This is a genomic window from Phorcysia thermohydrogeniphila (assembly GCF_004339575.1).
Classification (GTDB): Bacteria; Aquificota; Aquificia; order Desulfurobacteriales; family Desulfurobacteriaceae; genus Phorcysia; species Phorcysia thermohydrogeniphila.
On the sequence record NZ_SMFV01000002.1, the window covers coordinates 53,125 to 108,479 of the forward strand.

At 45.6% G+C, this 55,355-nt stretch carries 56 protein-coding genes, 4 tRNA genes and 1 riboswitch (2 of these 61 only partly in view); of the genes, 35 read left to right on the forward strand and 25 right to left on the reverse strand.

The window, feature by feature from the left end; genetic code table 11:
- Positions 1–139: the final stretch of a bile acid:sodium symporter family protein gene (locus tag CLV27_RS02975; protein WP_132525679.1), read on the forward strand. It extends 815 nt beyond the left edge of the window; only the last 139 of its 954 coding nucleotides appear in the window; its start codon lies beyond the left edge, outside the window; it ends in the stop codon at positions 137–139.
- On the opposite strand, the gene mutS is transcribed toward CLV27_RS02975, so the two are convergent.
- Together mutS and CLV27_RS02985 are read right to left on the reverse strand one after the other, a co-directional pair.
- Positions 128–2,701 (reverse strand): DNA mismatch repair protein MutS, encoded by a 2,574-nt coding sequence (gene mutS / locus CLV27_RS02980; protein ID WP_132525681.1) that lies wholly within the window; start codon positions 2,699–2,701, stop codon positions 128–130. The two genes, CLV27_RS02975 and mutS, sit on opposite strands and share 12 nt — an antisense overlap.
- Positions 2,670–2,849 carry a DNA gyrase inhibitor YacG gene (locus CLV27_RS02985; RefSeq protein WP_132525683.1) on the reverse strand — a complete coding sequence of 60 codons (180 nt, stop codon included), beginning with the start codon at positions 2,847–2,849 and terminating at the stop codon, positions 2,670–2,672. Before CLV27_RS02985 ends, mutS begins: the two co-directional genes overlap by 32 nt.
- Before the next feature lie 65 nt (positions 2,850–2,914).
- Here CLV27_RS02985 and CLV27_RS02990 point away from each other — a divergent pair, with 65 nt between their 5' ends.
- Entirely contained in the window at positions 2,915–3,865 is a 951-nt protein-coding gene (locus tag CLV27_RS02990; protein WP_132525685.1) for an RluA family pseudouridine synthase, read from the forward strand.
- A gap of 11 nt (positions 3,866–3,876) precedes the next feature.
- Here the strand turns inward: CLV27_RS02990 and tgt are convergent, their stop codons facing one another.
- Together tgt and hpf are read right to left on the reverse strand one after the other, a co-directional pair.
- The gene (tgt, locus tag CLV27_RS02995; RefSeq protein WP_132525687.1) at positions 3,877–4,989 is read right to left on the reverse strand and encodes a tRNA guanosine(34) transglycosylase Tgt; all 1,113 of its coding nucleotides are present in this window, start codon (positions 4,987–4,989) and stop codon (positions 3,877–3,879) included.
- Between the two features lie 78 nt (positions 4,990–5,067).
- The gene (hpf, locus tag CLV27_RS03000; RefSeq protein WP_132525689.1) at positions 5,068–5,631 is read right to left on the reverse strand and encodes a ribosome hibernation-promoting factor, HPF/YfiA family; all 564 of its coding nucleotides are present in this window, start codon (positions 5,629–5,631) and stop codon (positions 5,068–5,070) included.
- 68 nt (positions 5,632–5,699) lie between these two features.
- On the opposite strand from hpf, the gene CLV27_RS03005 reads away from it, so the two are divergent.
- Genes CLV27_RS03005 through CLV27_RS03015 form a run of 3 tightly spaced genes read left to right on the forward strand, consistent with a single transcriptional unit; the run spans position 5,700 to position 7,652 of the window.
- Positions 5,700–6,695 (forward strand): DUF814 domain-containing protein, encoded by a 996-nt coding sequence (locus CLV27_RS03005; protein ID WP_132525691.1) that lies wholly within the window; start codon positions 5,700–5,702, stop codon positions 6,693–6,695.
- A 13-nt stretch (positions 6,696–6,708) separates the two neighbouring features.
- Positions 6,709–7,179 (forward strand): universal stress protein, encoded by a 471-nt coding sequence (locus tag CLV27_RS03010; protein ID WP_132525693.1) that lies wholly within the window; start codon positions 6,709–6,711, stop codon positions 7,177–7,179.
- On the forward strand, positions 7,179–7,652 hold the full coding sequence (locus CLV27_RS03015; protein WP_132525695.1) for a universal stress protein: 474 nt from the start codon (positions 7,179–7,181) through the stop codon (positions 7,650–7,652). Before CLV27_RS03010 ends, CLV27_RS03015 begins: the two co-directional genes overlap by 1 nt.
- A 176-nt stretch (positions 7,653–7,828) precedes the next feature.
- Here CLV27_RS03015 and CLV27_RS03020 read toward each other — a convergent pair whose 3' ends face one another.
- Complete coding sequence (locus CLV27_RS03020; protein WP_132525697.1) at positions 7,829–9,181, reverse strand: alginate export family protein; 1,353 nt, start codon at positions 9,179–9,181, stop codon at positions 7,829–7,831.
- Positions 9,182–9,389: 208 nt separating this feature from the next.
- On the opposite strand from CLV27_RS03020, the gene CLV27_RS03025 reads away from it, so the two are divergent.
- From CLV27_RS03025 to ispD, 11 genes are all read left to right on the forward strand, one after another.
- Positions 9,390–9,484: transfer RNA gene (locus CLV27_RS03025), tRNA-Ser, on the forward strand.
- Between the two features lie 6 nt (positions 9,485–9,490).
- Positions 9,491–9,566: transfer RNA gene (locus CLV27_RS03030), tRNA-Lys, on the forward strand.
- 15 nt (positions 9,567–9,581) lie between these two features.
- A tRNA-Ser gene (locus CLV27_RS03035) sits at positions 9,582–9,676 on the forward strand.
- Positions 9,677–9,756: 80 nt separating this feature from the next.
- The gene (gene hisD, locus CLV27_RS03040) at positions 9,757–11,061 is read left to right on the forward strand and encodes a histidinol dehydrogenase (protein ID WP_132525699.1); all 1,305 of its coding nucleotides are present in this window, start codon (positions 9,757–9,759) and stop codon (positions 11,059–11,061) included.
- Between the two features lie 58 nt (positions 11,062–11,119).
- Positions 11,120–12,055: an aspartate carbamoyltransferase catalytic subunit gene (locus CLV27_RS03045; protein WP_132525701.1), complete on the forward strand. Its 936-nt coding sequence runs from the start codon at positions 11,120–11,122 to the stop codon at positions 12,053–12,055.
- Positions 12,052–12,384 carry a cytochrome c3 family protein gene (locus tag CLV27_RS03050; protein WP_132525703.1) on the forward strand — a complete coding sequence of 111 codons (333 nt, stop codon included), beginning with the start codon at positions 12,052–12,054 and terminating at the stop codon, positions 12,382–12,384. Before CLV27_RS03045 ends, CLV27_RS03050 begins: the two co-directional genes overlap by 4 nt.
- Positions 12,384–13,667: a dihydroorotase gene (locus CLV27_RS03055; RefSeq protein ID WP_132526168.1), complete on the forward strand. Its 1,284-nt coding sequence runs from the start codon at positions 12,384–12,386 to the stop codon at positions 13,665–13,667. The genes CLV27_RS03050 and CLV27_RS03055 overlap by 1 nt, the downstream gene beginning before the upstream one ends.
- 9 nt (positions 13,668–13,676) lie before the next feature.
- On the forward strand, positions 13,677–14,531 hold the full coding sequence (locus CLV27_RS03060) for an SDH family Clp fold serine proteinase (protein ID WP_132525705.1): 855 nt from the start codon (positions 13,677–13,679) through the stop codon (positions 14,529–14,531).
- Between the two features lie 10 nt (positions 14,532–14,541).
- Positions 14,542–15,033 (forward strand): CarD family transcriptional regulator, encoded by a 492-nt coding sequence (locus tag CLV27_RS03065; protein ID WP_132525707.1) that lies wholly within the window; start codon positions 14,542–14,544, stop codon positions 15,031–15,033.
- Positions 15,030–16,010 carry a PIN/TRAM domain-containing protein gene (locus tag CLV27_RS03070; RefSeq protein WP_243644859.1) on the forward strand — a complete coding sequence of 327 codons (981 nt, stop codon included), beginning with the start codon at positions 15,030–15,032 and terminating at the stop codon, positions 16,008–16,010. The genes CLV27_RS03065 and CLV27_RS03070 overlap by 4 nt, the downstream gene beginning before the upstream one ends.
- Positions 16,007–16,699: a 2-C-methyl-D-erythritol 4-phosphate cytidylyltransferase gene (gene ispD / locus CLV27_RS03075; RefSeq protein ID WP_132525709.1), complete on the forward strand. Its 693-nt coding sequence runs from the start codon at positions 16,007–16,009 to the stop codon at positions 16,697–16,699. Before CLV27_RS03070 ends, ispD begins: the two co-directional genes overlap by 4 nt.
- On the opposite strand, the gene CLV27_RS03080 is transcribed toward ispD, so the two are convergent.
- Genes CLV27_RS03080 through CLV27_RS03090 form a run of 3 tightly spaced genes read right to left on the reverse strand, consistent with a single transcriptional unit; the run spans position 16,696 to position 18,013 of the window.
- Positions 16,696–17,160: a hypothetical protein gene (locus tag CLV27_RS03080; protein ID WP_132525711.1), complete on the reverse strand. Its 465-nt coding sequence runs from the start codon at positions 17,158–17,160 to the stop codon at positions 16,696–16,698. The genes ispD and CLV27_RS03080 overlap by 4 nt on opposite strands.
- The gene (locus CLV27_RS03085) at positions 17,157–17,459 is read right to left on the reverse strand and encodes a nucleotidyltransferase domain-containing protein (protein WP_132525713.1); all 303 of its coding nucleotides are present in this window, start codon (positions 17,457–17,459) and stop codon (positions 17,157–17,159) included. The genes CLV27_RS03080 and CLV27_RS03085 overlap by 4 nt, the downstream gene beginning before the upstream one ends.
- Entirely contained in the window at positions 17,456–18,013 is a 558-nt protein-coding gene (locus CLV27_RS03090; RefSeq protein WP_132525715.1) for an RNA methyltransferase, read from the reverse strand. Before CLV27_RS03090 ends, CLV27_RS03085 begins: the two co-directional genes overlap by 4 nt.
- Positions 18,014–18,115: 102 nt before the next feature.
- Here CLV27_RS03090 and CLV27_RS03095 point away from each other — a divergent pair.
- The 6 genes from CLV27_RS03095 to rsmG all read left to right on the forward strand — a co-directional run bounded on the left by CLV27_RS03095 (position 18,116) and on the right by rsmG (position 22,876).
- Positions 18,116–18,191, forward strand: a tRNA-Gly gene (locus CLV27_RS03095).
- A 31-nt stretch (positions 18,192–18,222) separates the two neighbouring features.
- Complete coding sequence (locus tag CLV27_RS03100; protein WP_132525717.1) at positions 18,223–18,960, forward strand: energy transducer TonB; 738 nt, start codon at positions 18,223–18,225, stop codon at positions 18,958–18,960.
- Positions 18,947–19,570, forward strand: a complete 624-nt coding sequence (locus CLV27_RS03105; protein WP_132525719.1) for a lysophospholipid acyltransferase family protein — start codon at positions 18,947–18,949, stop codon at positions 19,568–19,570. The genes CLV27_RS03100 and CLV27_RS03105 overlap by 14 nt, the downstream gene beginning before the upstream one ends.
- Positions 19,558–20,331 carry an SAM hydrolase/SAM-dependent halogenase family protein gene (locus CLV27_RS03110; protein WP_132525721.1) on the forward strand — a complete coding sequence of 258 codons (774 nt, stop codon included), beginning with the start codon at positions 19,558–19,560 and terminating at the stop codon, positions 20,329–20,331. The genes CLV27_RS03105 and CLV27_RS03110 overlap by 13 nt, the downstream gene beginning before the upstream one ends.
- 3 nt (positions 20,332–20,334) lie before the next feature.
- A complete protein-coding gene (gene mnmG, locus CLV27_RS03115) occupies positions 20,335–22,230 on the forward strand; it encodes a tRNA uridine-5-carboxymethylaminomethyl(34) synthesis enzyme MnmG (RefSeq protein ID WP_132525723.1) in 1,896 nt (631 codons plus the stop codon).
- Complete coding sequence (rsmG, locus tag CLV27_RS03120; protein ID WP_132525725.1) at positions 22,220–22,876, forward strand: 16S rRNA (guanine(527)-N(7))-methyltransferase RsmG; 657 nt, start codon at positions 22,220–22,222, stop codon at positions 22,874–22,876. The genes mnmG and rsmG overlap by 11 nt, the downstream gene beginning before the upstream one ends.
- Here rsmG and CLV27_RS03125 read toward each other — a convergent pair.
- The 9 genes from CLV27_RS03125 to metE form a co-directional block, all read right to left on the reverse strand.
- Positions 22,827–23,237: a hypothetical protein gene (locus tag CLV27_RS03125; RefSeq protein ID WP_132525727.1), complete on the reverse strand. Its 411-nt coding sequence runs from the start codon at positions 23,235–23,237 to the stop codon at positions 22,827–22,829. The two genes, rsmG and CLV27_RS03125, sit on opposite strands and share 50 nt — an antisense overlap.
- The gene (locus CLV27_RS03130; RefSeq protein WP_132525729.1) at positions 23,206–23,550 is read right to left on the reverse strand and encodes a helix-turn-helix domain-containing protein; all 345 of its coding nucleotides are present in this window, start codon (positions 23,548–23,550) and stop codon (positions 23,206–23,208) included. Before CLV27_RS03130 ends, CLV27_RS03125 begins: the two co-directional genes overlap by 32 nt.
- Entirely contained in the window at positions 23,495–23,902 is a 408-nt protein-coding gene (locus CLV27_RS03135) for a hypothetical protein (protein WP_132525731.1), read from the reverse strand. The genes CLV27_RS03130 and CLV27_RS03135 overlap by 56 nt, the downstream gene beginning before the upstream one ends.
- 63 nt (positions 23,903–23,965) lie before the next feature.
- The gene (locus CLV27_RS03140) at positions 23,966–25,048 is read right to left on the reverse strand and encodes a M14/M99 family metallopeptidase (protein WP_132525733.1); all 1,083 of its coding nucleotides are present in this window, start codon (positions 25,046–25,048) and stop codon (positions 23,966–23,968) included.
- Complete coding sequence (locus CLV27_RS03145; RefSeq protein WP_132525735.1) at positions 25,018–26,079, reverse strand: L,D-transpeptidase family protein; 1,062 nt, start codon at positions 26,077–26,079, stop codon at positions 25,018–25,020. Before CLV27_RS03145 ends, CLV27_RS03140 begins: the two co-directional genes overlap by 31 nt.
- A gap of 47 nt (positions 26,080–26,126) precedes the next feature.
- Complete coding sequence (nrdD, locus tag CLV27_RS03150) at positions 26,127–26,669, reverse strand: anaerobic ribonucleoside-triphosphate reductase (protein ID WP_132525737.1); 543 nt, start codon at positions 26,667–26,669, stop codon at positions 26,127–26,129.
- Complete coding sequence (gene nrdD, locus CLV27_RS03155; protein WP_132525739.1) at positions 26,656–29,436, reverse strand: anaerobic ribonucleoside-triphosphate reductase; 2,781 nt, start codon at positions 29,434–29,436, stop codon at positions 26,656–26,658. Before nrdD (CLV27_RS03155) ends, nrdD (CLV27_RS03150) begins: the two co-directional genes overlap by 14 nt.
- Complete coding sequence (locus tag CLV27_RS03160) at positions 29,429–30,094, reverse strand: radical SAM protein (protein WP_132525741.1); 666 nt, start codon at positions 30,092–30,094, stop codon at positions 29,429–29,431. The genes nrdD (CLV27_RS03155) and CLV27_RS03160 overlap by 8 nt, the downstream gene beginning before the upstream one ends.
- 102 nt (positions 30,095–30,196) lie before the next feature.
- Positions 30,197–32,371, reverse strand: coding sequence for a 5-methyltetrahydropteroyltriglutamate--homocysteine S-methyltransferase (gene metE / locus CLV27_RS03165; RefSeq protein ID WP_132525743.1), 2,175 nt, complete (start codon positions 32,369–32,371; stop codon positions 30,197–30,199).
- A 122-nt stretch (positions 32,372–32,493) separates the two neighbouring features.
- A riboswitch (cobalamin riboswitch) is annotated at positions 32,494–32,680 on the reverse strand.
- Between the two features lie 61 nt (positions 32,681–32,741).
- Between metE and CLV27_RS03170 the strand changes: the two genes are divergently transcribed.
- The 5 genes from CLV27_RS03170 (at position 32,742) to CLV27_RS03190 (ending at position 39,883) form a co-directional block, all read left to right on the forward strand.
- A complete protein-coding gene (locus tag CLV27_RS03170) occupies positions 32,742–33,011 on the forward strand; it encodes a GNAT family N-acetyltransferase (protein WP_132525745.1) in 270 nt (89 codons plus the stop codon).
- 2 nt (positions 33,012–33,013) lie between these two features.
- Positions 33,014–33,796 (forward strand): class I SAM-dependent methyltransferase, encoded by a 783-nt coding sequence (locus CLV27_RS03175; protein ID WP_132525747.1) that lies wholly within the window; start codon positions 33,014–33,016, stop codon positions 33,794–33,796.
- A gap of 204 nt (positions 33,797–34,000) precedes the next feature.
- Positions 34,001–36,298 (forward strand): ribonucleoside-diphosphate reductase subunit alpha, encoded by a 2,298-nt coding sequence (locus CLV27_RS03180; protein WP_132525749.1) that lies wholly within the window; start codon positions 34,001–34,003, stop codon positions 36,296–36,298.
- Positions 36,299–36,336: 38 nt separating this feature from the next.
- The gene (locus CLV27_RS03185) at positions 36,337–37,371 is read left to right on the forward strand and encodes a ribonucleotide-diphosphate reductase subunit beta (RefSeq protein WP_345775892.1); all 1,035 of its coding nucleotides are present in this window, start codon (positions 36,337–36,339) and stop codon (positions 37,369–37,371) included.
- Between the two features lie 211 nt (positions 37,372–37,582).
- Positions 37,583–39,883: a hypothetical protein gene (locus CLV27_RS03190; RefSeq protein ID WP_132525753.1), complete on the forward strand. Its 2,301-nt coding sequence runs from the start codon at positions 37,583–37,585 to the stop codon at positions 39,881–39,883.
- 347 nt (positions 39,884–40,230) lie between these two features.
- Here the strand turns inward: CLV27_RS03190 and CLV27_RS03195 are convergent, their stop codons facing one another.
- The 6 genes from CLV27_RS03195 to hemC form a co-directional block, all read right to left on the reverse strand.
- On the reverse strand, positions 40,231–42,498 hold the full coding sequence (locus CLV27_RS03195; protein WP_132525755.1) for an endonuclease MutS2: 2,268 nt from the start codon (positions 42,496–42,498) through the stop codon (positions 40,231–40,233).
- Between the two features lie 79 nt (positions 42,499–42,577).
- The gene (locus tag CLV27_RS03200; RefSeq protein ID WP_132525757.1) at positions 42,578–43,024 is read right to left on the reverse strand and encodes a GatB/YqeY domain-containing protein; all 447 of its coding nucleotides are present in this window, start codon (positions 43,022–43,024) and stop codon (positions 42,578–42,580) included.
- A 12-nt stretch (positions 43,025–43,036) separates the two neighbouring features.
- A complete protein-coding gene (gene rpsU / locus CLV27_RS03205; RefSeq protein WP_132525759.1) occupies positions 43,037–43,264 on the reverse strand; it encodes a 30S ribosomal protein S21 in 228 nt (75 codons plus the stop codon).
- Between the two features lie 73 nt (positions 43,265–43,337).
- Positions 43,338–44,336, reverse strand: coding sequence for a porphobilinogen synthase (gene hemB / locus CLV27_RS03210; RefSeq protein WP_132525761.1), 999 nt, complete (start codon positions 44,334–44,336; stop codon positions 43,338–43,340).
- A 10-nt stretch (positions 44,337–44,346) separates the two neighbouring features.
- Complete coding sequence (locus tag CLV27_RS03215; protein ID WP_132525763.1) at positions 44,347–45,066, reverse strand: uroporphyrinogen-III synthase; 720 nt, start codon at positions 45,064–45,066, stop codon at positions 44,347–44,349.
- Entirely contained in the window at positions 45,063–45,998 is a 936-nt protein-coding gene (gene hemC, locus CLV27_RS03220) for a hydroxymethylbilane synthase (RefSeq protein WP_132525765.1), read from the reverse strand. The genes CLV27_RS03215 and hemC overlap by 4 nt, the downstream gene beginning before the upstream one ends.
- Positions 45,999–46,075: 77 nt before the next feature.
- Here hemC and CLV27_RS03225 point away from each other — a divergent pair, with 77 nt between their 5' ends.
- From CLV27_RS03225 to CLV27_RS03235, 3 genes are all read left to right on the forward strand, one after another.
- Entirely contained in the window at positions 46,076–47,077 is a 1,002-nt protein-coding gene (locus CLV27_RS03225; protein WP_132525767.1) for a glycosyltransferase family 9 protein, read from the forward strand.
- Positions 47,078–47,134: 57 nt separating this feature from the next.
- Positions 47,135–48,331: a methionine adenosyltransferase gene (locus CLV27_RS03230; protein ID WP_132525769.1), complete on the forward strand. Its 1,197-nt coding sequence runs from the start codon at positions 47,135–47,137 to the stop codon at positions 48,329–48,331.
- 83 nt (positions 48,332–48,414) lie between these two features.
- Entirely contained in the window at positions 48,415–48,792 is a 378-nt protein-coding gene (locus CLV27_RS03235; RefSeq protein WP_132525771.1) for a hypothetical protein, read from the forward strand.
- A gap of 4 nt (positions 48,793–48,796) precedes the next feature.
- Here CLV27_RS03235 and CLV27_RS03240 read toward each other — a convergent pair whose 3' ends face one another.
- Positions 48,797–49,834, reverse strand: coding sequence for a KamA family radical SAM protein (locus CLV27_RS03240; RefSeq protein WP_132525773.1), 1,038 nt, complete (start codon positions 49,832–49,834; stop codon positions 48,797–48,799).
- Positions 49,831–50,577, reverse strand: coding sequence for a hypothetical protein (locus CLV27_RS03245; protein WP_243644860.1), 747 nt, complete (start codon positions 50,575–50,577; stop codon positions 49,831–49,833). Before CLV27_RS03245 ends, CLV27_RS03240 begins: the two co-directional genes overlap by 4 nt.
- Before the next feature lie 37 nt (positions 50,578–50,614).
- On the opposite strand from CLV27_RS03245, the gene CLV27_RS03250 reads away from it, so the two are divergent.
- From CLV27_RS03250 to CLV27_RS03270, 5 genes are all read left to right on the forward strand, one after another.
- Positions 50,615–51,364, forward strand: a complete 750-nt coding sequence (locus tag CLV27_RS03250) for an MBL fold metallo-hydrolase (protein ID WP_132525775.1) — start codon at positions 50,615–50,617, stop codon at positions 51,362–51,364.
- Between the two features lie 25 nt (positions 51,365–51,389).
- Positions 51,390–51,659, forward strand: coding sequence for a hypothetical protein (locus tag CLV27_RS03255; protein ID WP_132525777.1), 270 nt, complete (start codon positions 51,390–51,392; stop codon positions 51,657–51,659).
- Positions 51,660–51,727: 68 nt separating this feature from the next.
- Positions 51,728–54,325, forward strand: coding sequence for a preprotein translocase subunit SecA (gene secA, locus CLV27_RS03260; RefSeq protein WP_132525779.1), 2,598 nt, complete (start codon positions 51,728–51,730; stop codon positions 54,323–54,325).
- Positions 54,326–54,358: 33 nt separating this feature from the next.
- Positions 54,359–55,198 carry a C40 family peptidase gene (locus CLV27_RS03265; protein ID WP_132525781.1) on the forward strand — a complete coding sequence of 280 codons (840 nt, stop codon included), beginning with the start codon at positions 54,359–54,361 and terminating at the stop codon, positions 55,196–55,198.
- A gap of 17 nt (positions 55,199–55,215) precedes the next feature.
- Positions 55,216–55,355, forward strand: the 5' end (the start) of a protein-coding gene (locus CLV27_RS03270) for a DegQ family serine endoprotease (RefSeq protein ID WP_132525783.1). Its footprint extends 1,303 nt past the window's final position; the window shows 140 of its 1,443 coding nt (coding positions 1–140); its start codon is at positions 55,216–55,218; the stop codon falls past the right edge of the window.

A 55,355-nucleotide genomic window follows, 5' to 3' on the forward strand; every position in this document is an offset into this window, starting at 1 on the left:
GATTTCTCAGTGGGGAGCTCTCTCAGCCCTCCCTGCCGTTACTTACAGCGTCGTCCAGAACCTCGTTGGTCCTTTTGTCTGTCAACTGTTTAGAAAGATGATAGAGGGTTGGTCTCCCTTAAAGTGGCTACGAGGGTAGTTTCAGGTTTTTTACCTTTTCTTTTAGTCTTGAGAGAAGCAGAAGTGCTTCTAATGGGGTTGTAGTTGAGATTTCTACTTTTTGGAGCTCCTCAATCAGCTCCCTCACGCCACTTGGAAGCTCCTCCTTTTTCTCCTCGTAACGAACCTCTCTTTTTTCTGCGACTTTAAGGAGTGGGAGCTCCTCCTCTTCCTTTTGTCTTTCTCTCTCTCTTGACTCTAAGGTAGAGAGAATCTCCTTTGCCCTTTCTATTACTTCTGTCGGTAGGCCTGCAAGCTCTGCAACGTGTATTCCGTAAGATTTTTCAGAAGCTCCCGGCAGAACCTTGTGGGTGAAAACAACTTTACCGTCAACCTCTTCTACTGAAACATGGTAGTTCTTAACGCCCTTAACCTTTCCTTCAAGCTCTGTGAGCTCGTGGTAGTGGGTGGCAAAAAGGGTTTTAGCCCCGACTTTACCGGATATGTACTCTATAACAGCCCTTGCTATGCTCATTCCGTCGTAGGTGCTCGTTCCCCTTCCGATTTCGTCAAGGATTACCAAACTCTTTTTTGTAGCGTTGTTCAGGATGTTTGCCGTTTCAACCATCTCCATCATAAAGGTAGAAAGTCCTCGGCTTAAGTTATCTGCGGCTCCTACCCTTGAGAATATCCTGTCTACTACTCCTATCTCGGCGCTTTTAGCCGGAACAAAAGAGCCCATCTGTGCCATCAGTGTAATTAGAGCCGTCTGTCTTAGAAAAACTGACTTACCTCCCATGTTTGGGCCGGTTACAACGAGGATGAACTCCTTTTCTGTTAAGAGGGTATCGTTTGGTATGAAGTCCTCCTCAAGGAACTTTTCTAAGATTGGGTGTTTCCCGTCTTTAATCTTAATGACGTAACCTTCTGTTATCTTTGGCTTTGTGTAGCCCCTTTCCTCTGCTACCTTTGCCAAAGAAAGAAGGACGTCAATGGTTGCGATATCCTCTGCCGTTTTCGCTATTCTTTCTGAGTGTCTTGAAACGAAGGAGCGGAGCTCCGTAAATAACTGGTATTCAAGCTTTTCTATCCTCTCCTGAGCAGAGAGAACCTTCTCCTCAAACTCTTTCAGCTCTGGGGTTATGAACCTTTCGGCGTTGACTAAGGTCTGCTTCCTTATGTAGTCCTCCGGAACAAGGTGGAGGTTGGGTTTTGAGACCTCTATGTAGTAGCCGAAGACGTTGTTAAACCCTACCTTAAGGCTTGCTATGCCCGTCCTCTTCCTTTCCCTCTCCTCTATTTCCCTTATGATGTTTTCTGCTTCACTTCTGATTCTCCTTAGCTCGTCAAGCTCGTCGTGAACGCCGTCCCTGATGATTCCACCCTCTTTAGAAGTTGCAGGGGGATTGTCTACGAGGACTCTCTCAAGTTCGCAGAAGATATCGTAGAGGTCGTCAAAGTTTTCGTAAATTTTTGAAAGGAGCTCCGAGCTGAAGTTTGAAAGGAGCTCTTTAATCTGAGGAAGAACCCGAAGAGAACTTCTTAAAGCTGCCAAGTCCCTCGGGTTGGCAATACCTGAAGTTACCTTAGAGAGTAACCTCTCTATGTCGTAAACTTTTGAAAGGGCTTCTCTTAGCTCGTCTGCAACTAAAAAGCTCTCTTTTAGCTCCTCAACTGCGTTTAACCTTTTTTCTATTTCCTCTTTCTCTTTTAGGGGGTGGAGAATCCAGAACTTTAAAAGCCTTTTTCCCATTCCGGTTTTTGTCCTGTCAAGGACGCCAAGGAGGGAGGCTTGGGGAAGTCTGCTGTCTAAGGGTTCAACGAGCTCTAAGTTTTTCTGGGTTTGGGGGTCTATGTAGATAAACCTTTCACCGGTGTACCTTTTGGGAGCTTTTAGCTTGGGAACGAACTGTATCTGGGTTTCTTTAATAAAGGTAAGGAGGGCAGAGAGAGCTCTCCTTTCTCCTTCAGATTCAACTTCCGGAGAGACTACCTTTTCGGCTTCGTAGTAGCTTCTGTCCTTTTCTTGGATAATTGCCTCAGGAAGGATTTCTTTTATGCCCGTGTAGTCTGAAAAGCCTTCCGGGACGATTATCTCCTTAGGTCTAAACTTTGAAAGGAGGGACTGAAAACCTTTTTTATCTACCGTTGTAAAGTAGAGGTCGCCGGTTGAGAGCTCCGTCCACGCAACGCAGTAGCTCTTTCTGGAAGGGTAAACTGCCATTAGGAATCTATCTTCGCTCTCGTCCTCAAAGTAAGTTCCCGGAGTAATAACCCTTACTACTCCCCTGTCCACAACCTTTTTACCGGGTTTTGGCTCTTCAAGCTGTTCGCAGATTGCTACCTTGTAACCTTTCTTTACGAGCTTGGCTATGTAGGTTTCAACGGCGTGGTAGGGAACGCCGCACATTGGGGCTTTCTCTGAGGACTTGCCGAAAGCCCTTGAAGTGAGTGCTATTTCAAGCTCCTTGGCGGCAATTTCTGCGTCCTCAAAGAACATTTCGTAAAAATCTCCCATCCTGAACATCAGGATGGCGTCTTTGTACTTTTCCTTTAGCTCTAAGTACTGTTTAAGAGCCGGAGTTAGCTTCGTCTTCTTCAAGGGAGCTCTCCTCCACAGCTACTGCGTATTCTTCGTTTAGCCACCTTGAGAGGTCTGCAAGCTTACATTTCTCCGAGCAGAAAGGCCTAAATGGGTTGTTCTCCCAGCTTGTTCTCTTACCGCAGTTTGGACATTTTACTCCGTCCATAGATTCTTCTCCTTTGCCGTTTGGGTTAAATTACGAAAGACTCTCTAAACTTTCAAGGAGGAGAAATGCCGGAAGTTGTGGTTGAGAGCTCTTTCCACAAGACAAGGCTTGACCAGTTTATTTCCGCTGTTGCCGACATTTCCCGCTCTCAGGCTAAAGAACTTATAGAGGAGGGGCTTGTCCTTGTTGACGGAACTATCGTAAAAAAGCCCTCTTTCAAGGTTAAAGAGGGGCAGAAAGTATCCTTTGAAATACCAGAGCCAGAACCTTTAGAGCTTGAACCTGAGAACATTCCCCTTGACGTTGTCTACGAAGATAGGGACGTTATTGTCATAAATAAGCCTGCAGGTCTTGTTGTTCACCCTGCTCCGGGGCACACTTCCGGAACGCTTGTGAACGCTATCCTTTACCACTGTAAGGATCTTCAGGGAATAGGGGGAACGCTTCGGCCGGGAATTGTTCACAGGCTTGACAAGGACACAGCGGGACTGATAGTCGTTGCAAAGAACGACCTTGCCCAGCAGTCCCTCGTTGAGCAGTTTAAGAACAGGACGGTGGGGAGATTTTACAGAGCCCTCATTTTCGGCATCCCTAAGAAGGAGCACGACCGTATAGTAGTCCCTATCGGAAGGGACAAGTTTGACAGGAAGAAGTTTTCTCCAAGGACAACTTCGCCAAAGGAGGCGATAACAAACTACTGGGTGATTGGAAAGTTCCCAGAGCACAACGTTTCTGAAATAAAGTGTAAGCTTGAAACGGGAAGAACTCATCAGATAAGGGTTCACATGTCCTACTTGGGGCATCCCCTCTTAGGGGATAGGACTTACGGCTATAAGCCTTCTCGGATTGAGGATGAGACTTTAAGGAAGCTTATAGACGAGATGGGAATGCACGCCCTCTGTGCCTACTACCTTGCCTTTGACCACCCAAGGACGGGGGAGAGGATGGAGTTTGAGGTGGAGCTCCCAGAAGGTTATAGGAAAGTTCTGGAGTACTTGGTTTCAGGTGGTTGTTAGTTTTTCCTCTTTTAACCACTTCCTTCCTGTGATGAGTATTTCTCCAAGAAGTTTCTCTTAAACTCCTGAAACTTTCCCTTCTTTATGGCCTCTCTTATGTCTTTCATTAGCCTACCGTAAAAGTGAAGGTTGTGTATTGTATTGAGGATTGCAGCGTTTATTTCTCCAGAAACGTAGAGGTGTCTTAGGTAAGCCCTTGAAAAGTTTTTACAGGTGTAGCAGTCACACTCAGGGTCTACTGGTGAAAAGTCTCTTTTAAACTTTGCAGCTTTTATGTTTATCTTTCCTCTTGAAGTAAAAAGCGTTCCGTTCCTTGCGTTCCTTGTAGGAATAACGCAGTCAAACATATCAACGCCGGCCTCTACGGCCTCTAAAATATCTTCAGGTTTCCCCACTCCCATTAAGTAGCGAGGTTTATCCTCTGGTAGCTGTGAAGCTACAAGCCTCGTTATTCTATACATCTCATCTTTCGGTTCTCCAACGCTTAAACCACCTATTGCAAAACCCTCAAAGGGAAGCTCAGAGAGCATCTCTACACACTTTAGGCGCAGGTCGTTGTAGACTCCTCCCTGAACGATTGCAAAAATCGCCGTTTTGTCCGTCGTCCTTGCCCTTATACTCCTTAATGCCCACCTTACTGTTCTCTCCATTGAGTGCTTGGCATACTCGTAGGTTGCTGGGTAAGGAGTGCACTCGTCTAAGACCATCCCTATATCTACGCCTATTTTCTCCTCAAACTCAACTACAAACTCTGGAGAAAAGAAGTGCTCAGAGCCGTCTATGTGGGACTTAAAGTAGATACCGTCTTCTGTGATTTTCATCAGTTTGGAAAGGCTAAAGACCTGAAAACCTCCGCTGTCTGTGAGGATTAGGCCTTTCCAGCCTGTAAAGGGGTGTATACCTCCAGCTTCTTGAAGTATTTCAAGTCCCGGCCGTAAATAGAGGTGGTAGACATTTGATAGGACTAAGGAGTAACCCATCTGACCGATTCTGTCCCAAGTAACCCCTTTAACTGCTCCAAGCGTTCCAACTGGCATGAAGCAGGGAGTTTCTGTTTCTCCGTGTGTTCCTCTTAAGATTCCATATCTGGCGTTGCCGTCTTTTCTGATAACCTGAAATTCCATAAAAGACTACCTTCCTCTTTTGAAGTTTGTGGTGGATATTTTAACCGGCCTCCCGAAGGAGGCCGAAGGGGAAGGGGATTACTTGCAGGCGGGCATTTCTATGAGGCCTATATTGCCGTCCTTCCTCTTGTAAACAACAGCGGCATTGCCCGTTTCAGCGTTACAGAAGACGAAGAACTCCCTGTTTGAACCTAAGAGTTTTATTACGGCGTCTTCAACGGTGATTGGCTTGTAAAGTTCTGGTTCAACTTCTATTATTTCAATAGGCTTTTCAGAAACTTCCTCCTCAACGAAAGTGATCTGTCTTTTTGACCTCTGGCCTTCCCTTTTGGCTTCGTTTTGAACTTTGTCTTTGAGCCTTCTCAGTTGCTTCTCGGCTGCGTCAACAACATAATCAATGGCTGTGTAGAGGTCATCCGTTTCCTTCTTTATCCTGAGAGTATGGTCAAAGACGTTATAAATGATGATTTCTACAGAGGCGCGATATTTCTCTTTTCTGACGATGATGTCTGCAAATACCTCTCTTTCTTCATCATCCCCTAGATACTTTTCAAGTTTGCTAAACTTTCCCTCCAGAATGTTTTTGATGGCACCTGTTAACTCAATGCCATCTCCAATGAGATTTAGTCTGAGGGTTGCCATCCCTTCCTCCTTGTGGTTTTCTCTTTTCTCTCCTACTTTTAAATTAAATCCTAAAGGAGAAAGTGTCTATGGAGAGAAAGGCTTACCTGCTCTTCTCTGGAGGTCTTGACAGCATAATAGCTGCAAAGCTTTTACAGAAGTTAGGTTTTAAAGTTGTTGGCGTTCACGTTACTTCTCCATTCTTTGAAAAAGAGCCAGAGAAGCTAAAAGAGCTCGCAGAGAAACTGGGCATTGAGCTGAAAATTATTGAGGCCGGCGACGATTACCTTGAGATGCTCAAAAATCCGGTCTACGGTTACGGAAAGAACGTTAATCCCTGCATAGACTGTAAGGCCTACATGCTGAGGAAGTTAAAAGAGATTGCAGGGGATGAAGGAGTAATCGCTACAGGGGAGGTTTTAGGACAGAGACCAATGTCCCAACACATGCAAGCCTTTAGGAGTATAGAGAAGCTCTCTGGTCTAAAGGGCAGGATTTTAAGACCCCTTTCTGGGAAGCTTCTACCTCCGACAATTTATGAGGAGCAGGGGATTGTCAGTAAGGAGGAGCTCCTTGACCTTAAAGGGAGGTCCCGAAAACGCTACCCTGAGATACTGAGAAATCTCGGCATAGACATTGACAACTTGCCCACTCCGGCAGGTGGATGTCTCCTTACAGAGCCTTCCTTTGCCGTTAAAGTTAGAGATTTAATGGAGCACGGTGAGCTTACTTGGGAAAACGTAAGACTCCTCAAGATAGGAAGGCACTTTCGCCTTGGCGACTGTAAGCTTGTAGTTGGTAGGAACGCTGTGGAAAACGCTACGATAAGGAAGATTCTCTCTGATAAAGACTACCTCATTACCGTTCCCGGAATCCCTTCCCCCGATGCTCTCTTAAGGTGTAAGGGTGAACCAGAGAGAGATGTATTAAGGATTGCTGCCGGTATAGTGGCTAGGTACTCTGACGCTAAGAATGAGCCAAAAGTTGAAGTAGCCGTTTACAGAAATGGTAAACTAATAGAAAGGTTGGAGGTAGAACCTATTCGGGATACTACCCCCTACTCCGTTACTCATAAAGGTTCTTGAAGGGGAGGAGAATATGCCTCTTTTTGAGAAGGTTCTCTACTCAACGGACTTTTCTCCTTTGGCAGAGGTTGCCCTTGACTACGTTAAGAAGTTAAAAGAGGCCGGTGAAAAGGAAGTAGTTGTCGTTCACGTTGTTGATGACTTGTCTATAGAGCTTCCAGAGGGAGCTGACCTTATCAGTGAGAAGGAGCTCTACAAAGTCCTTCCTGAAGCTGACCAGAAATACTTGACGTCTAAGCTCGGGAAACTTGAAGCTGTAAAAAATCAGCTTGAATCTTATGGCCTTTCTGTAAAGCTCTACCTAAGGTACGGCAACATTTCTAAGCAAATAGTCAACGTTGCTGATAAAGAAGGTGTAAACCTGATAGTGATGGGAGCTCACGGTAAAGGTTTACTTACAGAGATTTTACTTGGAAGCGTTTCAACGGATGTTATTAGAAACGCAAGCTGTCCTGTTCTAATCGTTAAAAGGAGGGAGGAGTAATGCTGTTTCAGAAAGTTCTCTACCCGGTAGACCTTAAGCCTGCAAGCCTTAACGTAAAACCTTACATCCTCAAGCTAAAAGAGGCAGGATGTCTTGAAGTTCACCTCCTCTACGTCCTTATTCCTTCAGAGTGGGGACTCCTTAAAAGGGAAGAGTACGATTCAGAGGAGAAGATAAGTGCCCTTAGGGGAGTGATGAACGAGGGTTATGTTGAAGGGTTAAAGAAAACCTTTAGAAAAATGCAAGAACTTGCAGAGGAGTTTGAAAAAAGTGGAATAAAAACAAGAGTTCTTATGATACCCGGAGAGCTTGATGAGGTAATAGCCAACTACGCCGAAAAGAACGAGATTAAGCTCGTTGCCCTTGGGATAACTTCAGAGTCTCTTTCCTTTTTCAGGGTTGGAAAGGTTTTAGACATCATAAAGGCAGTTGATAAACCTATTCTGATAGTTAAATCTCCAGAAGAAGAGTAGCTGTTTCAGCGAAAAACTAAAAAATTTAACAAAGAAGGTAGCACCACTTTGCTGGGATGGCTACTCTTCAATTCCATTTTAAAGTTTTGGTTCCGCAGGGTTGATTTTTTAATCGTGTCCTTAAATGAAAAAGGGGGCGCATTTGCGCCCCCTCGTTGGTTTCTTTTTGATTGACCTTAGAACTTGAGGTCAGCTTGGAGCCAGATGTGGTCTTCTGGGTCGTCGTTAGCAAGACCTGCTGCAGCAACGTAAGCATCATCTGGATCAAAGTGGTCCCAACCGAGAGTGAGGCAGAGGTTCTTGCTGTACTTGTACTTAACTGCAAGGTCTGTTTCCCAACCTACGTTGTCCTCTCCTCCGAGAGGAGCATCTTCAGCAGCTTGGAAGTAGTGGAAGTCAAGGTGTGCAGCAATCTTAGCAGCTGGCTTTACGCCAACCTTGAAGTAAAGGTCTGTAACTCCGGGGTAGTTCTCTAGGTTAAGGAGACCACTTCCGTTGAAGGAGTAGAAGTTACCAAGCCATACTACGTCAGCATGACCGAGCCACTTGTGGGCTGTTGGAAGAACGGACCAGAATGCGTCAATATCTCCGTCTGTGCTGTCATCATCTCCAGAGTAGTAGTCATATCCTACAAACACACTTGGAGACCATGTCATGTCTGCAAAGTCAGCTCCAGCTCCTACGCTGAAGAAGTATCCGCCGTAGTCCTTGTTGTCGGGAGAATCTCCACTCTGGGTAGCGGCCTCAATGTTTACCTTAATCTTAGCCATGTCTGTATCAAATACAGGAGTTAAGCGTGCGTAAAGTGTGTTGATGTTAGCGTCGCCAGCGAGGTTTACGAAAATGTCAGTAACTTCGTAAGTTCCGCCAATTCCAAACGGCTTGAAGTTACCCTGCCATGTTGCAACGTAGAGGTCAATATCACCAAGGTCTAAGAGTCCACCGTTGTTATCGGCGTCTGCTGGTACGCCCCATGCGAGGTTCTTAACAGCGTCGTTGAGTTTTCCGTAGAAGAATCCAGCAAGTCCGTAGTCTCCGGCTACGTAACCTACGAGGATTCCATCAAGGGACCTTCCAGCTTGGGACCAACCAACAGCACCTACAAGCCTCTGGTTACCGAGGTTAACTTCTTGACGACCCATTTTAACGATTACGTTTTCAATACCGAATGGGTTAGAAAGGAGCATGTAGGCTTCATGCATGTAGATGTCACCAGTTTGGTCACTATCTAGCCCAAGACCTTGACCGTTGTTACCCCAGTATCCGACAGCTTGAGGTGTGAATACGGCTGTTACACCGTCGGCAAGTTGAGCCTTGATTTGGATTCTTGCTCTGTAAGTACCGAGAATTTCCTTACCCATGTCCTCGCCGAGCCTATTGGCCCACCACTCAATCCTTTGCCTTAACTGACCGCTAATTGTGATTTTGGTGTCTCCCATATCCATGTCACCAGCTTTTGCGGGAGAAACGGGTACTATAAGTGCTGCTGCGAGCCCCATTAGGGTCGCTGCTTTGAGTGCCTTTCTCATCTTAAAACCTCCCCATCAAAGTTTTTTAAGTATTTTCAACTTTCTCACACTGCAATTTAACATTCTTTTTGATGGGATGTCAAGCTATTTTCCTTCAATCTTCATTTTACAAGTTGCAAATATGCAAAGCTGCTAATGAACCTTTTAATCTAATTATATCCTGTTGACAGCTGGTGGCAACGGGTATATCTTTTCTTACGCAGTTCGCGGAGGGGTGGCCGAGTCTGGCTGAAGGCGGGTGACTTGAAATCACCTGAGGGCCTAACCGGCCCTCCGAGGGTTCAAATCCCTCCCCCTCCGCCAGAAAGTGGGCCGGTAGCTCAGCTGGTAGAGCAACGGACTTTTAATCCGTAGGTCGGAGGTTCGAATCCTCCCCGGCTCACCACTTTTTGTTATTAACGGAGAGGTGGCCGAGTGGCTGAAGGCGCCCGCCTGCTAAGCGGGTGTACGGGTTTAAAGCCCGTACCGCGGGTTCGAATCCCGCCCTCTCCGCCACATCTTCTAAAAATCCCGCCTGAAAGGTCCCGCCTTTGTTTATAATTTTCCTTTGAGAAAGTTCTTCAAAAGGAGTGGTTATGAGAAAAGTAGACTTAAGGAAAAAAAATTGGAAAAATGACCCTGAACTTTTGAGAATTAAAAATCGTGGGCAGGGATTAGAAAGTAAGTACGCCCAGAGTGTTCTTGAGATAATTGAAAACGTAAAGAAATTTGGTGATAGCGCTGTTTTTTCTTATGCGCGGAAGTTTGACAAAGTAGAGCTTACATCGGAGAACGTTAGAGTTTCCGAAGAGGAAATAGAAGAAGCATTTAAAAAGGTAGAGCCTGAAGTTGTTGAGGCTATAAGAACTGCAGTTGAGAGGGTCAAGAAATTCCACGAGCATCAAAAGGAAAATTCTTACTTTGTAACAGAACCCGGAATAGTTCTTGGTCAAAAGGTTGTTCCCTTAGAGAGCGTGGGAATTTACGTTCCGGGAGGGAAAGCTTCTTATCCTTCTTCCGTTGTTATGAATGCCGTTCCTGCAAAGGTAGCAGGTGTAGAGAAGGTAATAATGATTACGCCTGCAAGAGGGACATTTGAAGTTAATCCTTATTCTTTAGTCGCAGCAAAGCTTTCTGGCGTTGATGAAATTTACAGAGTTGGGGGTGCCCACGGAGTTGCGGCAATTGCTTTTGGCACAGAGTCAATTCCAAAGGTTGACAAGATAGTAGGTCCCGGTAACATCTACGTTGCCCTTGCTAAGAAGTTTTTATTTGGAACTGTTGATATTGATATGGTGGCAGGACCAAGCGAGATACTTGTAATTGCCGATGAAACGGCGAATCCAGAGTGGGTTGCGGTTGACCTCCTCTCTCAGGCTGAGCACGACGAGCTGGCAGGAGCTTTCTTAGTAACTCATAGGGAAGATGTAGCTGATGCTGTTATAGGTGCTTTAAACGAGACCCTTAAGAAACTTAAACGAAAGGAGATTGCTCAGAAGTCCATAGAGAACTTTGGAACAGCCTTCATAACGAGGGATATCTATCACTCCTGTGAGGTTGCGAACCTCATAGCTCCAGAACACCTTGAGGTGGCAACAAAAGAACCCTTTGCTCTCCTTGACTACATAAAGAATGCGGGGGCTATTTTCTTGGGACATTACACTTGCGAGTCTTTAGGAGACTACGTTCTTGGGCCAAACCACGTTCTTCCAACAGGCGGAAGCGCAAGGTTCTTCTCTCCTCTTGGGGTTTATGATTTTGTAAAGAGGTCTTCTGTTCTTTATGTTAGCAACGAGGGCTTTAGGAGAGTTTCCCAGCCTGCAAAGGATTTAGCCGAGTGTGAGGGGCTTGAAGCTCACGGTTTGGCGGTTAAAGTGCGGGAAGAATGCTCACAGAAGTAGGGAATGGAGTTGAAAGGGTTTTAAAAGTTGAAGAGCCATTTCCGAAAAAGAGGGAGAAATGAGACACTTAATTTCTGCAGAAGACGTTAGTAGAGAGCTCTTTTACGAGATATACAACCTCTCCTGTCGGGTGAAAAAAGCCCTAAGGGAAGGGAGAAAAAAGTTTTCTGTTCTCAGAGGAAAGTGTGTTGTTAACCTCTTCTTTGAGCCTTCAACGAGGACCCGCTCTTCCTTTGAGAAAGCTGGGAAGTTTCTATCTGCCGACGTTATCAACATAACGGCTTCTGCAAGTAGTGTGAAAAAGGGAGAAACTTTAATTGACACGCTGAAAAACCTTGATATGATGCACCCAGACGTTGTAGTTCTTAGGCATCCATGTGAGGGAGCTCCCTACACCGTCTCTAAGTTTATAAGGGCTTCAATCGTCAACGCCGGAGATGGCCGTCATCAGCATCCCACTCAGGCGCTCCTTGATGCTGTTACTCTGGTTGAACACTTTGGAACTCTTGAAGGTAAAAGAATAACTATCATAGGCGACATCGCTAACAGTAGGGTGGCAAGGTCTGACGCAATTCTTTTCAGGAAACTTGGGGCTGAGGTTTTTGTTTTTGGTCCATCCACTATGATGCCCCGTTTTCCAGAGGCAATTGGTGTAAAAAGGTTAAGCTCTTTTGAGGAAGTGGCGGAAGTTTCTGATGCTGTGATTCTCTTAAGAATTCAGCTTGAAAGACAGGACGCAAAGAAAGTTTTCCCGTCACTTAAAGAGTATGCAGAGCTCTTTGGAATGAACAAAAAACGACTTTCCATGCTAAAGCCAGAAACTGTTATCCTTCACCCCGGACCTTTCAATAGGGGCGTGGAGCTAAACAACGATGTCGTGAATTCAGACCGTTCCCTTATATTTTCGCAGGTTGAAACGGGACTTGCAGTGAGAATGGTAATTCTTTCGCTCCTTTGCGGCAGGAAGGAAAAGCTAAAGGAGGAGATAGCATGAGGAGAGTTCTCTTATTGGGAGGAATAATCCTCCTCTTTGGGTGTATAGAAGGAGGCGTTTTAAACAAGGATCTTGTGTATAAAAACGAAAAAGGAGACGTTGTCTTTAGTCACGTTTACCATGTGAAAGTGAAAAAGCAGAGGTGTTCCTATTGCCACCCAAAGCTCTTTAAGAAAAGGTTTGGGACTACCAAGTTTACGATGCAGGATATCTGGGAAGGCAAGTTCTGTGGGGCTTGCCATAACGGAGTGAAAGCCTTTGATGCTAAGAAGCAGGAGAACTGCTCAAGGTGTCACCGTGGGAAAACAACGGAAGAGGTGAGAAAGTAATGACGTCTTTGCTTATAAGAGGAGGAAAAGTAGTAGACCCTTCTCAGGGGATTGAGGGGAAGTTTGACGTTCTTATAGAGAATGGAAGAGTTGTTAGGATAGAGAAAAACATTTCGCCTTCTGAGGCTTCTTCCGTTCTTGACGTTAACGGACTTGTAGTGTCTCCCGGATTTATTGACCTTCACGCCCATTTGAGGGACCCCGGACAGGAGTGGAAGGAAGATATAGAGAGTGGCTCTCAGGCTGCAGTTGCCGGTGGAATTACGTCCGTTTGCTGTATGGCCAATACCGACCCTGTCAACGATAACCCGACTGTTACAAAGTACATAGTTGATAAGGCGAAACGGGTAGGCTTGTGCGATGTTTTCCCGATAGGGGCTATTACGAAGGGGTTAAAGGGAGAAGAACTTGCAGAAATAGGCCTTATGGTGAAGGCAGGAATTGTTGCGATTTCTGACGATGGAGAGGCTACGAAGGACTCTAAGCTTCTCCGAAATGCTATGGACTACGCTAAGAGCTTGGGAATTCCCGTTTTCACCCACAGCGAGGACAAAAGTTTGTCTGCCGGTGGCCATATGAACGAGGGAGTTCTTTCCAACTACCTCGGAGTTCCCGGAATGCCGGCAGAGGCGGAAGAAATAGGAGTAATTAGGGATATCCTACTCGCAAAGTTAACAGGAGTACACCTTCACATCTGTCACGTTTCAACCAAGGGAGCTCTTGAGATAATAAAGCGGGCAAAAGAGGAAGGAGTAAGGGTAACCTGCGAGGTTACCCCTCATCACTTTACGCTGACAGAAGAGGCCGTAAAGGGTTTTGATACGAACGCAAAGATGTGTCCTCCTTTGAGAACAAAGAGGGATGTAGAGGCCTGTAAAGAATCTTTAAGAACAGGTGTAGCCGACGTTATAGCCACCGACCACGCTCCCCACTCAGAGGACGAAAAGCTTGTTGAGTTCTGCCAAGCTCCCTTTGGAATAATAGGTTTTCAGACCTTACTTCCTCTCTCTCTAAATTTGGTGAGGGAAGGCTACCTTACACTCCCTCAGTTAATAGAGAAGCTTTCTGTTAACCCGGCTAAGATAATAAACAAGAAAGATATAGGAACATTAAGGCCCGGGGCGAGGGCAAACGTTACTATTTTTGACCCTGAAGAGGAGTACACCTTTACTAAGGAGATGATAAAGTCAAAGAGCTCCAACACTCCGTTCTTAGGTTGGAAACTAAAAGGAAAAGTGAAATTTACAATTTATAATGGTAAAATTGTTTTTAAAGATTTGTAAGGAGAGTCAATGCACGGTCCCAGTTTCTTTGATATCTTCTGGCTCTTAATTATTTTCTTTTCCCTCCTGCCCCTCTTCCAGCAGAAAAACCTTGAGTGGGCTCGCCTTCGCCTTATAAAGGAAATTGAGAGAAAACGTAAGTCCCGCGTGATTACTATGATTCACCGTCAGGAAAGGATTGCCTTTATGGGTTTTCCCCTCGTCCGTTACATAACGATTGAGGATTCAGAAAGGATACTGAGAGCAATAAGGATGACTCCTGATGATATGCCGATAGACCTGATAATTCACACACCCGGCGGGCTTGCGTTGGCTGCGACCCAGATAGCTTCTGCCTTGGCAAAGAGAAAAGCTCCCGTTAGGGTAATAGTCCCCCACTACGCCATGTCTGGAGGAACCCTCATTGCCCTTGCAGCCGACGAGATAGTTATGGACCCCAACGCAGTTCTTGGTCCCCTTGACCCCCAACTTGGGCAGTTCCCAGCTCCTTCTATTGTGAAAGTTGCCCAGATGAAAAAGACAGGGCTAAAGGATGAAACCCTGATACTTGCTGACGTTGCAGAGAAGGCTCTTACCCAGATGAAGAATACGATAGTTAGAATTTTAACGATGAAAGGCCACGAGAAAGAGAAGGCAGAGAGGATAGCTGACCTGTTAACTTCTGGCTACTGGACCCACGACTACCCCTTGACCGTTGAGGTGATGAAAGAGCTGGGGCTTTCAGTTTCAACTGAAGTTCCGGCTGAGGTTTACGACCTTATGGAGCTCTACTACCAGCCTGTAGGGCAGCCTTCTGTCCAGTACGTCCCCGTTCCTTACGGGGAACCTAAGAAGGGAGAGGTTCCGGTAAGGAAACCACATTAGGAGCTTAAAGGTGTTTAAGGTAGGAGATAAGGTTGCCTGCCCCCCTCACGGCGTTGGAATAATTGAAGGAACAGAAGAAAGAGAAATCGGGGGCAAGAAGATACTTTACTTCAGAATATCTCTTGTTGGGAAAAACATGTCTATCCTGATACCAGAAGGGGCTTTAGAAACTTCGGGAATACGCCCGATACTTTCAGAAGAGGAGATAGAGGAAATATTCCGCTACCTTGCAGAGGTTCCAACAAACATCAGCGAAAAGTGGACTGTCAGACACAGGCTTAACATTGATAGGTTAAAGACGGGAAACCTTAAAGAGCTTGCAACGGTGGTTAGGAATCTTTCTTACAGGGCTAAGGATAAAGAGCTCTCCTACTCAGAGAAGAGAATGTTTGAAGAGGCCTTCGGTAAACTCTCGGAGGAGATAGCTCTTTCTCTCGGGGAGCCTGTTAAGAAAGTTAAGCAGAAAATAAGGAAGATACTCAAAGAGGTTAAAAAGCCGTGATATCAAAGTTCATAGGCGGTTTTTTCCTCTTTCTCCTCTTCATTTCAACTGCCATATTCAAACACTACGGCTTTACGCTAACCCAGTCCCTCATTGTTGGTATTTTCATCTCGGCGGCGTCCTTTCTCTTCTACGAGTTTGTCATTAGGAAGAGGCTAAAGATAAGGGTCATCATACTCTTTTCAGCGGGCTTCTTCTTAGGTCTTCTCCTTGCGCAAGGTATAACCCTTTCTCTCTACTCTATCTTTACGAGCCTCCCCTACCTTCAGGAAATTCTCTTCATTACTCTACCTTACCTCTTTGGATTTACTGCCGTTGAGGTGGCAAAGGGAAAGCCGTTAGCAGAGCTCCTAAAGGAAGAGAGAGGGCTTTACTGTACTCCGAAGGTTGTTGATACGAGTGCACTGATAGACGGGCGGATTGTTGAGATAGCCAAGAATGGCTTCCTTGAAGGGAAGATAATCATTCCAAGGTTCGTTTTAGAGGAGCTCCAGAACCTTGCCGACTCTACCGACCCGATGATAAGGACTAAGGGAAAGAAGGGTCTTGAGATGGTTTCACAGCTGAGAGGACTTGAAAAGCCTCCAGTTGAGATATACGAGAGGGACATCCCTTGGATAAAGGATGTTGACTCAAAGCTTGTGGAGCTCTCAAGGAGGCTCAGGGCAAAGCTTGTAACGACGGACTACAACCTGAACAGAATAGCGACAATAAAAGGAGTAGAAATCCTGAACATAAACGACCTTGCCAATGCCCTAAAGCCTGTAGTTGCCGTAGGAGAGGAGCTCGTTATTTTCCTTGTCAAGGAAGGTAAGGAGAAGAATCAAGGTGTTGGCTACCTTGACGATGGAACAATGGTTGTTGTTGATAACGCCAAACACCTCATAGGGCATAAAGTAAAGGTTCTCGTTAACAACCTTCTTCAGACGTCGGCAGGAAAAATCATATTTGCAAGGGTGAAAGAGGTAGTAAAGTGAGGTACGCTGTAATTCCAGCTGCAGGGGTTGGCAGGAGGTTCGGGGGGAAAAAGCAGTTTTTCACGGTCCACGGCCGTTTCTTAATTGAGTATCCTTTAAGCATTTTCCAAAAAAGTGAGCTCATAGGAGGAATAGTTCTCGTTTTACCGGCGGAAGACGTTGACTTTGGGGAGAGGTTAAAGGAGAAGTACCCCAAGATTAAGAAAGTTGTAGAAGGAGGTTCAGAGAGGCAAGAGTCGGTCTATAGAGGCCTTACAGCCATTGATGAGCCGGTTAGGGAGGTGGTTGTTCACGACGGCGTTAGGCCTGTGATAGATACTGCTCTTATAAGGGAGCTCGTAATTGCCCTTTCTGACTACGATGTGGACGGCGTAATCTGTGGCGTGAGGCCAAAGGAAACAGTTAAAGAGGTTGGCTCTCCCTTAGAGCCGGGTGACTTTTTCGTTAAGAGGACTCTTAACAGGGATAAGCTGATACTCGTTCAGACTCCCCAAGTTTTTAACTACAGCGTCCTCTTAGAGTGCCACGAAAGGGCTCGGGAGGAGGACTTTTGGGCAACAGACGATTCTGCCCTCCTTGAAAGGTACGGCTACACGGTTATCTCAATTCCGGGAGATTACAGGAACATAAAGGTAACTACTAGGGAAGACTTAGAAATCGTATCCATCTTCTTGAGAGAAAAACTTTAATTTCTTTTAAACTTGGGTAGAAGTTCATTTTCGGCGTATGAGATGACTCTTTCGGATATCTTAAGGAGCTTTTTGGAAGCGTATATAACTTCCTTAAGCTTTTCGTGAAGGCGTTCCCCGACGTACTCGTGGGCAAGCTCGTTCCTTAGGTCCTTTAAGGCCATCAGCTCTTCAAAGTTTTCTACAAAGCCCCTTTTTTCAGCTCTTATGGCTATGTCAAGCTTTGTTCCAACGTCTTCAAACTCAAGGATATCTATACCTCTTAGAATTCGGTTTATCAGCATATCAACGCTTCTTGAAAAGCGTGAGAATAAAGCTTCAATGGCTTCAAGCTGGGAGTCTGTAAGGCTCTTAGGGTCTTTATCTACAAGCCCTTGGCATTTTTTGAGGGATTTTTTTAACCACTCAAGGTTGTTTTTGAAATCTTTAAGGTTTTTGAGGAAGACTTCAAGCTTTCTCATATCTCAATCCCTTCTTCTATGGCAAGTTTTACGAATGGGTCTTCTAAATTTTCCCTGCTTGCCACTATAAGGTCTATCTTCCTGTCGCCGAGCTTTTTTATGAGCTCCACTCTTATCTTTCTTCTTGTTTTCCAGTCTATAGCGTCGGAAATAACTAAGATATCTATGTCACCTCCTCGTAAGTTGGGGTTTGCCCTTGAGCCGAAGATGAGCACTTTTGCCTTTTCATCAAAACTCTTTACGGTAGTTTTTATGGCTTCAAGTTCTTCCTCAGAGAGCCTTACCCGGCGGGAAGTCATGGGAGCTCTCCCAGTAGCCTGTCAAGGATTATCGCCGCTGCCGACCTGACGGATAGGTGGTTGTAGTCGGTAGCGCCTCTTATTGGCTCTAAGATGTAGTCGGCCGACTTTATGAACTCTTCGGTTAGTCCCCAGCCGGTTCCAAAGCAGATGATTAGGTCCTCTCCTTCCTCTATTTTTGACCTGAGGAACTTAAAAGATACAGCTCCTTCGTACTCCCTTGCAGAGGTAACCACAACTTTCGGCTTTACTCCATCTTCCTTTTCTATGTCCTTCAGGACGTCCTCAAAGTAGGGGAGAGATCTAACGAGCTTTAGGGCTTCCCAGCGTTTTGGGTTGTACTCCTTTCCGTGTCCGCCCTGCCAAAAAGCGAGGAGTTTATTGGCGAGCCACAGGTGATTTTCTATTGGCTGGACTATGTAGTAACGTTTTACCCCATAGGTTCTTGAGGCTCTTGCTATATCGTGGATGTCAAGAGTGGTTAGGGAAGTTGCAACCACTCTCCTTTCCTTGTTGTAAACGGGGTAGTGGAGTAATGCTGTGTATACGGCCATTCCTTTCCGTCCTTAAGGTTTTGTGTAGGTTTAAGAATAGCAAAATTTTTTGTGGAGTTGACCCAGTTTTCCTTTAGGATATTATTATTTATTACAGTAAGGGCGGGCGTAGCTCAGGTGGTAGAGCATCAGCTTCCCAAGCTGAGGGTCGCGGGTTCGAGTCCCGTCGCCCGCTCCAGATTATCAATTCCTCGTAAACGGAATTCTGAATGGAAAAAGAAATAAAGACTGACCTTTTAGCCTTTTCTGTATCTGTACTTTTGCACGCGTTGGTTTTTTCTATGCCCTTTTTTTCTAAGGCTTTTTCCGTTAGGACCTACCAGATAGCAGATGTCCTTCCCATTTCCTTTGATACGGTAGTTGACTCTTCACTTGTGGGGGTAAGGTCTATAAAAGGGGATAGGGAGAGCTCCTCAAACAGAGCAGCTACGTTCCTCCCTTCAGGAAGGAACTCCAGAAAGCTAAGGAAAGTAGGAGAGGCTGGTAGAGAGGCTTCAAGAGCTGGAAGGTTTCGTTCCTCTGAAAGGGAGGGTAAAAGAGCTTTCCCTTCTGGCGAAAGAGCTTTAAGCGTTAGGAGAGGAAATGGTCAGCTTACGCTTTCATGGTCAATTAACGTGCCTGACGGTAAGTACAGTAAAAAGCTACCGGCCGTTAGTGCCCGGAAGATAGTTCCTTACCTCTTGAAAGTAAGGGATAAGATAATGTCCAACTGGAAGAATCCTTACTTTGGTAAAAGCTTGTCGCAGGAAAATAGGAGAGTAGTTATCTACGTGACAATTAACAGAAATGGGAAGCTTGACGAGATTAACGTTGAACGTTTTTCTCCGGATATGGCCTTTAACCGCTCGGCGATTTCTGCTATTTATTCCTCTGAGCCTTTTGACCCTATTCCTCCCTCTATAAACCTTGATAGAGTAAGAGTAAAGGTGAACTTTGAGGTTAAGTAAGCCATACGTTGCATCCCTCCTTTTGAGGGCATGGGTTAAGACCTTAAAGGTAGAGGTTGAGTTTCTCGCAGAGCCCACTTTTCCCTCTATTATTGCCTTTTGGCACGGAAGGATGTTTCTACTACCTTTTGTTTTCAGGAGTTACGCCTCGCAAGTTTCTATTCTCATAAGCCGTCACAGGGATGGGGAGTTTGCTACTCGTTTAGTAGAGGCTTTAGGTTTTTCAACAGTTAGGGGCTCTACTGGTAAAGGAAAAGGAGGGGATAGGGCTTTCCTTGAAATGGTTAGACTTTTAAAGTCTGGTATGTCTGTGGCAATAACTCCTGATGGTCCAAGAGGTCCAAGGGAAGTGGTAAAGCCGGGAGTAGCTCGTCTTTCAATAAAGACCGGAGTGCCCATCTACCCTTTGACCTTTTCCTGTAGCCGTGGAAAAAAGCTTAACTCTTGGGATAGATTTTTGATTCCCTATCCTTTTTCCCGGTGCAAAGTGATCCTTGGAAAGCCGATATATCCTCAAGGGTATGAGGAAGAAGAGCTTGTTAAAAAGGTAGAATTAGAACTACAGAGGTTAACCGAAACCTGTGATGGGGAGATGGGATGGAAGGCTTAGTAGCAATAATCTCGGACTACGGTCTAAAAGACCACTACGTTGGGACTCTTCACGGCGCTATAAAGCTAATATCCCCAGACGTTCAAATCGTTGACATTACCCACAACGTTAGACCTTTTGACTTGGTTGACGCGGCCGTCAAGCTCAAGTGGTCCTACAAATACTTTCCAAGAGGAACTGTATTTTTGGTCCTTGTTGACCCAGACCCGACGGCAGAGCCGATAATCGTAACAACGGAGAGGTTCTTTGTCGTCTGTCCGAATAACGGAGTTGGAAGTTTAATGTTTGAGGAAGAGCCCCCAGAGAAAGTTTACCGAATAAACGCAGACCACTACTTCATCAGTGGAGAGGGGAACTTCAGGGGTAGAAATCAGCTTGCTCCTATTGCGGCGGAGCTCTCACGCCTTGGCTCAGCCCGTCACTTCGGCGAAGAGCTGGAAATGTCAAAGCTTAAACGCTTCAGGCTACCACAGCCTACAGAGGTTTCTCCGGGAGTGGTTGAAACGATTATCTTAGACATAGACCACTTCGGTAACATCGTCCTTAACTTGGAGTATAACGGTAAAGAGCCACTCTACGCCGAAGTGGCCGGAAAGAGGATACAGAAGGTGAAGAGTTCCTTTGCTGGAGTTCAAAAGGGAGAGCTCTTCCTCTCTGTGAACCCGGAAGGCTACTTCCAGATAGTCGCCTACATGGCAAGTGCTGCTCAGCTCCTGCAGGCAAAGAGAGGTATGAAAGTCAGGGTTGTCTTTCAGGGGTAGTGAATGTGGGATGCAGTTTATGACGTTATAGTCGTTGGGGCAGGTCACGCAGGTTGTGAAGCTGCCTTAGCTGCTGCAAGAATGGGCTGTAGGACGGCGCTTTTCACAATCAACGTGGACAGGATTGCCGAAATGTCCTGTAATCCCGCCATAGGGGGTGTTGCCAAGGGAACGGTAGTTAGAGAAATAGACGCCCTTGGCGGGGAAATGGCAAAGAACATAGATGAGACGGGAATTCAGTTCAGAATTCTAAACAGGCGTAAAGGTCCTGCAGTAAGGTCTCCGAGGGCACAGGCTGACAAGCACGCCTACAGAGAAAGGATGAGAAAAGTCATAGAAAACACGCCTAACCTTGACGTTATACAGCAGATAGTTGACGACATCATCGTTGAGGATGGCAGAGTAAAGGGAGTTGTTACCCACATAGGGGCAAGGTACGGTGCTAAGGCTGTTGTAGTTACAACGGGAACGTTCTTAAGGGGAAAGATATTCATCGGCTTTAACGAGTTTGAGGGCGGGCGAATGTGGGAGCCCGCAGCAAATAAACTTACAGAGTTTTACGTCCGCCACGGTTTTAGGGTAGGGAGGTTAAAGACGGGAACTCCCGTAAGGATTGACGGAACGACCATAGACTTTTCAAAGATGGAGAGACAGGACGGAGATGAGCCCCCTCCCTTCTTTTCCCACTGGACAGAACCGAGGGAAATAGAGCAGATACCCTGCTGGCTTACATACACTACCCCTGAAACCCACAGAATAATCAGGGAGAACCTCCACCGCTCCCCAATGTACGGGGAGTGTAAGCTCATAAGCGGCGTTGGTGTTAGGTACTGTCCATCAATTGAGGACAAAATCGTTAAGTTTCCAGAAAAGGAGAGACACCACGTCTTTGTAGAGCCCGAGGGAAGGAATACCGTTGAGTTCTACCCCAACGGAACGTCTACAAGCCTTCCCTACGACGTTCAGGAGAAGATAATCCACTCCATTCCCGGCTTAGAAAACGCCAAGATTATTCGCCCTGCATACGCCATTGAGTACGACTTTGTTGATCCTACGCACCTTTATCCGACATTAGAGACAAAGATAATTAAAGGACTTTTCAACGCCGGTCAGATAAACGGAACAACCGGTTATGAGGAGGCAGCCGGTCAGGGAATTGTTGCAGGAATAAACGCTGCCCTCTACGCCCTTGGAAAGGATGAGAGGTTCGTCCTTGGAAGGGACGAGGCCTATATAGGTGTTATGATAGACGACCTCGTTAATAGGGGAGTTAGAGAGCCCTACCGCCTCTTCACATCAAGAGCCGAGTATAGACTGCTCCTCCGTTACGATAACGCCGACTATAGACTTGCAAAGTACGGCTACAAGTTCGGCCTTTTAACGAGGGAGCAGTACGAGAGGGTAAAGAAGAAGTATGAGACTGTTAAAGTCTTTATTGAGAAGCTCAAGGAGGTAAAGCTAAAGCCCCAGCATGTAAATTCCATTCTGGAAGCTTGTGGTTCAACGCCTTTAAAGGAAACAAAGAGCGCCTATGAGATTCTGAGAAGACCTGAAGTGCCCCTTGATAAGTTGCTGGAGCTCCTACCCGAACTTCAGCTGGATGATGAGAGGTTACTTAAGGAAGTATTAGAGGAAGTGGAGATAGAGGTAAAGTACGAGGGGTACATAAAGCGTCAGCTTGAAGAGGTAAAGAAGTTCAGGAAACTTGAGAACGTAAAAATTCCTGAAGATTTTGACTACGATACAGTCCCAATCTCAACAGAGGAAAGGCAAAAACTGAAGGAGATGAGACCTTTAACACTTGGGCAGGCTGCAAGACTTGAGGGTATAAGGCCTGCTTCAATTCCCATCTTGGCCATCTACATAGAGAAGTGGAAAAGGAGAAAGAATGGCTCTTGAGAGGTTAAAAGAGCTCTGCTTCCTAAACGGGATAGAGCTAAAAGATGAGCACCTTGAAAAGTTTGAGAGGTATAAGGAGCTCTTAAAAAAGTGGGGAAGGAAGATAAATCTCACCTCCATCCTCAACGATAGAGAAATAGAGGAAAAGCACTTCTTTGATTCCCTCTTGGGACTTAAGGCCTTTGAGGTTTATGGCTTTAACCCGGAAGGTAAATCTTTTTGCGACGTTGGTTCTGGGGCAGGTTTCCCCGGCGTTCCCTTGGCTATAGTCCTTAAAAACTCCACCTTCACCCTCGTTGAGTCCCGTCACAAAAAGTGTGTCTTCTTGGAACAGTTAAGGAGGGAGCTCCGGCTTTCAAACGTAAAGGTTTCCTGCTGTCGCATAGAGGAGCACGAGGGAGACTACGATATGCTCCTCATGAGGGCTGTGAAAGATCCAAAGAACGCCGTGAAGATGACGGAGCACCTCTTGAAGCGTGGAGCTCTCCTCTGCATCTACAGGGGAAAGGAGGAGTTTAAGGGGGAGCTCCCAGAGTACAAGCTCAGAAAAGTTTCCCTTGAGCTCGCAGGAGTAAACTTTAAGAGGCAGTTTTTAATTATTCATCCTCCTTTTTCAACTTCTCCTTTATCAAAGGAAGAAAGTTAACAGAAGGAAGAATCCGTTGTGAAGGGGGAATAACCGAACACATCTGATAGATGACCCCCCTAATGAGGCCGTACGTAATTACCAGACCATTGATTAAGAGCAACTTTTCCTTTTTGTCTTCAGGAACTCCCTTGTCTATTTCAAAGAACACTACGACTTCTAAATCCGCTTTTATAAGAGGATTTTTGGCCCTGAGGTTGTACTTGAGCTTAAAAAGAATGGCGTACCAGCCATTTTCTGCAACTCCAATCTCAAAGTCAATATCAAGTATGTCCTTCTTGATGCCTTGAGGGTTCTCCTCAAGCTTGAGCTTTTTAAATCTTACATCCTTAACTTGCAATGGCGATAGCATCGCTTTCATCGTTTACTCCGTTGAGCTTGGTCTTAAACTTCAAGAGCTTAAGCTCCCTTTCCTTTCTCTCCTCCAGAAAGAGTTTGGCATCAACCTTAAGTGCCGCAAGAACTTTTGCCACTGTCCTTAACGAAATGTTACTCCCGCTGAAAATCTTGGTTACGTAGGCAGGAGATACACCCATCCGCTCGGCGAGTTCCTTCTTTGTAACTCCTCTCTCTTCCATCAACCTCTTCAGCCAGTAAGAAAGGTCTAAGCGTAAACCTTCATAGATGAACTCTTCGGAGTACCTGTACTCTTCTAACAAATCTCTCAAACTCATCTCTCACCTCCTCGGCTTTTAAGCAGGCTTTTTCCACCTCTTTGGACTTCCTTCTGCTCCTGTCCTTTTGGACCCTCCACATGTGAACCACCAGTATAAACCTATCTACTACTAAGCATCCCAACCGATAGGGTTTGGGCTTTAACTCAAAAACGTTTTGACAACTTTCCCCTTTGAGCTTCTTCCACTGCTCGGGGTTGTTCGGTATCCTCTCTGAAAGGATGTCCAGCCATCTCAAAATCTTGACACGGCTGTTTGCGTCCCTCAGATCTCTTATCTGCTTTTCTACCTCCGGCAGAATAAAGATGCAGTAGTTACCCTTCTTGAACTCAAGCTCTTCAAAGTTCAACATGGCTTTAACTCATAGGTTAAATATAGCGTATTTTTCAGAGTTTGTAAACAACCGACGAGAGGCTCAGGTTACGAGCAACCTCACTTTAAAGACCTTCTTGAAGTCGTCCTTTACCTCAAAGGATATGCGCCTTCTGACTGTGAAGCTCCTCCAGTTCATATTCACGTCTCTTGATATCACGTTCGTTCCTTCGCTTCCGTGAAAGGCGACGAACTCAAAGGTGCTTCCCTTTGGAACTTTGAAGGTTTTACTGGAGGATATCTCTAACTCCCTCCCGTTGATTCTTATCCTTGCGGTGTACAGCCTCTTTGAGTCAAGGAGCTCCTTCGTTTTAGAGAGTAACGTGTCAAAGTCCGGCTTAATCTTCACGCCGTAGAGCCTGAAGAACTCCTTCATCATGAGGAGGTGGAACTTCACCTTTGTCTCAAGGTCGGGTAGCTGTTTAGACGCTTCAAGGCAGAAGGCCGGAACGTTGCACTTTGACAGGCAGTAGTACGTTAGGGACCTCCTCTGCTCCGGGTGTTCTGTATCGGGGGAGAAGGTTCTCGTGTTAAATACTGGAACTTTCCACCTTCTCTTTTGAACCCTTTTGTTTACTGCGTTAGAAACCTCTCTGGCAATCTTTCCCAAGGGATAGCCGTTGTAAACATCTTCATCAATGACTATACACTGTCCCCAAAAGCGCTTGTTTAAAACGTGAAAGCCGTAACCGTCGTGGAGGGAGAGAACAACGTCCGGTTTAAACTCCTTGATTAGCTCTTTTAGCCTCTTAACGTAAGGGTAGTCTGGGTCTTTGGGGGAAATTTGGGCGAACTTCCTGTTCATATCACCGTTGTAGCCCCTGACGTTAGCAAGGACGGAGAGGAAGTTGCTCCTTGGGGCGATTATCAGCTCTCCCTTTTCTACTTCAACGTTCCTTAAAATGTCTGCCGCCTTGTAAGCTCCCGGTTCGTTCCCGTGGATACCACCTACAATGAGTATCCTCTTTCCCTTTTTCTTTCCGGTGATTACTGTGCTCTGAAAGGGAAACTCCGGAAGCTTTACCCTGACTCCCCTACCTTTAGCGGCCTCTGCCCTATCCGGTATTGCTGGGAGTAAAAGGGCGAGAGCTCCAGCTATAAATTCTCTTCTCCCAATATTTTCCACTGCTGGCCCTCTTTTACAATGTATAGAAGCTTCCTTCCCTTGGAGGAGAAGTTGTTTGACCTGTAGTCAAGCCTAAAGCTAACTACATAAATATTACCAAATTGTAAAAGTCTTCCATCTTTTGTAGCCGTTATGTCTGAAAGCTTTATCCTTATCCATTTTTTGTATCTGGTTATGCGAGTCTTGTACCTTACCCACTCCTTGTAACCGCCCTTTTTCCAGACGAAGTTCTTTGAGTAAAGACTTAGGTATTCAGAAATGTCCTGTGGGGTGTTTTCCCACGCCTTTTTCCACCTTAGGAGGAAGTCAAGGATGGACTGTTTCTCTTTTAGATACTCGTCCCTGTCAGCAAAAGAAAGGTTGGAAACTATAACTACTGGAGTAACTTTTGGATTGATGATTTTGCGAAGCTCCTCCAAGTACTCGTTCTTGAGGACTATACAGCCGTTAGTGCTGTGGGGAGGACGGTTGGGGTTGTTCGTTCCGTGAATCCAGATACCGTGGCCGTTGCGTCTTAAAACTTTTCTGTCAAGTAAGTTGGGGTAGTTTAGGGGATAAGCCCCTATGCCGTACATTGGTGGAAGTCCGGTTTTCCAGTAGAGGGGGAAGTATATTCCTTCTGGAGTCCTGAGGTCTCCCTCCTCAAGCTTATCCCCGGGGCGTTTTCCCGTTATGCAGGGAAACCTCCTTATAATTTTGGGAACGCCCTTCTCCATTTTCACAACGTACAGGATTTCCCTCGTCTTATCCACGACTATTGCAGCGGAAGTTTCTGGTAATTCAAGAACGTTTGTGATTAGCTTCTTGGGGTAGAGCTCCTTTAGTAGTTTCTCTGCCTCCCTGTTCTTGCCGGTGTAGCTCAGGAAGAGAAGCTGGAGCTTTATCTTCTCTTCCTGAGGGAGTTTCTCTATTTCCCTTGCAATTTCTTCCGGTTTCAGCTCGTGAAGTCTAAAAATCAACTCCTCAAGGGTGAGGGCCTGAGCGTTAAGGGTAGAAAAAAAGAGGAGAAAAAGGAGAAAAAATCTCCCCATCCATTTCTCCACTATGAGTATTTGTTGGGAAATTTTAACATCAATCGTTATGTAATGGATGAAAGCTCGTTTACGATTTCCTCTATATCCTTCCTCGTTACTTCTTTCCTCGTGGCAAAGTCCTCTATCCTGCCGGAGAGCCAGAAGAGGTATTTGGCCTTCTTAAAGTCCTTAGAAATTTTCCCCCTCATGACGGGTCTAAAGTAACCTATCGGCCTTGACCATAAGGTTACGTCCTCTGAGCCACACTTTTCACAGGCCGTCTTCCTGCCGACCATCTTGTGGCCGCATCCGTTGCACGTCGTTAAGAAGGGCGTTTTTGTAAGGTACTGGATGGGGAAGTTCTTAATTATGTTGAAGATGAGCCTTTCCTGCTCCTCAGGCTTCATCTCCTCGGCAGTAAAGAGGTGCATAATGCTACCGCCTGTGGCGTAGGACTGGAAGTGGGAGTTAACGTCTATCTGCTTTAGGAGGTCTCCTTCCTGAAATGGAGCTTGAAAACCGGAAGTTAAGAAAACCCTTCCGGATACAGGGTCACCGTTAACGTACATCTTTGGTTTCACCTTCTTTGCACTTTTAACGCTCTCCATTTCCAACCTCCACAAGGTCAAAAATTTTATCTCCGAATTTAACGATGGCCTCTTTTATGAAGAGGTTTAAGTAGGGGTCCCTTGAAAGCTTGTAGTCCCTCTCTCCGTTTAGGACGTCAGCCAACGCTTTTGCGAACTGAAGGTCCTTCTCAGCCATCTTGCAGGCAGCGTTTTCGCTGGGTGCGTACTCAAGGGAGTAGAGAACTTTATCTCTTTCCATAAACTCCTGAAGTTTCTTGTAGAGGTACTGAGCAATCTGGTGGGCGTACTCCTTTGCTTCGTCATTAAAGAGGCCGTCCTTAAAACCTGCATTTATCATTCCTTCGTGGACGCCAACTACCGAGAAGATGTTGAAGAGGGATTTATCATCCTTCTGGTAGAAGGAGAGGTAAGGGAATAGGTCGTTCCAGTGTTTCTTTAGCCACTCCCTCTTTCTTTGGAGAGCTTTCGCTCCAACGTCCATTAGGTAGTCAATCATACTCTTTAAGAACTCAAAGTCATCTTTTGCAAGGAATAGGAGTCTGTTCATATTGATAGCGTATACCCCGATTCCTCCAACACCACTTCCTGAGTGGAAGGGGTTTGAGCCTGTAACTGCTTCAACCTGTGAGATGTTGAACAGCATACGGCAGTTAAAGCTAACGATTCCGTTTGCAAGGACAAATGTCTCGTTATCTTCAACTTCTATGTCAAGGAAGGGCTTAGGTTCTTCTAAAGCTTTCTCCTCAACAGATTCAACCTTAACGATTTCAACGTCCCAGCTTTCGTAGTCTTCAAGCCTTTCATTTGTCAGTCCGTACTTTTTAACGAAGTCCCAAGAAACCGTTGGAGTTTTAATGTAGCTCCTGTTACCGGAGGCAGTAACTACAGCCTTTTCTTCAATGAAGGTAGTCGGGACGAGTGAGTAGCAGGAAGACTTGGTAGGTTTTGAAATCTTTAGTGTCTGTGAGTCTTTTCTTATCCTTAGAGTGTGTCTGATTCCGTGAACCCAGAGGAGGGAGGAGAGCTCCTTTATTAAAGGCTCATCGTTTATATGAATTTCTACGTGGTCGCCTCTCCTGTAACCGTCTCCGTCTATGAATCCGTTTAAGAAGGCTTCTACAACGGACTTTGGGGATCTCTTTAAAGCAGGGGGTAGCTTGCTGTACTTGACGATTCCGTTTTCAAGGAGAAACTCTGCAAGGCGTCTTCCGTATATCCAGAGCTGAATGGAGCTCTCTCTTCCTTTCCACCTCTTAACGTAAAACTTTGCTGAAGAGATGAGGTCACCAAAGTATTGAAGAGCTATCTCCTTCGCCCTTTCAAGTTTTTCCCTTTCGCTTATGTTGGCTGTAAGCACAACGCCGTTAAACTTCTCCCTGTTGTAGTGGTCTTTGATGAAACAGCCCTCTGCGTAAAAGTATCCAAAGAACCACGCAAGTTCTTCATTTAGCTCAGTTCCGTCGGACAGTTTGGCGTAAGAGTTGGCTTCAAACAACGGCTTCTTAACGGTAAGTCCAAAATCCCCGGGCTTAACTTCACAGGCAGGTTTCCACGTTATTCTGTTCTCTTCAGGTGAGAATACAGCTACTCTGTGGGTTGGGTCACAGACAATTTCAAAGCCGTTCCTGAACCTGATTCTTACTTCCCTCTTTGAGCGAATTTCTAAGAGCTTAGTTACTCTTTTCTTTTCCAGCTTACCTGTTTTCGGATTCAGGGAGGGAACGAAAATGTCTTCTACTTCCCACCACTTTTCGGAGCTCCCCTCAGCGATAACCTTCTTTGTGAACCTTTCCTTAATTTCCTGTAAGGTTATCCACTCTGGGTGTTCTTTTCCTTTGGTGTAAACAAACAACTCTGTTTCTGGAACGAGACAGCAGTTGGAATAAATCATTCCTTCGTCAAAGGGCTTTATGTAGGGGTTTTTCTGCTTGTAAATAGACGGTTTTTCAAAGGGTTCTCTCAGGTAGTTCTGGACGTAAAAACCTCCAAAGTACTCACTCTCTTTGAGGAGGAGTTTCCAAGCTGGGTTGTTTCTGTCAAAGTCTTCTGTAATGTTTACGGTTATGAGGGGGAAGGTGAAGGGGTTTCCGTCTGCGTCCCCTTTTCTCATTGCCTTTATGAAAGCGATGTTTATCCTGTCAAAGTAGTGGGATGGAATCTGGCTGTAAGTGATGTTTAGGAGTTTTCCTGCGTAAACTACCGGCTCGTACTTAAGTCGGCTGTTAGGTTTTCCAAAGTCTAAGGTGATATTTGAGAAGGGAGAGTTTCCGCTCCTAAAGGGTAGGTTGATGTTGTAGAGGAACTCCTGCCACAGGTTTTCAAGCTCGTAGTCTGAATAGCTCTTCCTGCCTTCTTTCTCTAAGTAGTAGAGGTATCCTGCAGCAACTGTTGAGAGGTCGTTCAGAGAGGTTGCACCGGATACTTCCTGAGCTACAAGGCATATCAGGTTTGCACACTGCATAAAGAGGGTTTCAAGCCTTTTGGGGGGAGCAGCCTTCCTTTCGTTCTTTGCGTTACTCTGAAGACCATGAAAGGCAATGTCTTTGGCCGATAAGCCAATACAGTAGGCCGAAAGTCTATACGTTTGATGGTGGTATGACCAGCCTTCTTCGTGGTGGATTCTTACCGGTAGGCCTTTGTATACCTCATCAAAGAGGTAATCCTTCATTATCTCGCCAACTACAACGTGCTCAAGGACGGGGATGCCCCTTACGAAGTTGGCGTTGTTACGGGAGATGTCGTCGTTATCAATGAAGAGCTCTATCAGCTTGAAGTACTTATTCATCTATCTCCTCCACAGGGTAGAAGGGGTTAAACTGGTGGGGAAAAGATTTTAACTCTTCAGAGATGGCCTGCCTATCCTCCTCCGTAAGGAGTGGATAGTTGACAGTCCTAAAGAGGGTGAAAGGCAGGGAGTATTTTTTTATCGTGTTTATTGTAATCCTTAGTCTATTGGCATATTCGTATACTGCTTTATCCGGGATACCTTCATCTGAAAATAGAACTCTCTTAAAGCGTTGGAGTTCTGAAGGGGTATACTCATCTTTTAGGGGAATCTTCACGTCAACGGCAAAACCATCTACCAGCTTTCTCTCAATTAATCTTTCAACGACTTCTGGATTTGTTCCGTTTGTGTCAACTCTTACGGGAAAATCAATCTCCTTTATGAGCTTTAGACCTTCCTCAAGGTTTTCCTCAAGTGTTGGTTCACCTCCAGAAACGATTATAAGCTCAACTCCAAGAAGCTTTAGCATTGAAAGCTTTTCCCTTAGCTCCTCATAGGTAAACCTTTCCTCCTTACCACTGTAGGCGTGTCTGTTGTGGCACTGGAAACAGTTGAGGTTGCACAGGTTAATGTCCGTGTAGAGAACTGCTGACTGAACGCCCGGATGGTCCTTGAAGGTGACGGGAATGTCCAGCTTAAGGAAGGGAGATAGAGCCATTGGACACCTTCGGGGATTTTCTGGATGGTTACTCCTGAAGAGAAATTTTACAGGAGGAGTGAGTTGAGGAGAAGGGAGGCCCCCAGAAGGGGGCAGGGAAAGTTAATTGGTTTCTTTTCTTAGTTCTCCGGCAAGTTTTACGAGATTTCTTAAAGCGGGAATAACCTCTTCCCAGCGTCTTGTCTTGAGACCGCAGTCTGGGTTAATCCAGAAGTTTTCCTTGGGGATAACCCTTAGAGCTCTCTCCACAATCTCCTTCATCTCCTCAGCACTTGGAACGTAAGGTGAGTGAATGTCCCACACTCCAAGGCCTATCTGCCTGTCAAAGTTAACCTTCTCAAAGGCCTCTATGATATCTCCCTTAGACCTTGATGCCTCAATGGAGATAACGTCAAAGTCCATCTCAAGGATGTACTCCATGATTTCGCCAAATTCAGAGTAACACATGTGGGTGTGAATCTGGGTTTCGGGCTTTACGGAAGAGTGGCAGAGCCTAAAGGACTTGATAGCCCAGTCAAAGTACTCCTTCCAGTTTCTCTTCTTTATTGGAGCTTTCTCCCTGATTGCCGGCTCGTCTATCTGGACGATTTTGATTCCGGCTTCCTCGTAATCCCTGATTTCATCTTTAAGGGCAAGGGCAATCTGGTAGGCGACTTCAGAGATTGGGATGTCTTCCCTTACAAAGCTCCAAGCAATTATCGTTACAGGCCCTGTCAGCATTCCTTTAACAGGCTTATCTGTTAGGCTCTGGGCAAAGGCGATTTCTGGAACGGTCATTACTCCGTCCCTTTCAACATCTCCGTAGATAATTGGGGGACGGTAACACCTTGTTCCGTAAGAAATCACCCAGCCGTTACCGGTTGTGGCTATGCCTTTCATCTTCTCGGCGAAGAACTCAACCATGTCTGTTCTTTCAAACTCGCCGTGGACGAAGATGTCAAGGCCGAGCTCCTCCTGAATCTGGATGGCCTTTGCAATCTCTCCCCTGATGAAAGTTTCATAGCTCTCCTTGTCAAGCTTACCCTTCCTGTAAAGGAGTCTAACCCTTCTGACTTCTTCTGTCTGTGGGAATGAGCCGATTGTCGTTGTCGGGAAGAGAGGGAGGTTAAGAACTTCTTGCTGCTTTTTAACCCTCTCTTTGTAGCTTGGCTTCCTTACGAAGTCTTCCTCTTTAAGGGCAGAGACTCTCTCCCTTACGGCCTTAATCTCTCCGAATTTGTTGTTTATGCCCTTAACCCACTCCCTTGCCTCTTCCTCTTTTCCTTCAAGGATTTCGGCAAGGAGCTTGATTTCCTTTAGCTTCTCCTCGGCAAAGGCTACCTTCTGTAAGAGCTCCTTAGGCAGTGTAGCGCCTTCAAGGCTTACGGGCAAGTGGAAGAGAGGAGCTGCGTTTGTGATGACAACGTCAAATTTCTCGGAGAGCTCCCTTAAAACCTCAGCCGTCTTAAAGAGGTCGTTCCTCCAGACGTTCCTTCCGTCAACAACTCCGGCAAAGAGCTTCTTTCCACGTGGGTCTATTTTCTTTAGCTGTTCTAAGTTCTCTCCCCTGTCGTGTACAAGGTCAACGCCGATTCCGTTTACCGGAAGCTCAAAGAGGAGCTCCAGCCTGTCTACGCTGTCGTAGTAGGTGAAAAGGTTAACTTCTCCCTTTACTTCGCTTAAGAGGCTGTAGGCCTCAACGAGAGCCTTCCACTCCTCTTCTGAGAGCTCCATAACAAGGGCAGGGTCTTCAAGGTGAACTGACTTAAAGCCTTTGCTGTTGACGTAATCAACGAGGGCTTTTGTGAGCTCTTTAAGAGCTCCTTCAAAGCTTCCTTCGGGGAGTCCCTTGGAGAGCTTTAGGAAAGTAAAGGGAGCAATGATGTGGACGTTCTCTGTAGCTCCTTCGTGTCTGTTCCAGACAGGTTCACAAACCTTAAAGGCAGGCTCTCTACCTTCAAAGTCTGGAACTAAGTAGTGGTAGTTTGTGTTAAACCACTTTGTCATCTCAAGGGCGTTCTTGCCCCTGCACAGCTCAAAGTACTCCTCTAAGGAGTTGGCCTTGTAGACGCCGAAAAGGAGTGCTGTGTCAAGCATCGGGTCGTAGAGGGTCATTTCTCCTTGGGGGAAGGCGTCTACGTACTTCCTGTAGGTTTCTTCCCTCTTTTGCCCGAGCTCCTTGATGCCTTCTCGGAGCTCCTCCTCAGTAACTTTTTGCGCCCAGAACCCTTCAATCAGGCGCTTAAACTCTCTCTGCTTTCCGAGTTTCGGAAAGCCGTAGGCGTAGGTTTTGACCATCCTTTTACCTCCTGCGGTGTTTTTGTGAAACACCTGCAGGATCGTAGGAGCGGGAAAAGAAAAAAGGAGTACCCTCTCCTTTCCCGCGCCCCGAACCCCCGCAGGACGCGAAGGGGTAGGTTTTCACCTACCCATCACGGGCCGGTCTCCCGGCTCGCAGGGTTTTAGTGGGCAATAGCCTTCCCAGAGTGGGAGCTCCTCACCCCGTCACTCCAGTGGCTAAAGCCCTTTTTATTCCCTGCTCACGGTTGCGAGGACAGCGCCGGACTTTCACCGGACTTCCCGTTCACCCGTGACGCTGTGAATTTTAGGAATTTTGGGAAAGTTGGCAAATTTTCTGTTATATTAGTTTTCAAACAGGAGGTAACCCTTGGAGATAAAGGTTACAGACAGCAGGATATACGTAGAGCTTGAAGGTGGAGAGGAGGCCTACATCTCTTTTAGGTTAGAAGAAGAGAGAAAGGTCATTGTCGTCAGGACGACTTTTGTTCCAAAAGCCTATAGGGGTAAAGGAATAGCTGCTAAGCTTACAGAGAAACTCCTTGAGCTTGCCCAGCAAAAAGGTTACAGAATCTCTCCCCTCTGTTCATACACCCGTAAGTACCTTGAGAGGAAAAGACCAGACCTGATTGTGGAGTAGGTATGGAAGTTGTAGTAACTACCGACAGAAGACCAACTCCGGAAATGATTGAGGAAGCTAAGAAGCTTTCTGAGGAGCTTGGAGCAGTTTACGTAAAACGTCGTCACAACACGATAGAGTCAATAAAGAAAAGGTACGGTAAAAACGTCCTTGTAGTGGGGAAGGACCTTCTCCTTACGGTTCACACCCTTTCTGGTAACAAGCTCTTCTTCCACCCGGGGCTCTTTAAGATTCGTCTCCTTAACTACCTTTCAGGTGGAAAGGAGTCAATGATTTCTGCCATGGACTTAAAAGAGGGAGATACCGTCCTTGACTGTAACTTGGGACTTGCTCAGGACGCCCTCCTTTCTGCTTTTGTCTCAAAGAGGGAAGTTGTAGGAGTGGAGAAAGACCCGGTAATTTACGAGATAGTGAAAAGGGGACTTAAGAGGTATCGTCCAGAAGGAAAGCTCAAAGTAGCGAAGTTTGCTTTTAGCCTCGTTAAGCCTACCTGTGGCGACAACTACGCTTTTTTGAAGCAGTTACCCGATAAATCCTACGATATCGTTTACTTCTCCCCTATGTTCATAAAACCCAAGTGGCACTGTAGCGTTATGGCGCCCTTTAGGGAGGTTGCTGTTAAAGACTTTGTTTCTCCCGAAACCCTTAAAGAGGCAGAAAGGGTAGCAAGGAAGAGGGTCGTTATAAAGGTGAATAAGGGCGTGAAGGAGCTCTTTCCGTTCCTTTCCGATTACCAAGTTCAAACATCTGCAGGCCACGTTGAATATCTCTACAAAATTTTGTAAACAGGTTGAAAGTGACCCCTTTAGTGTCAGTTAGGCTTATCCTTGCAAAAAACTTTAAGACTTCCAACCATCCGAAGATTTCTGTTTAAGAAATTAGCAAAATACTTAAACTTGTTCTAACTACGCTCCTTCACTTCCAACTTTTTGAGAGAGAGACCCTGCTAAAGATAAAATCGGAAAGTCAAACGTTTGTCGGGAGGTGGAATGAAGAAGATAACGGTTGTAAAGAGGAAAGGTGTAAGGGAGCCCTTGAACATAGAGAAGATACGTAAAGTTATAAACTGGGCTGCAGAAGGCCTTGATGTTAATACGCTTAAGCTTGAGTCAAGGTTAAAGCTTCACTTCTTTGACGGGATAACAACTCGCCAGATTCACGAGGCCGTTATCAATACGGCCTTACAGCTTACAACCCCAGAAGAGCCAGACTGGAGAATCCTTGCTGGAAGGCTCTTTATCTTCAACCTTTACAAGGAAGTTTCCATAAGGAGGGGAACTTCTAAGCTTGCCTACGTTGGAGGTGGAGAGGAGTATTTAAGAGTTGTTAAAGACCTCATAGAGAAGGGACTCTACGCGGAGGAGCTCCTTAAGGCCTACTCAGAGGAGGAGATAAAGGAGGCCGGAGACTACCTTAATCTTAAGTACGACTTCCTCTACGACTACGCTGGGGCTAACCTCCTTGCCAAGCGCTACCTCTGTATCTACGAGGACTACCCGATAGAGCTCCCCCAAGAGATGTACATGAGCATAGCCCTAATGCTCGCAAAGAACGAGCCAAAAGAAACGAGAATGAAGACCGTTAAGAAGTTCTACGACCTCATAGCCGGTAAAAAGCTCTCCTTGGCAACTCCAATCCTCATAAACCTTCGCCGTCCAAACGGTAACCTCTCCTCCTGCTTTATAACGGCAATGGACGACAACCTTGACTCCATAATGTACACGGCTGAGCAGGTAGCGCAGATTTCTAAGAGGGCTGGAGGAGTCGGAGTTAACCTCTCAAGGATAAGGGCTCAAGGCTCTTGGATAAAGAAGGTCTTTGGAGCAAGTGGAGGAATCGTCCCTTGGGCAAAAATCTTAAACGACGTTGCCGTTGCCGTTAATCAGGAGGGGAAGAGGGCTGGAGCTGTAACCATAGCCTTAGATGTATGGCATCTTGATATTTACGACTTCTTAGAGCTCAAAACCGAAAACGGAGACCTTAGGCGTAAAGCCTTTGACATCTTCCCACAGGTGGTTATCCCCGACCTCTTTATGGAGAGGGTAAAGTACGACCAAGAGTGGCTTCTTGTTGACCCTTACGAGGTGGAGAAGAAGTTTGGATTTAAGCTCTACGAGCTCTGGGGCGAGGAGTTTGAAAAGGCCTACATGCAGGTAGAGAACGAGTCCCACAAGCTAAAGCTCAAAAAGAAGGTAAGGGCTAAGGAGCTCCTAAAAGAAATCTTAAAAACTCAGGTTGCAACGGGACTTCCCTACATCTTCTTTAAGGACACTGCAAACAGACTAAACCCATTAAAGCACGACGGTTACATAGGTAACGGTAACCTCTGTATGGAGAGCTTCTCTAACTTTAGACCTTCAAAAGGTTTTAAAACCTACATGAAGGACGGAAAGATTATTAAGGAGATTGAAGAGCCGGGACTTGTCCACACCTGTAACCTTCTCTCCATCAACCTTGCAAACATAGAGAGCGATGAGGAGCTTGAAGAGGCTGTTAGGACTGCCGTAAGGATACTTGACAACACAATAGAGCTGACAACTCCTCCAATTCCGGAGAGTAAACTCCACAACGATAGGTATAGAACCATAGGCATAGGAACTCTCGGACTTGCTGACTATTTGGCAAAAAGGGAGATACCCTACGGTAGGCAGTCCCTTGAGTTTATTGAGGAGCTCTACGAGAAAATCGCCTTTTACGGAATAGACGAGAGCATCAATTTGGCGAAGGAGAGAGGAGCTTTTCCGGCCTACGAAGGCTCAGACTGGAGTAAGGGAATAATCATCGGTAAGGACGCAAAGTACTTGTCGGAAAAGACGAAGCTAAAGGAGAAGTGGCTGGAGCTCCTTTCAAAGCTCAAAAAGTACGGAATCAGAAACGGACAGCTCTTTGCTATTGCTCCAAACACCAGTTCCGGACTCCTTCAGGGAGCAACTCCCGGCGTTCTTCCACCGTTTTCACGCTTTTACATTGACAAAAACCAGAAGCAAGCCGTTCCGATATGTCCTCCTTACATAAAGGAAAAGTTCTGGTTCTACAGAGAGAGCAAGTATATGGACCAGAAGGAAGTTGTTGAAATAATTGCCACAATTCAGAAGTGGGTTGACAGTGGAATTTCAATGGAGCTCCTCTTCAACCTCAACCTCGGCATAAGAGCCCGCGACATCTACGAAACGGTAATGCTTGCTTGGGAGAAGGGCATAAAGACCATTTACTACGTAAGAACAATCCAGAAAGACAGCCAGCAGGCAATATCCAAAAAGGAAGAGTGTGTAGCCTGTGCTAACTAAATAAGGAGGTAAAAATGGCTGATATAAAAAAAGAGCTTATGAAGCCCCGTCCGATATTTAACCCAGAAGGGAACGACGACCCGGCAAAGAGGGGAATACTTCACGGGGATACAACCAACATCTTTAACCTAAACGTTATAAAGTACGAGTGGGCTCCCAAGCTCTACAGGGTAATGATGGCAAACTTCTGGATTCCCGAAAACGTTGACCTTACTCAGGATATACACGATTACAGGGAGCTCACAGACGAGGAGAGGCAGGCCTACGACGAGATACTCTCTTTCCTCGTCTTTCTTGACTCCATTCAAACTACGAACATTCCAAACATTGCAGCTTACGTGAGAGCTCCAGAAATAACCATAGACCTTTCAATCCACGCCTATCAGGAGGCAATCCACTCCCAGAGCTACGGTTACACCATAGAGTCCATCGTTCCCCCAGAAAGGAGAGAGGAAGTTTACTACTGGTGGAAGAAAGACCCGATACTCTTTGAAAGAAATAAGTACATTGCTGACATTTACCAGAAGTTCCTTGAAGACCCGACAATGGAAAACTACGGAGAAGTTCTAATAGGCAACTACCTCCTTGAAGGTCTCTACTTCTACAACGGTTTTATGTTCTTCTACAACCTTGCCTCCCGTAACCTCATGCAGGGGACAGCAGATATTATCCGTTACATCAACAGGGATGAGCTTACTCACGTTATTCTCTTTGAACACTTCATGAAGGACTTAACCGACGAGGGATTCAAGAAATACCTAACTAAGGACAAAATTTATGAAATGTTCAGAATAGCCGTTGAGCAGGAGCAGAGGTTCAGCAAGAAGGTAATAGGCAACAAGATACTCGGAATGAACGAGCAGTCAATTGAGGATTACACTTACTACATCGCAAACAAGAGGCTTAAAGCCTTAGGTCTTGAACCAATATTCCCCGATAGACCTAATCCTTACGAACACCTTGAAAGAATCGCCGACACCGGCGGAGAAGGTAACGTAAAAGCCAACTTCTTTGAAGCTACCGTAACCTCTTACAACCAAGCCTCTGCCGTTGAAGGGTGGGATGAGATTTGAAGGAAGAGGAGTTAGAGGGCTATGATAAAGATAATAACCGAAGTTTTGCTCGTTTTAAGCATTATCATTTTTCTATTAAGTTTCATTGCACCTGAATTTGTAAAACCTGCAAAATCTAAATCTTCTTAATCCTTTTTGGAGTTAGATTGTAACCTGAGTGGTTAGGGAGAGGGTAGGTTATAATATGTTAGAACAGTTTGAATCTTAAGTCATGAAAGCGTGGGGGAGACTTGTAATTTTAGCCATTGCCGTTTCTTCGTGTGGTGGAGGTGGGAGCTCCAACCAACCGTCCAACCCTCCCGTTTCTGCTTACCAGCCAAAAGTAGAAGAGTACACAATTAACGGTCAAACCTACACCCCCGCAGAAAATCCCCAACCCGTTGAAGTCTCTGCCCGTCAAGCCCAAGAAGGAGTAAACGTAGCTGTAGACATCTCTGCCGAAGCACTGAGGCGTTCTCAGCTTGTAATAGTTGCGGGAGTGGATTGCGAGAATGATGGTCAAGCGGAAAGGGAAAGAAACTATCAGGCATCCAACATACACATACAATACGTCTGCCAATACCCTGTTGCAGAAGAAGACCAAACTTACACCCTGCACATTTACGCCTACAACCAAGCAGACCCGAGAAAAAGAGTGGACATATACCAGCCAATAAAGGTTGTAGGCGATAAAAGGCCAAGCCTAAACATAGCGGTAACACCTACCCAAGGGAAGGTTCCTTTTGAAGCCACTGTGCAGGGAATAGCCAATGATGATTATGGAAACTCTAATGGAACATTGGTCTATAAGATAGACGTTGGTAACGACGGAAGCATAGAAAAAGAGGGAGAAACAGCCAAGAATAACGGAACTTTCAGCTATGCTTTTACAGTAGATAAAGCGGGCAAAATTCCTGTAACCGTAAAAGTAAGCGACGGACTGCATGAAGTAGAAAAAATAGTTTATGTGGAGGGTAAAAATAACGTTCCGCCAAAAGTTGAGAGGATAGAGGTTTCCTTGGATAGTCGCTATGTGCCGACAACTGCACACTTAAGAGTTGTTGGTAGCGATGAGGATGGAAGCGTAGAGCAATACGCATGTGATACAAACCTAAACGGGAAAATAGACAGCAATGAGTGGCAAACCTCTGATAGATTTGAGGTTGAGTTACAAAATGCAGGTGCTTATGACGTTGTTTGTGGCGTAAAGGATAACGATGGTGCTATAGCAACAAAAACGGCACACGTAGAAGTCTTTGAAAACCAGCCACCTCAAATTTCCTTAACACCCCAAGAGCAACAAGTCAAAGTTGGCCATCCTGTAGTTTATAGCCTTAGCGGTAGCGATGCAGAAGGAGAGAGCATAAGGTGTGAAATAGACTACAAAAACGACGGCAGTATTGATGAGACAGTTACCTTAGAAAGCGGGAACAGCGAGCAACTCACCTTTACCCCCGAGACAACAGGAGAGTTAGAGACCCGCTACAGATGTGAAGATGACTTTGGCAACGTTGTTGAAGGTTATGCTCCCACTGTAAATGTTGTAGAAAACCAACCTCCAAGAGTTGAAAGCTACACCGAATCCCCTACAAGTGGAACAGAACCAGTAACAACAGAATTTGAAGTTAAAGCTTACGATGAGGATGGAGAGATAGCAAAAATAGGATTTGATTATGACGGCAATGGAGTTGTGGATGACTGGAAAGTTGTTTTAGAGATGGTTGAAGAAAACGGAAAAACACTTTATGTAGCAAGAGGGGAGCACACTTATAATGCAGGAACTTACAGACCAAAGTTTGTTATAGTTGATAACGATAATGCACAAACAGTTGTAGAAGGAGATACCATAATAGTATCTCCATATGTGCCACCAAACCATGCGCCAAGTGTTAGCGTGAGAGTTATTCCTAATGAGGAGCTTAACACTAAGCAATTTTATACAGGAGAAGAGGTAAAAGTTGATGTTGATGTCTCAGACCAAGACGGGGATAGTCTAACAGTTTATGTAGACAAAGACGGAGATGGAACTGCAGACCAAACATTCACCTGTGGTGGCGGAAACTGCCAAAGAGAAGTAACACTCACCTATGAAGAAGCGGGAAACAAAAGAGTGGAAGTCTGGGCAGTTGACAGCAATGGAGCAAATTCAAATGTAGCAAGCGACGAGTTAAGCGTTTATAGGCCATTGAGCGTGGATTTAACACTTTATCCTGGTAGTGTATGGGCAGGTGAAGAGTTTAACAGAAGAGTAACAACAACAGGCGGAATAGGACAGATTACATGTGAGTTATACCATCAGTATACACACATAGGAGATCCTGACTATTCAGAAGATAGATACAATCTAATAAAAACATTTGAACCTCCTCTAGATGAAAATCAGGTTGCATCACCGTCTCCTTTTGATGATGCTAACACATATCATAGCTGGGAAAAAGTTGTTTGTCAAGATGAAAGGACACAGCAGAATCCATCTTTAGAGCAGGGACGAGCAGAAGATGAAGAATTTATGGAAGTTTCAAATCCACTATAGTAGTAAAGCAATATATATCCTCTAAAGAAAAAAATATATTATGAAGAAAAAACATTTATTTTTATTTTTTCTAATTTATTTATTTCAGCTAAGCTATCAGATAAGTTTTCAAGGAAATCCTTCGGATGTATTTTATTATTTAAGCCTAGAAATACCTCAAGAGTGTTTTGCAGAATACGACGATGTTAATCATCTTTCCCGAATTCTCACAAACACAACGCTCAACACACCCCAGATAGCTTTAAGCTCCGCCAATGCAAATGACGTTGAGTGTGCCATTGAGATTAACGGCACTTATTATGATGAAAGCAACCACCGCGATGAAATGTTGTTAGTTTTTAAGAAGTCTATAGTTCTACTATTGTTACTCCATCCCCTCCTTCTTCTATGCTTCCGGAGCGGAAGGATTTTACGTAAGGGGACTCTTTGAGGTATTCTCTGACGAGTCTCTTTAGGATTCCTTCGCCGTGGCCGTGGATTATTTTGACACGTTTTATTCCTAAGATGGAGGCGTCGTCAAGGAACTGCTCTACGGCTCTTAGGGCTTCTTCTCCTCTCATTCCGAGTATTTTTAGCTCCGGGAAGAACCTTTTAGGTTTTGGAGCGTCTATGCCGACGGTTTCCTGTTTTACAGGGGTTTCTTCTACGACCTCAAGCTGGGAGAGTTTTACGTCAACTTTTAGGTTTCCGACTAAAACCTTTGCCAGTTTCCTGTTTTTGTCTATTTCAATGACTTTTCCTTTTCTTCCGGACTTGAGGATTTTTACTGTGTCTCCGACTTTTGCCTCTCTCTTTGGCTTGATTTCGGAGAGGGCTTCTTCTCTGCTCTTTGCAGTTACGATAATCTGTTTTATCTCTTGGCGTACCTTTTGTGAGTGGGCTTTTTTAAAGACTTCCTGACTCTTCCTCTCAAGCTCTTCAATGAAGGAGCGTATTTCTTTAAGAGCTCTCTCCCTTACTTCCCTTTCCTTTTCTTCAAGCTCTCTACGTTTCCTTTCAAGCTCCTCTTTTAGTCTTTCAACTTCTGCTCTCTTCTCGCTGAGGCTCTGGTATTCCTTTTCAAGTATCTTTATTATGTCCTCTGCCAGCCTGTCCTCTGCCGTCATTAGAGAACGGGCGTTTTCTATTACCTCCTCTGGAATTCCGTAGCGTTTTGCTATTACAAAGGCGTAGCTCCTTCCGACTATCCCGTAGGCAAGCTTATAGAGTGGCTTTAGGCTCTTTTCGTCAAAGAGGACTGAAGCTACTTCAAAGTAGTCGTCCTTCCAAGCAAAGAGCTTTACGGGGGTGAAATGGGTTGTAACTATAACCTTTGCCCTTCTGTCTTTTAAGTATTTAAGTATTCCGATGGCAAGGGCAGAACCTTCTATCGGGTCTGTTCCTGCTCCGAGCTCGTCAAGAAGAACTAATGAGTCCTCGTCGGCCTCTCTTAGTATCTCTGCAACGTTCTTTACGTGGGCGCTAAATGTTGAGAGGGACTGTTCAATGCTCTGCTCGTCTCCTATGTCTGCCATCCACTTCTTAAAGAACCTTAGATTACTTCCTTCCTCTGCCGGAATGAGAAATCCCGACTGCGCCATCATAGAGAGGAGTCCTACAGTCTTTAGGGCGACGGTCTTTCCTCCGGTGTTTGGCCCTGTTATGACAAGTCCGTTTTTTAGCTCAATGTCAATGGGGACGACTTCTTTACCCTGAAGGACGAGTAAGGGGTGTCTTGCGTTTTTTAGCTCTACCTTGTTTGTAAACTGGGGCAGAGTGCCCTTTAGTTTTAAGGACATGAGGGCTACGGCTTGACGGGCGTCTATTTCAACTAAAGCCCTGAAGCTACTCTTTAGCTCTACCTTCCTTTCTGCTACAAGACGAGAAATTTCTGAGAGGATTCTTTTTATCTCTTCCTTTTCTTCTGCTTTTAACTCCCTGAGCCTGTTGTTGTCCTCAACTACCGAGGTCGGCTCTACGTAGAGGGTCTGGCCGGAGGAAGAGCGGTCGTGGACGATTCCTGAAAACTTGCTCCTAAAGTGGGGCTTTACCAAGATAACGTAACGGCCGTCCCTTTCTGTGATGATTCTGTCGGGGCAGATTTCCGGGAATCTATTTGTTAGCGACTCAAGCTTCTGCTTTATACGGGCGGTTACAGTTACGATATTTCTTCTGATACTTCTTAGCTTTGGGGAGGCTGTATCTAAGATTTCCCCTGAATCGTCTACGGTTTTTTCAAGCCTTTCTCTTAGCTCTCCAAAGTCGGAAAGCCTTTCTCCAAAGTGTTTTATCCTTTCAAAACGGTTATCAAGGTTGAGGAAGAACTTTTTAAGAACTGATGACTGACGGATAACTTTTAGGATGGCAATTAACTCCTCAACGCTTAAAACGACTCCTTCTGCCGAGAGTTTTTGTAGGGTTGGCGATATGTCTGGAAATCTCTCTAAGGGAATGGTTCTTTCTGAAAGGAGCTTTGTAAAGGCGTCGGTTATCTGAAGGTTTTTTTCAGCAGTTTCTCTGTTTGTAGTCGGGAAAATAGAGAGAACGTAACGCTTTCCGGCTTCACTTTTTGAAAGGTTAGCAGTTGCTTCTAAGAGTTTTGTGAACTCTAACTGGCGTCCCACTCCTTTGAACATTACTATAAATACCCCCTCCAATTACCCAAAGGAGTGGGAACGCCAACAATCCCACTAAAGGGATTATACCAAACCATCTTTAGCCTGAGAGCTCTTCCCTTGCGATTTTGTTAACGAGAGAGCCTTCTGCTCTCCCCTTAACCTTTGGCATAACGTACTGCATTACCTTGCCGAGGTCTTTCGGGGAGGAAGCCCCAACTACCTCTATGGCTTCCCTTACAAGCTCCCTGATTTCCTCTTCGCTTAACTGCTTTGGAAGGTAGGACTCAACAACTGCAAGTTCGGCCTTCTCTTTCTCAACGAGGTCCTGTCTGCCACCCTTTTCGTACATTTCAATGGCTTCGCGCCTCTGCTTGGCGTACTTCATGAGGAGCTGGACGATTTCGTCGTCGGTGAGCTCCCCTCTCTTGTCAATCTCTGCGTTCTTGATGAGGGAATTAATCATTCTGATAGTTGAGAGCTTTACTTTGTCTTTGGCTCTCATTGCCTCTTTCATATCCTGAAGGAGACGCTCCTTAAGTCCCATAACCTCTCCAGATTACTTTTTCTTCTTCTTACCCTTTGGAGGGAGAAGACCACGTTTCTTGAGAGCCTTAATAAGCCTCTTCCTTGCTGCCATAGCCTTTCTCTTTCTCTTCTCGCTTGGCTTCTCGTAGTACTCTCTCCTCTTAATCTCAGTGAGGATACCCTCTTTTTCGCAAAGCTTCTTGAACCTCTTTAGTGCTTTCTCAAACGGCTCTCCCTCACGTACGTAAACTGTTGCCATTAAGCATCGCCTCCTTTTATCTGGTTTTTTTACGCTTGGCTATTATATGCTTTCAGTTAAGTATTAGCAACCTTTATCCCTCCTTTAGCCACTTGGCGGCGTCTTTAGCGTGGTAGGTGAGAATGAGGTCTGCTCCGGCTCTCTTCATTGAGAGGAGGGTTTCTAAAACTACCTTCCTTTCGTCTATCCACCCTTTCATTGCGGCTGCTTTGACCATTGCGTATTCACCGCTAACGTTATAGGCGGCCGTTGGGTATTTAAAGGTTTCTTTTACTCTCCTTATTACGTCCATGTAGGCAAGGGCAGGCTTAACCATTACAATGTCTGCTCCTTCCTGAATGTCTAAGGCAACTTCCCTTAGGGCTTCGTCTGAGTTTGCCGGGTCCATCTGGTAGGAGCGTCTATCTCCAAAGGATGGGGCTGATTCTGCAGCGTCTCTAAATGGGCCGTAGTAGGCTGAGGCGTACTTGGCTGCGTAGGACATTATGGGAATTTCTGTAAATCCGGCCTCGTCTAAGGCTTCCCTTATTGCCTTTATCATTCCGTCCATCATTCCAGAAGGAGCAACCATATCTGCACCGGCTTTAGCGTGGGATACAACCTGCTTCTTTAAGAGCTCTAAGGTTCTATCGTTATCAACGTTGCAGGAATCCCCGTCACACTTTAGGTAGCCACAGTGGCCGTGGGAAGTGTACTCACAGAAACAGACGTCTGTTATTACGTACATGTCGGGATACTCTTTCTTGATTGCCCTTATAGCTCTCTGGATTATTCCCTCATCTGAGAAGGAGTCTGAGCCGAGCTCGTCCTTGTGGGCAGGGATTCCAAAGAGGATAATAGCAGGGATTCCGAGCTCTTTAACCTCTCCTACTTCCTCTATAACCCTATCTATGGAGTAGCGGTACTGGCCGGGCATTGATGGGATTTCCTCTTTTACGCCTTCTCCCTCAACGATGAATAGGGGGTATATGAAGTCGTCAACGCTTAAAACGTTCTCCCTTACCATTCTCCTGATGGTTTCGTTTTTCCTGAGCCTTCTTAAACGGAGCTCTGGAAACTTACCGGTAATCATTGCTCCCTCCTTAATTCGTTTTGAGTTCAGAGATTATCAGCTCTACAATACCGTCTAAGGTGTAGGTAGAAGGGATTTTAAAGACCTTAAAGCCCCTCTTTTCAATTGCCTTTGCCGTTACGTGGCCAATGGGGATTAGTTTTGCCCTTCTAAGGAGCTCCTCTGAGGAGTCTCCAAGGAGTTCTAAGAAAGCTTTAAAGTTTGACGGGCTTGTAAAGGCTAAAACCTCAAATCCATTCTGGATTTCCCTTTGTAACTGCTCCTTACGTGAAGAGTCCGGAACGGTCTCATAGACAAGGAGCTCCTTAACGACTGCTCCCTGCTCACTTAAAAACTCTGAAACAAGTTTCCTTGCCACCTTAGGCCTGACTATTAAAAAGCGTTTCCCTTTTAAGTCTAAGGTTTTTAGGAGCTCAATAACTCCCTCTCCACTAAAGTTTTCAGGAATGAGGGGCTCTATTCCGAGCTCTCTTAACTTTTGGGAGGTGGAGCTCCCAACGGCTATGAACTTGGCATTCTTAAACTCAGAAGGAGAAACCCTTGAAAAGAAGTGTTTAACTCCGTTCTTGCTTGAGATAACTACGAAATCGGGGTTAAACCGGTAGGCCTCTTCCGGCTCAAAAGGTAGAGGAGAGGTCTTTATGAGGGGAAAGGCTGTTACGCTAAATCCAGCTTTTTTAAGTCTTTCCTCCTGCTCTCTTGAAACTTCAGCAGAGATGAAAACCCTCACTTTTCCCCCAAGAGCTCCTTAAGTATCTCCCTTCCTCCGGCAGAGAGGAGTCTTTCTGCAACTTCTGTTCCTACGCGGTCTGCCTCTTCAATGGAGTTTACCCTAAATACGCCCTCTTCCTTGTAGAAGAACTCTCCGTTAAGGTCAGAGATAAAGGCCCTTACGTGAACTTTCCCTTCCTTAACCTCTGCGTAGCACCCGAGGGGAACTTGACAACCACCCTCAACGGTTCTTAAGAAAGCCCTCTCAACTGTTGCGGCAATTTCGGAGCTCTTACAGTTTACAGCTTTCCTTACTATCCTGATGATTTCATCGTCTCCTTCTCTTCCCTCAATTCCTAAAATCCCTTGAGAGACGGAAGGAATCATTTTGTCAACGGGTAGGATTTGGTCTATCTCATTTTCCCAGCCGAGCCTCTTTACGCCTGCTGCTGCCAAGATTATGGCGTCGTACTGTCCCTCCTTTAACTTCCTGATTCTCGTGTCAACGTTTCCCCTTAAGTCCTTTATATTAAGGTCTGGCCTTAAGATTTTTAGCTGAGCCTTCCTCCTTAAGGAGCTCGTTCCGACGGTAGCGCCTTGCGGAAGCGTTTCAAGGGTGTACTTTCCACAGGAGAGGAATGCGTCCCGGGGGTCTTCTCTTTTTGAAAAGGCTATGAGGGTTAATCCATCCGGAAGTTTTGAAGGAACGTCCTTTAAGCTGTGAACGGCTATGTCAACTTCTCCTCTTAGCATTGCCTCTTCAATTTCTTTTGTGAAGAGTCCCTTGTCTCCGATTTTTGCCAGAGGAACGTCAAGGATTTTGTCTCCTTTTGTTGTTATTTTTACGAGCTCTACTTCAACGCCGGGGAACTTTTTCTCTATCTGCTCCTTTACCCACTCGGACTGCCAGAGGGCAAGCTTGCTCTTCCTCGTCCCGATTCGGATTTTCATTTTATCTTTCCTCCAGAACAGAACTTACCTTAAGGAGGAATTATAATCTCACGCCAAAGTTTTTTAGGAGTGGTAGATTGAGAAGAGTTCTCGTTTTTCAGACGGCCTTTTTGGGAGACCTGATACTCGTTTCGCCACTTCTTAAGTCGCTGAAGAGAACTTTTCCGGGTGCAGAGGTCTCCTTAGTTGTTAGGAAGGGCTTTGAGGAGGTTTTTAGGGGAGCTCCCTTCGTTTCACAGATTATTCCCTTTGACAAGAAGGGCGTCTGGAAGTTTTCACGGCTTTTAGCTTCAGGAGACTTTGAACTTGTCGTTTCTCCCCACAGGTCTCACCGCACTTCCCTTATCCTCTGGCTTTCGGGGATTAAAAGGCGAATTGGCTTTGATAAAGCAGGATTTTCCTTCTTTTATACGGATAGAGTGAAGTATAGAATGGGAAAAGGAATTCACGAGATAGACAGAAACCTTGACCTTTTAAGACCCTTAGAGAGGGATTACTCTGTAGTTTACGATAGAGAACCGGAGCTCCCTCTAACCCCTGCTGAAGTTGGAAAAGCCCTGAAAAAGTTTTCCCTTGAAAAGTCCTACGTTGTTCTTGCCCCCGGCTCTGTCTGGAGGACTAAGGCTTGGCTTCCCGAATACTACGCCGAGGTTGCAAATTACTTTAAAGGGAAAGGTTTAACCGTTGTTCTTGTCGGCTCGCCTTCAGATTCTCCCTACTGTAAGCGGGTAGAGGAGCTCTCTGAGGGAGTTATTAACCTCTGCGGGAAAACTTCATTGAGGGAGTTCTTCTCTGTAGTAAAGGGAGCTCTCCTTGTTATTTCTAATGACTCCTCTCCGGTTCACGTGGCAATTTCTGTTGGAACGCCGGTTCTTGAGATTTACGGTGCTACCGTTCCTGAGTTTGGTTTCTTTCCTTATAGGAACGGCCTTTACGTTGAGCTGGAAGACCTTCACTGTCGTCCCTGTGGAATTCACGGAGGGAGAAAGTGTCCAGAGGGACATTTTAAGTGTATGGTTGACCTAAAGCCGGAAGTTGTTATAGAGAAGGCCGAGGAACTTTTGAGTAGTCTCTCATAATTTTCACAATTTGGTGGTATATTTCAGTATCCCAAATCAGTTAGAGGAGGAAGATAAATGAACATACGGGTTACTCCTTTAGACGTTCAGCCGGTCTGGAGCTCCGAGATTGAAATCGTTGAGAGGAAGGGGATTGGGCACCCCGATACTATCTGTGATGCCCTTGCTGAAAGGCTGTCTGCGGAGCTCTGTAAGTTCTACAAGGAGAAGTTTGGATTTGTTCTCCACCACAACGTTGATAAGAACCTCCTCGTAGGTGGAAGGGCTGAGCCAAAGTTTGGTGGAGGAGAAGTTATTGAGTCCATTGAGATATTCCTCTCCGGTAGGGCAATTAAGGAGTACAAAGGAGTAAAAGTTCCTGTTGAGGAAATTGCAGTTGAGAGTGCAAAGGAATGGCTTAAGGAGAACATTCACGCGATAGATCCTGAAAAGCACGTGAAGATATACACCCACATAAGGCCTGGTTCTGTAGACCTCGTTGACATTTACATGAGACAGCTCAAAGAGGGTGTTCCCCTTTCAAACGATACCTCCTTTGGTGTCGGCTACGCTCCCTTTGACGACCTTGAGAACGTTGTCTACCACATAGAGAAGAAGCTCAACGATAAGAAGACTAAGGAAGCTCATCCAGAGATTGGAGAAGACATTAAGGTAATGGGCGTTCGCATAGGGGAGAAAATCAAGATAACAATCGCCTGTGCCTTTGTTGATAGGTTCGTAAAGGACATAAACGACTACGTTGAGAAGAGAGAGAACGTTAGGAATATGGCCTACGAGGTTGCCAAGCAGTTTACAGAGAGGGAAGTTGAAGTTCACATAAACACCGGTGACGACATTGAGAACCAGAACGTCTACATAACCGTTACGGGAACTTCCTCTGAGGCCGGAGACGACGGAGAAGTCGGAAGAGGTAACAGGGTAAACGGCTTAATTACTCCATATAGACCTATGAGCCTTGAAGCTGCTGCCGGTAAGAACCCGATTACACACGTCGGAAAGCTCTACAACATTACAGCTAACGAGATAGCCAAAGCTGTTGTTGAGAGCATTCCTGAAATTGAAGAGGCCTACTGCTACATGGTGAGCCAGATAGGAAAGCCGGTTAACGAACCTTTAGCTGTTGACGTTAAGGTTAGAGCTAAGGAAGAGCCCGCGAAGTTCCAAGAACCCATAGAGAAAATCGTAAAAGAGTGCCTTGCCGGCATGAAAGACACTTGGAAGAGACTCGTTGAAGAGGAGATAACCGTTTACTAATCTATCTCCCTCCCTCGCGGGAGGGAGTTTTGAGTTATAAAATTGTTTAGGTAGGGTAATGTAAATAGGGAGGCTTTCCCCCGATGGGGTACACTTTACCTTTAGAAGTTTATGAAGCCATACGAAAGGTAGTAAAGGATGAAAATGTTGCAAAGGAAGTCATTAAAACTATTGAGAAAAGTCTTGAAGTAATTGAGGAGAAGGCTAAGGAACAGAAGGTTGTGGTTAAAGCCGAGCTAAAAGATGAGTTGAGAAAAGAGCTGATTACAAAAGAGGAGTTTTTCGGAGAAATTGGCAAATTAAGACAGGAAATGGAGACAATAAGACAAGAACTAAAGGGGGAAATAAGGGAGCTTGGAATTTATCTAAAGTTTTTAATTATTCTTCTAATTATCGGTTTTACGTTGTTTAATCCGAACTTCTTTGAGCTTTTAAAACTGGTTGCTGGGATGTTTAAGTAATCTATTATCTATCGTCCATTTTGAAAGTTTTACCGTTAAAGCTTCTAAAGATGTATCTATTTCCTTCCTTCCTATAGCGCTCGGGCATTAGGGGGACTTTTCCGTAGCCGCCGGGGCCGTCAACGGCGTAGTAGGGAATTGCAAGGGGAGAGAGTTTCTTAAAGAGCTCCTCCACTATCTCCAAGCCCTTCGTTATTGTTGTTGAAAAGTGCATTACTCCCTTAACAGGATCGCAGTGAAAGAGATAGTAGGGGCGAACTTTAATCTTTTGGAGCTCCCTAAACAGCTTTTCAAGGATTTCGGGAGAGTCGTTTACTCCCTTTAAGAGAACTGTCTGGTTGTTTACTGGAATTCCGGCCTTTAAAAGGTTTCTAACGGCCAACTTGGCCTCTTCGGTTATCTCGTCCGGGTGGTTAAAGTGGGTGTTCACCCAGACCTTTTCGGCCTCCTCTAATAGTGAAAGGAGCTCCCTCTCAAAGAGCTTTTGAGGGAATACGACGGGAAGCCTCGTTCCTATTCTTATCACTTCAACGTGTTCTATTTCTTTTAGACTGAGTAAGAGTTTCCTTAGTTTTTCAATGGGGAGTATTAAAGGCTCTCCTCCCGATATAAGGACGTCCCTTACCTTTTTGTTCTCCCTCACGTAGCTTACGGCCTTTTCTATCTCATCATCGCTTATGAAAAATGGAGGTTTCTTCCAGTTCCTCTTCCTCATACAGAAACGGCAGAGGACGGGGCAGACGTTTGTCGTGACGATTAGAACCCTATCAGGGTAGCGGTGGGTGAGGAGGGAGGTTTTCTTATCCCTCTCCTCACATAGGGGGTCTTCACTTCCAAAGCGCTGTATGCTGTCGTCAACTTCTTCTAAGGAGGGTAGGAGCATCCTCCTAACGGCTAAGCTTTTTGAGGCTATCCTGAGGTAGTACTCTGTTGACGAAAAAGGGTAAAGGGAGGTAACCTCTTTAAAGGCTTCCTTTTCCCTATCTGAGAGCTCCAGAAACCTTTCTACCTCTTTTAAGGTTTTTATGAACTTCTCACTCAATCAAAGCTCCAGCCGGAAGCGTCAAGTTCTTGGTAGATTGAATCCCTCTGACCGAAGCGGACAAACTTTATGGTGTTTGAGTCCATCTTCAGGTATATAGCCCTGTACTCGCCATAGGGGGAGGTTACCCTTATCCTGTATATGTCGTGCTTGCTGTCTCTCTTTAAGAGCCTTGAGGTTGAGTCAATCCTTGAAAGGGCAGAGATAAAGCTGTCAAAGAGGAAAGGCCTTACGGCGACCTCCTTAACCATGTCCTTCCTGAAGCGCTTAGAAAAGAGGACTTTCAGATTGTTCCTTCCACCTGCAAGCTCAGAGACAGAGCCTAAGGCTACCTCTATGAAGAGCTCCACCCTTGCCTTTGGGACTTCCTTAGATTTTAGGCTTTCTATCTGCTTTTCTTTTTCGGCAAGTTCTCCCTTTAGCTTTGCTACCTCTTCCCTTAGGGAGTCAATACTTCTCTTGTACTCGTCAACCCTTTCAAGCTCTTTCCTCTTCTCTTCAAGGAGCTCCTTCTCCCTTTTTAACACCTCAAGCTGGTTTCTGAGCTCTGCAATCTCTTTAAAGAGCTCCTTTATCTTCCTATCCTTTCCTTTAAGCTTTTCATTTAAGTTCTTTATCTGATTTATGAGGTTTTCCCTGCTCTCTTTCTTGGGGAGTGGACGTTTAACAACTTTCTGCTGGAGCCTCTTGGCTTCTGCCTGCAAGAAATATTCCTCTATATCCCTAAACCCTTTTCTCACCATCGTGCTTTTCTCCTAAGGGGGAGTTAAATTAAAAACCATGGGGCAAGGCCGAATAGAAAATTTAGGTCACTCTTCATTCCTCGTAAAGGTAGGCGGTAGAACCATTCTTACAGACCCCTTCCTTACAGACTCTGCCGGTGGAATAAAGAGGGTAGTTCCTCCTGCAAAACTTCCTGAGGAGCTCTCCCCCGACGTTGTCTTGATCTCCCACGCCCACTACGACCACTTGGATTTAAAGACCTTGAGGAGACTAAAGGGAGAATTTACTGTGGTAACCCCTGAAAGGTGTGCTAAAGTGGTAAAAGGAAGGGAGGTTGTGGAACTGGCCGACTTTGAGTCCACAGAGGTAAAGGGAATAAAAATCCTAAAAGTTCCTGCAAAGCACAACAGGGGGAGGAACATTCTCTACCCAGACACAGGCGTTGGTGGCTTTGTCTTTACGGTAGAAGGTTTAACCTTTTACTTTGCCGGCGATACAGCCTTTTCGCCGGAGCTTTACGCCTTAATAGCCGAGAGGGCTCCAGCGATAGACTTTGCAATGCTTCCTATAGGAGGCTTCATGCCTTTCCCTTTTAGGAGGTTTCACCAAACTCCGGAAGAGGCGTTTAGAGGTTTCTGTCTTTTAAATGCCCGCAACCTTGTCCCTATTCACTTTGGGACTTGGCACCTCATCCCTTTCTACGTGAAGAGGGAGAAAGCCGTTGAAAGGCTTCTTTCCTGTAGCTATATTTGTGGACGGGAAAAGGGAGTTCTGGTTATCAGGCCGGGGGAGTTTTTTGACATTTAACCGCTTTTTTAGTAGTTTTAACCCCATGAAACTGAAAAAGCTATTTCTAGGAATACTTTTTATAACGGCGCTTACCTGCGGTTACCAACCTGAAGATTTTCTATGCCAGTCCGTAACTACCGTTCAGGAGGTAGCCTCTTCAAGCCTTTCCACCTACCGTGTAGTTAATGAAGAGCGAAAGGTAGAAAACTTTAAGCCCTTTCCTGAAAAGGATAAACCGGCCGTTGAGATTGCAGGATTTATCCTGAAGATTGATAACCGCTTTGCATCTTCCCCACCGAGAGCCTCTCCTTAGGTTGCTCTTCCTTTTGCTCTTGTGAGTATTCCTTAAAGCTCAGGAAAAAATCTCTTTGGAGGCAATCCATGTTTAATGCCATATTGACAAAGATATTTGGAAGTAAAAACGAAAGGGAGATAAAGAAGTTAAAGCCAATTGTTGAGAAGATAAACGCTTTAGAGAAGGAATTTGAGAAGAAGAGCAGGGAGGAGCTCCTATCCCTTACGGCAAAGTGGAAGGAAGAGTTCTCAAAGATAGAGGACGACAAGAAAAAGTTTGAATACATGGACAAGATACTGCCAGAGGCCTTTGCGGCCGTTAGGGAGGCAGCGAAGAGAACCCTTGGAATGCGCCACTATGACGTCCAGCTAATCGGTGGGATAGTTCTCCATCAGGGAAAAATCGCCGAGATGAAAACGGGAGAGGGTAAGACTTTAGTCGCTACTCTCCCTGTCTACCTTAACGCCCTTGCCGGAAAAGGTGTTCACGTCGTTACGGTAAACGACTACCTTGCTAAGAGGGACGCCGAGTGGATGGGGCCTGTTTACAACTACCTTGGGCTTACAGTCGGTTACCTTCAGAACCAGATGGAAAAAGAAGAAAGAAAAGAGATGTACTCCCGTGACATCACCTACGGAACTAACTCGGAATTTGGCTTTGACTACCTAAGGGACAACATGGCCTTTACGAAGGATGAGAAAGTTCAGAGGGAGCTCTTTTACGCAATCGTTGACGAGGCCGACTCAATCCTCATAGACGAGGCAAGGACTCCCCTCATCATCTCAGGACCGGCAGAGGAGAACGTAGACATCTACTACATAGCCGACGCGATAGTCAGACAGTTAAAGAAAGATGAACACTTTGAAGTTGACGAAAAGACTAAAACTGCCGTTCTCACAGACGCCGGCATAAGGAGGGTTGAGGAAATCGTTTCTCAGATGACAGGTATAAAGGACTTTAACCTCTACGACCCAAAGTTTTCAGACCTTCTCCACGCAATTATCCAGTCCCTAAGGGCTCACCACCTCTTTAAGAAGGATATTGACTACGTCGTGAAGGACGGGAAAGTTGTAATCGTTGACGAGTTTACAGGACGCTTAATGCCCGGTAGGCGCTGGAGTGACGGTCTCCATCAGGCCGTTGAGGCAAAAGAAGGGGTCAAAATAGAGGCAGAGAACCAGACCCTTGCAACGATTACGCTCCAGAACTACTTCCGCCTCTACAAAAAGCTTGCCGGTATGACTGGAACTGCAGAGACTGAGGCGGCGGAGCTAAAGGAAATTTACGGCTTGGATGTTGTCGTTATCCCAACCAATAAACCGGTTATAAGGATAGACCACCCAGACCTCATATTTAAGACTAAGAAGGCAAAGTTTAACGCCGTTGTAAAGGAGATAGAGAAGAACTACAAAATTGGCCGTCCAGTTCTTGTTGGAACGGGCTCTATTGAGGACTCTGAGTACCTTTCCTACCTCCTTAAGAAGAAGGGGATTCCCCATCAGGTTCTAAACGCCAAGCACCACGAAAGGGAAGCTGAAATTGTCGCTCAGGCCGGAAGGCTTCACGCCGTAACGATTGCTACAAACATGGCCGGCCGCGGAACGGACATTCTCCTTGGAGGAAACCCTGAGTTTCTTACAAAGAAGGAGCTTGAGAGGAAGGGAATAACGCCTGAAAAGGTCGGAGAGGAGGAGTATCAGCGCATCTATAAGGAAACGTTGGAAAAGTTTAAGAAGATAACAGAGGAGGAGAGGAAGAAGGTCGTTGAGCTTGGAGGTCTCTACGTAATCGGAACAGAGAGACACGAGTCCCGAAGGATAGACAACCAGCTAAGGGGTAGGGCTGGAAGGCAGGGAGACCCGGGAGAGTCAAGGTTCTTCCTATCCTTAGAGGATAACCTGTTAAGGCTCTTTGGCTCAGACAGAGTTAAGAGAATGATGGAGATGATGAACATTCCGGAGGACGAGCCAATAACCCACAAGATGGTTACTAAGGCCCTTGAGAATGCCCAGAAGAGAGTTGAACAGCAGAACTTCCAGATAAGGAAGAGACTCCTTGAGTACGATGAGGTTTACAACGTCCAGAGGAAGGTAATCTACGAGCAGAGGAACAAAATCCTTGAAGGTGAGGACTTTAAGGAGGACATTATCGGATTTATGGAGGACGTTGCTTGGGAGATGGTTGACAGCTTTGCACCTGAAAACGTCCTGCCAGACGAGTGGAATTTAAAGGAGTTAAAGAAAACCTTAGAGTCCCGCTTTGGCTTTGAGTTCCCGATTCCTGAAAAGTATGAGGAGCTGATGGAGCTCTCTGTTGAGGGTGCTCACGACGACAGGGAAAAACTTGTAAAGCTCATCCATAACAGGCTCGTTGAAGAGTACGAGAAGATGGAGGAGCTCCTTGGCAAGGGGCAAATGAGGGAAGTTGAAAGGATGATAATGCTTCAGACCCTTGACCACTTCTGGAGACAGCACCTTAGAGCTCTTGACCACATAAAGGAGAGCATAGGCTGGAGAGGTTACGGCCAGAAGGATCCCGTAGTTGAGTTTAAGAAAGAGGCCTTCCAGCTCTTTGAAGAGCTCATTTCCAACATAGAGAACGGTACAGTTGATGGCCTCTTCAACTACTACAGGTTTATCCAGAGCCAGATGGAGGAGGGAAGTAGTGCTATAACTTCCGTGTGATAAAATAGGTTTTGGCTATTGGGGGATAGAAAGGTGAGGCGAGTAGTTTTACTCTTAAGCGTTATCTTGGCCTTCTCTTCTCCGGCCTTTGCAGATATTTACGTTGTGAAAAGGGGTGATTCCCTCTACAAGATAGCTAAGAAGTTCCGCACCACAGTCGCAAGGATAAAGAGGCTTAACGGTCTAAGGAGTAACGTTATAAGGCCCGGTCAAAGGCTGATAGTTCCGGGCAGAAGGTATAAGCCGGTAAAGAGTAGAGAGACGATTCGTTTCCTTGAGAGAAAGTCTGAGCTTACAGCTGCAAGCTCGGCAATAAAGGCCGGAAGTGAGATATACCCGATTACAAGCATCGTCTACGAAGAGGGAGAAAAGCTTGCAGATGCCCTGTCAACTCCCCTTAACGTCCCTTACGACAACTGGAATCTGTCTATCTTGGAAGACCCGGAGTATAAGAGTGCCCTCCTTAAGATACTTGCGAGCCTTTTTAAGGACCTAAAGAACACTCCCTACGTCTTTGGAGGAGGAAATCCTAAAAGGGGCTTGGACTGTTCTTCTTTTACCATGTACGTCTACAGGAAGCTTGGAATTAACCTACCGAGGACAGCAAGGGCTCAGTTTAACGTTGGCGTTCCAGTTAAAAAGGAGGAGCTAAAGGTCGGGGATCTTGTCTTTTTCAGGACCTATGCCCGCTTTCCTTCACACGTCGGGATATACATCGGAAACGGAAAGTTTGTTCACTTCTCTTCTATGTTCCACGGTCTTGCAATATCGTCACTTGACGATAGGTACTTTAAAAAGCGCTATATTGGAGCTAAAAGAGTCCTGAGCGAAAAACTTGTCAAGAAGATACTCTACGCTTGGGATAAAAAATAAAAAAAGGAGGTAGTGCGATGAACACAAGACAGCTTCTAACTGGGATGAGCCTGTTTCTTTACAGCGCTTTTTTCTTAAATCAACCAGCCTACTCAAAAGAGGTAACCCCAAGCTTTCAGGACTACAGGGTTGTTGAGTCCTTGCAGAAAGTTTTTGA

Excerpts from the sequence above, each read along its gene's own strand:
- CLV27_RS02985 (WP_132525683.1), bottom strand. The coding sequence starts at position 2,849 with ATGGACGGAGTAAAATGTCCAAACTGCGGTAAGAGAACAAGCTGGGAG.
- CLV27_RS02990 (WP_132525685.1), top strand. The coding sequence starts at position 2,915 with ATGCCGGAAGTTGTGGTTGAGAGCTCTTTCCACAAGACAAGGCTTGAC.
- tgt (WP_132525687.1), bottom strand. The coding sequence starts at position 4,989 with ATGGAATTTCAGGTTATCAGAAAAGACGGCAACGCCAGATATGGAATC.
- hpf (WP_132525689.1), bottom strand. The coding sequence starts at position 5,631 with ATGGCAACCCTCAGACTAAATCTCATTGGAGATGGCATTGAGTTAACA.
- CLV27_RS03005 (WP_132525691.1), top strand. The coding sequence starts at position 5,700 with ATGGAGAGAAAGGCTTACCTGCTCTTCTCTGGAGGTCTTGACAGCATA.
- CLV27_RS03010 (WP_132525693.1), top strand. The coding sequence starts at position 6,709 with ATGCCTCTTTTTGAGAAGGTTCTCTACTCAACGGACTTTTCTCCTTTG.
- CLV27_RS03015 (WP_132525695.1), top strand. The coding sequence starts at position 7,179 with ATGCTGTTTCAGAAAGTTCTCTACCCGGTAGACCTTAAGCCTGCAAGC.
- CLV27_RS03020 (WP_132525697.1), bottom strand. The coding sequence starts at position 9,181 with ATGAGAAAGGCACTCAAAGCAGCGACCCTAATGGGGCTCGCAGCAGCA.
- hisD (WP_132525699.1), top strand. The coding sequence starts at position 9,757 with ATGAGAAAAGTAGACTTAAGGAAAAAAAATTGGAAAAATGACCCTGAA.
- CLV27_RS03045 (WP_132525701.1), top strand. The coding sequence starts at position 11,120 with ATGAGACACTTAATTTCTGCAGAAGACGTTAGTAGAGAGCTCTTTTAC.
- CLV27_RS03050 (WP_132525703.1), top strand. The coding sequence starts at position 12,052 with ATGAGGAGAGTTCTCTTATTGGGAGGAATAATCCTCCTCTTTGGGTGT.
- CLV27_RS03055 (WP_132526168.1), top strand. The coding sequence starts at position 12,384 with ATGACGTCTTTGCTTATAAGAGGAGGAAAAGTAGTAGACCCTTCTCAG.
- CLV27_RS03060 (WP_132525705.1), top strand. The coding sequence starts at position 13,677 with ATGCACGGTCCCAGTTTCTTTGATATCTTCTGGCTCTTAATTATTTTC.
- CLV27_RS03080 (WP_132525711.1), bottom strand. The coding sequence starts at position 17,160 with ATGAGAAAGCTTGAAGTCTTCCTCAAAAACCTTAAAGATTTCAAAAAC.
- CLV27_RS03085 (WP_132525713.1), bottom strand. The coding sequence starts at position 17,459 with ATGACTTCCCGCCGGGTAAGGCTCTCTGAGGAAGAACTTGAAGCCATA.
- CLV27_RS03090 (WP_132525715.1), bottom strand. The coding sequence starts at position 18,013 with ATGGCCGTATACACAGCATTACTCCACTACCCCGTTTACAACAAGGAA.
- CLV27_RS03100 (WP_132525717.1), top strand. The coding sequence starts at position 18,223 with ATGGAAAAAGAAATAAAGACTGACCTTTTAGCCTTTTCTGTATCTGTA.
- CLV27_RS03110 (WP_132525721.1), top strand. The coding sequence starts at position 19,558 with ATGGAAGGCTTAGTAGCAATAATCTCGGACTACGGTCTAAAAGACCAC.
- mnmG (WP_132525723.1), top strand. The coding sequence starts at position 20,335 with ATGTGGGATGCAGTTTATGACGTTATAGTCGTTGGGGCAGGTCACGCA.
- rsmG (WP_132525725.1), top strand. The coding sequence starts at position 22,220 with ATGGCTCTTGAGAGGTTAAAAGAGCTCTGCTTCCTAAACGGGATAGAG.
- CLV27_RS03125 (WP_132525727.1), bottom strand. The coding sequence starts at position 23,237 with ATGAAAGCGATGCTATCGCCATTGCAAGTTAAGGATGTAAGATTTAAA.
- CLV27_RS03130 (WP_132525729.1), bottom strand. The coding sequence starts at position 23,550 with ATGAGTTTGAGAGATTTGTTAGAAGAGTACAGGTACTCCGAAGAGTTC.
- CLV27_RS03135 (WP_132525731.1), bottom strand. The coding sequence starts at position 23,902 with ATGTTGAACTTTGAAGAGCTTGAGTTCAAGAAGGGTAACTACTGCATC.
- CLV27_RS03145 (WP_132525735.1), bottom strand. The coding sequence starts at position 26,079 with ATGGGGAGATTTTTTCTCCTTTTTCTCCTCTTTTTTTCTACCCTTAAC.
- nrdD (WP_132525737.1), bottom strand. The coding sequence starts at position 26,669 with ATGGAGAGCGTTAAAAGTGCAAAGAAGGTGAAACCAAAGATGTACGTT.
- nrdD (WP_132525739.1), bottom strand. The coding sequence starts at position 29,436 with ATGAATAAGTACTTCAAGCTGATAGAGCTCTTCATTGATAACGACGAC.
- CLV27_RS03160 (WP_132525741.1), bottom strand. The coding sequence starts at position 30,094 with ATGGCTCTATCTCCCTTCCTTAAGCTGGACATTCCCGTCACCTTCAAG.
- metE (WP_132525743.1), bottom strand. The coding sequence starts at position 32,371 with ATGGTCAAAACCTACGCCTACGGCTTTCCGAAACTCGGAAAGCAGAGA.
- CLV27_RS03175 (WP_132525747.1), top strand. The coding sequence starts at position 33,014 with ATGGAAGTTGTAGTAACTACCGACAGAAGACCAACTCCGGAAATGATT.
- CLV27_RS03180 (WP_132525749.1), top strand. The coding sequence starts at position 34,001 with ATGAAGAAGATAACGGTTGTAAAGAGGAAAGGTGTAAGGGAGCCCTTG.
- CLV27_RS03185 (WP_345775892.1), top strand. The coding sequence starts at position 36,337 with ATGAAGCCCCGTCCGATATTTAACCCAGAAGGGAACGACGACCCGGCA.
- CLV27_RS03190 (WP_132525753.1), top strand. The coding sequence starts at position 37,583 with ATGAAAGCGTGGGGGAGACTTGTAATTTTAGCCATTGCCGTTTCTTCG.
- CLV27_RS03195 (WP_132525755.1), bottom strand. The coding sequence starts at position 42,498 with ATGTTCAAAGGAGTGGGACGCCAGTTAGAGTTCACAAAACTCTTAGAA.
- CLV27_RS03200 (WP_132525757.1), bottom strand. The coding sequence starts at position 43,024 with ATGGGACTTAAGGAGCGTCTCCTTCAGGATATGAAAGAGGCAATGAGA.
- rpsU (WP_132525759.1), bottom strand. The coding sequence starts at position 43,264 with ATGGCAACAGTTTACGTACGTGAGGGAGAGCCGTTTGAGAAAGCACTA.
- hemB (WP_132525761.1), bottom strand. The coding sequence starts at position 44,336 with ATGATTACCGGTAAGTTTCCAGAGCTCCGTTTAAGAAGGCTCAGGAAA.
- hemC (WP_132525765.1), bottom strand. The coding sequence starts at position 45,998 with ATGAAAATCCGAATCGGGACGAGGAAGAGCAAGCTTGCCCTCTGGCAG.
- CLV27_RS03230 (WP_132525769.1), top strand. The coding sequence starts at position 47,135 with ATGAACATACGGGTTACTCCTTTAGACGTTCAGCCGGTCTGGAGCTCC.
- CLV27_RS03235 (WP_132525771.1), top strand. The coding sequence starts at position 48,415 with ATGGGGTACACTTTACCTTTAGAAGTTTATGAAGCCATACGAAAGGTA.
- CLV27_RS03245 (WP_243644860.1), bottom strand. The coding sequence starts at position 50,577 with ATGGTGAGAAAAGGGTTTAGGGATATAGAGGAATATTTCTTGCAGGCA.
- CLV27_RS03250 (WP_132525775.1), top strand. The coding sequence starts at position 50,615 with ATGGGGCAAGGCCGAATAGAAAATTTAGGTCACTCTTCATTCCTCGTA.
- CLV27_RS03255 (WP_132525777.1), top strand. The coding sequence starts at position 51,390 with ATGAAACTGAAAAAGCTATTTCTAGGAATACTTTTTATAACGGCGCTT.
- secA (WP_132525779.1), top strand. The coding sequence starts at position 51,728 with ATGTTTAATGCCATATTGACAAAGATATTTGGAAGTAAAAACGAAAGG.